Here is a 46054-nt window from a genome sequence, read left to right on the forward strand (position 1 = left end):
CAGGGCGGTGAAGATATCAAAGACCCGTTTTCCGGTAAATCGCAATGCGGCTCCGCTTAAGTGAACAGCATTGCGCCCCTTGGGGCGGCGTTTTTTTATGGCAAATCGGCTCAGGCTGGCCTGTGGTGCCTGTCCAGCCAGCCCTGGGCAAGGCCGATCAGCAGGCCTGCCAGGTGAGCCATGTTGGTGGTCGCTTTGGTTACCGAGCAGTTTCCGGCAACCAGGCCTCACCCCGGCCTGTGGTGTCTGTCCAGCCAGCCCTGGGCAAGGCCGAGCAGGCCCGCCAGGTGAGCCATGTTGGCGGTCGCTATGGTTGCCGAGCAGTTGCCGACAACCAGGCCTCACCCCGGCCTGTGGCGCCTGTCCAGCCAGCCTTGGGCAAGGCCGACCAGCAGACCCGCCAGGTGAGCCATGTTGGTGGTCGCTTTGGTTGCCGAGCCGTTGCCGGCAACCAGGCCTCACCCCGGCCTGTGGTGCCTGTCCAGCCAGCCTTGGGCAAGACCGACCAGCAGGCCGACCAAATGGGCCATGTTGGCGGTGGGGGTACCGAGCATGTCCAGGAAGCCGAGCGCCAGCCAGACCAGCATGAAGCCCATCAGGGCTGGCGGCATGGCGAGGCCGCAATCCGGTTGCAGCCTGGTTCGCAGCCAGCTGTAGCCGAGCAGGGCATAGACCACCCCGGAGAGGCCGCCAAAGCGCGGGCCGCTGACAAAGAACTCGGCGATATTGGGCAGGGCCGCCCCGATGATGAGCAGGATGAACAGCTTGCCGCTGCCGAGGCGTTGCTCTATCTGGCCACCGAGATACCACCACCACAACAGGTTGAACACCAGGTGCAGCACCGAGAAGTGGATGAAGGCCGGGGTGACGTAGCGCCAGGCCTGCCAGTCGGTGAACTGGGCCAGGGTGGGATGGAAGGCGAGCTCGTCGAAGATGGGTAGGCCGATGGCATCCAGAGCGTAGATGGCCAGGCAGGCGATGATAACCACCAGGGTCAGAGGGCCCGCCTGGTGGAGGAAATCGGTGACCGGATCCGTCATCCCCTTGCTGTAGTCGATCCGGGCATCGGCATGGCCGGATTGCCAGGAGGCCTCCATGTAGCGGGGATGATTGGGTTCGCTCAGGAAGCGTTTGACCTCCTGCTGGGCCTGGGCGAGGCGCCGTTCGTCCGCCAGCCAGACCGAGACGCCGAGCTCGGACTGGGTCAGCTCGCACGGAATGCCCAGGGTGGCGAGATAATCCACCAGCGCCTGGGCCATGCGGGCGTCACCCAGCACCAGCAGCTGGATCATGCCGGTCGAGGAGGTGCGACCCGCCTCTGTCATGCGTCCCCCGCCTGGATGGGGAACTCCCTGCGCCAGGCCTCGAAACCGCCATCCAGGCTATAGACCTCGTCATAGCCTTGTTGCAGCAGGTACTGGGCCGCCCCCTGGCTGCTGTTGCCGTGATAGCACATCACGATGACGGGGGTATCGAAGTCCACCTCGTTCATAAAGCGAACCAGGGTGCCGTTGGTGAGGTGGAAGGCGCCGACCGCGTGGGCCGTCTCGAAGGATTGGGGATCGCGAATGTCCACGAGACGGGCTTCGCCTGCGCTCAGCTTCTGGTGGGCATCATGGGCGCTGATATGGGCAAACTGGTCCATTGAGATGTCCTGAAAATGGAAGGTTGAAGGGCAGTTTACCGCAAGCGGCGGTTTGCGCTAAGTGTGCAATGGAGGCGGCATCGAGGGGATCGCAATTTTCTTCAATATCGTGCCGCCCGGGCCGGGTAGGCTCGGGCTTCCCTCAATTGAACGAGCATCATCCATGGAATTCAGTCTGCTGTTATCCATGGCCGGGTTTGCCCTGGCCATGTCCATCTCCCCGGGGCCGGTGAATCTGGTCGCCCTTGGCACCGGCGCCCGGTACGGTTTCACGGCCAGCCTGCGCCACGTGGTGGGGGCCACCCTCGGCTTCATCCTGCTGCTCCTGCTGATGGGGCTGGGTCTTGGCGGCGCCCTGTCCCGCTGGCCTGTGGCGCTGGGGGCCATTCACTGGGGCGGCGTGCTCTTTCTCGGCTGGATGGCCTGGCAGTTGCTGGTGGACAGCGGCGAGGTGAAGGAAGTAGAGGGTGTGCCCCCCGCCTTCTGGTACGGGGCCTTGATGCAGTGGCTCAATCCCAAGGCCTGGCTCGCCGCCAGCATGGGGATGGGAGCCTATGGGATCGCGGGCGGCATGAGCCAGATCGCTTTCTTTACCGGCATCTATCTGGTGATCTGCCTCGGCTCCATCGCCTGCTGGGCCTATGCGGGCAGCCGATTGCAGGGGTGGCTGGTCTCTCCTCGCCGGTTGCGCTGGTTCAATCGGGCCATGGCGCTCTTGCTGCTGCTCAGCGCCGCCTATCTGGTGCGCTCGTCCTGAGGGACGAGCTGCGCTCTGTACTGGCCCGGGGTGGCGGCCACCCGGCGTTTGAACTGGCGCTGGAAGTGGGCCTGATCGGCAAAACCGCTGGCAAGGGCCACTTCCGCCAGGGGCTGCCCCTGGCGCAGCAGGGTGCGGGCGTGGCGAATGCGCTGATCGAGCAGGTAGGCGTGGGGCGTCATGCCGTAGTGGCGGCTGAAGGCGCGCACGAAGTGGGAAGGGGTAAGCCCGGCCACCGCACTCAGCTGCGCCAGGGTGAGGGCGCAGGCACTCTCGTCCTGCATCAGCTCGGCGGCTCGCTGCAGGTGCCGGGGAGGGCGGTCATCCCACTTGGCCGGGGTGAGCCTGGCCAGAAGCTGGCGGCTGAAGAGGTGGCAGGCCACTTCGCGAGCCAGGGGATCCGGCTCCTCTACCAGTTGCCGGTGAAGCCGGCAGAGCCCCTGGTAGAGCAGGGGATCCCGGCTTGCGGTCATGTCGAAGGGGCGAAACGCGTTGCCGAGCCCGGCCTCCTCCTGCTGGCGCTGCAACCAGAGGTTGTCGATGTAGAACATCAGATAGGACCAGGGCTGGTCAGCGACGGGATTGCAGGCATGCACCTCTTCCGGGTTCATCAGCACCAGGCTGCCGCGGCCGACCTCTTGCAGGCTGCGCTGGTTGAGGTAGTGGCTGTGGCCGCCGGTGATGGCACCGATGGAGAAGTGGGGGTGGCTGTGCTTGTCATAGCAGACGCGCCGGCCATCCTGCACCGCCCGCGCCTCGATGAAGGGCAGGGCGGGATCGTGCCAGAAGTGGTGCTGATCCTGCGTCGCCCGCGCACGGCTCACAATGTGCTCCTCGGCGGGGGGCTGTTCCCCTGCCGGGCTCGGGGAGCGCGGCAGGGGAAGGGTGACGATGGTTGCTGCATCCTCAGCCGCCGAGATAGGCCTGGCGGACGGCGGGGTTGGCCAGCAGGGCTTCTCCCGTGTCTTGCAGCACCACCCGGCCGTTCTCCAGCACATAGCCGCGATCCGCCAGCTTGAGCGCCTGGTTCGCGTTCTGCTCCACCAGGAAGATGGTCATCCCCTTCTGGCGCAGTTGCTCTATGGTGTCGAAGATCTGCTGGATGACGATGGGCGCCAATCCGAGGGAGGGTTCATCCAGCAGCAGCAGGCGCGGCTTGCTCATCAGGGCGCGGCCGATGGCCAGCATCTGCTGCTCGCCGCCGGACATGGTGCCTGCCCGCTGCTCCAGCCGCTCGTGCAGGCGGGGGAACAGGGTAAAAATCTGATCCAGCAGGCCGCGCTGCTCCGCCTTGTCGACGAAGAAGGCCCCCATCAGCAGGTTCTCCTCCACCGTGAGGCGGGCGAAGATGCGGCGCCCCTCCGGCACCACGGCGATGTCTTTGCGCATGATGCGGGCGGTGGTGAGAGAGTCTATCTGCTCCCCCTCGAACCAGATGCTGCCGCTGCTGGGCTTGGGTTCGCCGCACAGTGTCATCAGCAAGGTGGTCTTGCCGGCGCCGTTGGCGCCGATCAGGGTGACGATTTCCCCCTCTTTTACCTCGACGCTGACGTCGTGCAGCGCCTGGATCTTGCCGTAGTGGGTCGATACGTTGCGAAGTTCTAACATCTTTTTGTCCTTACGACTCGCCCAGATAGGCCTTGATCACCGCCGGATTGCTGCGGATTTCGTCCGGTTTGCCGTGGGCCAGCGGGGTGCCCTGGTTGACCACGAAGATGCGGTTGGAGATCTCCATCACCAGCTTCATGTCGTGCTCGATCAGCAGCACCGAGACCCCGAACTCGTCCCTCAGGTTGGAGATGAGCTCGTTGAGCTCGTCGGTCTCCTTGGGGTTGAGGCCTGCGGCCGGTTCATCGAGCATCAGCAGTTCGGGCCGGGTCGCCATGCAGCGGGCGATCTCGAGGCGGCGCTGCTGGCCGTAAGCCAGGTTGCCCGCGGCGCGGTTGGCGAGATCCTTGAGGCCCACCTTTTCCAGCCAGAAGGCGGACTGCTCCAGCCCCTCTTTCTCGGCACGGCGGAAAGAGGGGGTCTTGAACAGGCCGGCGATGAAGCCGGTATTGAGATGCCTGTGCTGGGCCACCAGCAGGTTTTCCACCGCAGTCATCTCCTTGAACAGGCGCACGTGCTGGAAAGTCCGCACAATGCCCTTGCGGGCGATGAGGTGGCCGGGCAACCCCTGGATCTCCTCACCCTTGTAGCGAATGACACCGCCACTCGGGCGATAGAAGCCGGTCAGGCAGTTGAAGATGGTGGTCTTGCCCGCCCCGTTGGGGCCGATGATGGAGATCACCTCCCCCTTTTCCACATCCAGCTTGACGCCGTTGACTGCGAGCAGGCCACCAAAGCGCATCGACAGATCTGAGACATCCAACAATGGTTGATTGTTGCTCATTTACGCAGCTCCATATGGGGTCGACTCATGGGCAGCAGTCCCTGCGGCCGCCAGATCATCATGAATACCATCAAGAGACCGAACATCAGCATGCGATATTCGTTGAACTCGCGGGCGAGCTCCGGCAGCACCGTCATCACGATGGCCGCCAGCACCACCCCGATCTGGGATCCCATGCCTCCCAGCACCACAATCGCAAGGACGATGGCCGACTCGATAAAGACGAAGGATTCCGGGCTGATGAAGCCCTGGCGGGAGGCGAAGAAGCTGCCGGCAAAGCCCGCGAAGCAGGCGCCTATGGTGAAGGCGGTCAGCTTGATGATGGTGGGGTTGAGCCCCAGGGACTTGCAAGCGATCTCGTCTTCCCGCAGCGCCTCCCAGGCACGGCCGAGCGGCATGCGCAGCAGGCGGTTGATGACGAACAGGGTCGCCACTACCAGCACCAGGGCCATCAGGTAGAGGAAGATCACCTTGTGGTTGGCGTTGTAGGCGATGCCGAAGAAGTCGTGGAAGGTGCCAAAGCCCCCATCCTTGACGGTGCGGTTGAACTCGAGCCCCCCCAGGGTCGGTTTCGGAATGCCGGAGATCCCGTTCGGACCGCCGGTCAGGGTGGTCATGTTGTTGAGCAGGATGCGGATGATCTCGCCAAAGCCCAGGGTGACGATGGCCAGGTAGTCCCCCCGCAGCCGCAGCACCGGGAACCCGAGCAGGAAGCCGAAGGTGGCCGCCAGCAGACCTGCGATGGGCAGACACTCCCAGAAGCTCAGACCGAAGTAGGTGTTGAGCAGGGCGTAGCTGTAGGCGCCGACCGCATAGAAGCCGACATAGCCGAGGTCGAGCAGACCGGCGAGGCCCACCACCACGTTCAGTCCCAGCCCCAGCATGATGTAAATCAGGGTGAGGGTGGCCAGATCGATGGCGCCGCGAGAGGCCATGAAGGGCCAGCTCACCGCAAACAGCAGCACCAGCACGGCGGTGAGGTTATAGAGCTTGGGGGCCTCTTCGGGGCTTGGCAGCACCAGCTTGGTGAAGCCGACGGAGAAGCCGCTTATGGAGGCCTGGAACAGCCGGCTTATCTGGCCGCGCAGCATCTGGAACCAGAAAACGATGGTGGCGCCCCCCAGCAGCCAGGCCAGCGACACATCGAGGCGGCTCACCACCAGCAGGCGGGAGCCATCGGTCTCCAGCTTGAAGCCGAGCAGCCAGAAGGAGAGCACCAGCAGCACCAGGCTGGCGATGCAGGCATGGATAAATTGACGTTTCATCAGACTTTCTCCACTTCCGGACGGCCGAGAATGCCAGTGATGGTCATGAACAGCAGCACGAGGGCATGCATAGATTGGTTTTTCATACCTTCTCGACCTCCGGACGACCCAGGATGCCGGTGGGCATGAAGAGCAACACGAAGATGAGCAGGGCGAACGCCATCACATCCTTGTACTCGGTGCTGAGATAGCCCGCGGTGAGCGCTTCCACCACGCCGAGCAGCAGGCCGCCCAGTACGGCACCGGGAATGCTGCCGATGCCGCCCAATACCGCGGCGGTGAAGGCCTTCAAGCCCGCCATGAAGCCGAGATAGGGGTTGATGACACCGTAGTACATGCCGAGCAGCACCCCCGCGACGGCGGCCAGGGCGGCCCCCAGCACGAAGGTGATGGAGATGACCACGTGGGTGTCTATCCCTAACAGGTTGGCCATCTTGATGTCTTCGGAACAGGCTCGGCAGGCACGCCCCATGCGGGAGCGGCCGATGAACTGGGTCAACGCCAGCATGGTGACGAAGGTCACCACGAAGATGATGAGCTGCATGTAGGAGAGGCTGGCCTGGAAGCCATCCTCGCCGCCGAGGGTCCAGCCCCCGGAGATCAGAGTGGGCATGGCGATGTCACGCGAGCCCTGGGCCATCCGCATCATGTTCTGCAGGAAGATCGACATGCCGATGGCGGAGATGAGGGGGATCAGGCGGTTGCCGCCCCGCAGCGGACGATAAGCCACCCGCTCTATGGACCAGCCATAGCTGCCGGTGATGATGATGCTGACCAGGAAGGCGCCCCCCAGCAGCAGCACGGTGCTGTCGATGCCCATCATCATGAGCCCGGCCATCACCATGAAGGCGACATAGGAGCCGATCATGTAGACCTCGCCGTGGGCGAAGTTGATCATGCCGATGATGCCGTAGACCATGGTGTAGCCGATGGCGATCAACGCATAGGTGCTGCCTATGGTCAATCCGTTCAGCAACTGCTGAACCAGATAAAGAAGGTGTTCGGACATACCGCGTTCCCTGTGTACTTGCCCGCAAAGAAAGGAGGGGTGACTCACGTCACCCCGACCGGCAGATTATTTGAGTTGAGTGGAGGTACCGTCGGCGTGCCACTGGAACACACCGAACTCGAAGCCTTTCAGGTCACCGTTCGGTGCCCAGGTCAGGGGGCCCATCACGGTGTCGATCGGTGCGGCCTTGATGGCGGCAGCGACGGCAGCCGGATCATCCTCGCCCGCCTTGGCGATACCGGCCGCCAGGGCCTGCATGGCGGCGTAGGTGGTCCAGACGAACGGACCGGAGGAGTCCTGACCCTTGGCCTTGAACGCTTCTACGATGGGGGCGTTGGCCGGCACCAGGTCATATTTGTTCGGCAGGGTCACCAGCAGGCCTTCGGAAGCCGGGCCGCCGATGGCGGAGATGTCCTTGTTGCCCACGCCTTCCGGACCCATGAACTTGGCCTTCAGACCCTTCTCGCCAGCCTGGCGCAGGATCAGACCCAGCTCCGGGTGGTAGCCGCCGTAGTAGACGAAGTCGACGTTCTCTTTTTGCAGCTTGGCGATCAGGGCGGAGAAGTCCTTGTCGCCGGCGGTGATGCCCTCATAGGCAACGACCTTGACGCCGGCCTTGTCCAGCGCGGCTTTCACGCTGGAGGCGATGCCTTCACCGTACTGTTTCTTGTCGTGGATGACGGCCACGCGCTGGGGTTTGACCTGCTCGATGATGTACTTGGCGGCGGTCGGGCCCTGGTCGCTGTCCAGACCGATGGTACGCAGGGTCAGCTGGTAACCGCGCTCGGTGATCTTGGGGTTGGTGGAGGCGGGGGTGACCATCAGGACCCCTTCATCTTCATAGATGTCGGAGGCGGGCAGGGTGTTGTCGGAGCAGAGGTGGCCGACCACGAACTTGACGCCGTCGTTGATTACCTTGTTGGCGATGGCCACGGCCTGCTTGGGATCGCAGGCATCATCATAGATGACGGCTTCGATCTGCTTGCCCTTGATGCCGCCCGCCTTGTTGATCTGCTCGACCGCCATCTTGCCGCCGGTGAACTGCATGTCACCGTACTGGGCGACCGGGCCGGTCAGGGGGCCGGCGATGCCGATCTTGATGGTATCGGCCGCATTGGCCATGGAAACTGATCCAAACAGAGCCAAAGAAACCGCTGCTCTGACTGCCATTTTGCTGAAGTTATGCATTGATTCGTCCCTTAATCAGTGAATTGTTTCATTTTATGCACGTCATTCCGAGCCTGTGTCCCGCCAGCCCGGCGATAGATAAGGTTCTATCATTCCTCGCCGGGCAATAACAAGATGTTAAAGATACTAACCGGAGCAGGTGTGAGAGGGGTTTTGTGAAACTAACACGCAGTTTATTGCTGTTTACTGGAGTTTAATGTCGTCAAGGTGGTGCAACATACAGATAACAAATTGTCATGGTGACAATTTCCAGAGTAAAAAACTGACGATATTTCATTCTGCGTCCGCTCTCATTTTGACCAAAATCCGTTTGCGCAAAAAGAAATGACCGCATAGATTAGCCAGCATTGATAATTCACTGGCAGCGCCCGTTAAAACCAAGCCTTTATTCGGGAAATCTGCTACTGTTCCGCCTTTGTTATTCAGGAGACAGAGATGGCAACTATCAAGGATGTCGCCTCGCGCGCAGGCGTATCCATCTCCACCGTCTCACATGTACTCAATCACACCCGTCGGGTCAGCGAAGACGCAACCCAGAAAGTGCTTGAGGCGGTGGCAGAGCTGAACTACGCGCCCAACTCGGTGGCGCGCAGTCTCAAGATCAATTCGACCAAGACCATTGGCATGCTGGTGACCACCAGTGCCAACCCCTTCTTCGCGGAAGTGGTACAGGGGGTGGAAGCCTACTGCTTCGAGCAGGGTTACAGCCTGATCCTGTGCAACACCGAGAACCAGCCGCCCCGCCAGCAGCACTATCTGCGCATGCTGATGGAGAAGCGGGTCGACGGTCTGCTGGTGCTGGGGACCGATATCGACACCCAGTTCAGGGACATGCTGCGTATCCACAAAAACGTGCCGCAAGTGGTGCTGGACTGGGGCAACGAGTGCGATTTCGCCAACGTGATCAACGACAACGCCCGCATCGGCGCGCGTCTGGCGGTGCGCCATCTGCTGGAGCAGGGCCACACCAACATCGTCTGCATCACCGGCCATCTCGCCAAGCCGACCACCCAGCAACGGCTGGACGGGGTGCGCGATGCCCTGGCTGAACAGGGGATGACCCTGAAAGAAGAGCAGATCTTCGAAGGGGACTACGAGAGCCAGAGCGGCTTCGATGCCATGCAGCGCATCCTGGCCCTCACCCCTCGCCCGACCGCGGTCTTTGCCTTCGACGATCCCATGGCCATCGGTGCCATCTGCGCCGCCTGGGAGGCCGGGGTCAAGGTGCCGGACGATATCTCCATGATCGGCTATGACGATGTGGAGATGGCGCGCTTCTCCAGCCCGCCGCTCACCACCATCCGCCACCCCAAGGCCGAGCTCGGTCTGCTGGCGGTGCAACAACTGGTGAGCCGGATCCGCAACAAGGAGCTGGAAGTGGAGTCCATGACGGTGCAGCCCGAGCTCATTGTCCGCCGCTCGGTCAAGTCCCTGCGCTGACGGCGCCACGGGTGCCATGAACAAGAAACCCCCTCGCCAGCGAGGGGGTTTCTGTTTTTGGGCCCCTCTCGAATCTGGGGGCGTCAGGCCTTGAGGCCGAGCCGCCTGGCGAGGCGGTGCAGGTTGCCGCCGTCCAGATCCAGCGCCCGGGCGGTGGCGGCCCAGTTGCCGTCATGGGCCGTCAGGGTCTGCTCGATGAGCTGGCGCTGGAACAGATCGGTGGCGGCGCGAAGGCCAAGGTCGGCAATGGCCGGGGAGGCGGGCTGGCTGACGGTGTCGGCGGGCAGGGATGAGCCCGTCGGTCCCAGGTTGAAGTGGTGGGGTTCCAGGGTCGGCGAGGGGCTCCCCTGTTCGGCCCTGGCCAGCACGGCGGCGCGGTGGATGGCGTGCTCCAGCTCCCGCACGTTGCCGGGCCAGTCGTGGCGCTCGAGCAGTTGCAGCGCTTGTGGCTGGATACGCAGCCGCTCCAGCCCCAGGCCGAGCCGGCAGCGCTCGCAAAAGTAACCGGCCAGCAGGGGAATGTCGCCTGGGCGTTCCCGCAGTGCCGGGGCGTGGATCGGGAAGACGCTCAGCCGGTGGTAGAGGTCGGCCCGAAACTGCCCCTCGACCACCGCCTGCTTCAGATCCCGGTTGGTGGCCGCCAGGATACGCACATTCACCTTGAGCGGGGTGTCGTCACCGATCCGCTGCAGATCGCCGTATTGCAGCACCCGCAGCAGCTTGGCCTGCAGCGCCAGGGAGAGCTCCCCTATCTCGTCGAGAAACAGGGTGCCCTTGTCCGCGAGCTCGAACTTGCCCGCCCGATTGTGGATGGCGCCGGTGAAGGCCCCCTTCACGTGACCGAACAGCTCGCTCTCGGCCACGGATTCGGGCAGGGCGGCGCAGTTGAGGTAGACCAGCGGGGCCTTGGCACGCTGGGAACCGCCATGCACCGCCTTGGCGATCAGCTCCTTGCCGACCCCCGTCTCCCCCAAAATCAGCACGTTCAGCTCCGAGCTTGCCACCACGTCTATCTCGTGGCGCAACCGGGCCATGGCGGGGGAGTGGCCTATCATCTCCGGCTGCTCAGGGCCGGGCCGGGTGCCGGGGACCAGGGGCTCGCTGCTCTGGCGGGCGAGCCGCTCCAGCAGCAGGGCGTTGTCGAGGGCGGCGGCGGCCAGGGCCCCCACCAGACGCAGCTCCTCGTCGCTGATGCCGTCGAACTGGGCCGGGTTCATGCCGTCTATGGTCAGGGCGCCGATCAGCGCCTGATCCGAGAAGAGCGGCAGGCCGACGCAGGCGTGCACCTTGAAGTCGTCGTGATCCGGCAGCAGGCCGTCATAGGGGTCGGGCAGGGCGCTGTCGGCAGGGAAGCGCACCACATCCCCGGCGCGGGCGATGGCCTCGAGGCGCGGGTGATCCTTGAGGGCGAAGCGGCGCCCCAGCACGTCCTGCATCAGGCCGTCGATGGCCAGCGGGATGAACTGGCCCCCCTCGTAGCGCAGCAGGGCCGAGGCATCCGATTTCAGCAGGCTGCGCACGCTCTGGATCAGACGGTGGAAGCGGTCCTGATGGGAGATGCCGAGTTGCAGGTCGAGGGCGATGCGTGCCAGGCTGTCGGTCGAGATCACGATAATTGTCCAAATGACAGTATATTTGTGATTATGACTATAAATGTGTGGTGTCTTAATGACAATGGTTGATATGAGAAACCATTAAAAACAATGAGTTACAGGTTGGCACGTCCGCTGCAATAGCTGGTTTAGTCGAACATACACTATTGCATCCGAGGAACTGCCTGATGAGCATTCACGTCAAGAACAACATCCACTGGGTCGGCCAACGGGACTGGGAGGTACGCGACTTCCACGGCACCGAGTACAAGACCCACAAGGGCACCAGCTACAACAGCTACCTCATCCGCGAAGGGAAAAACGTGCTGATCGACACCGTCGATCACAAGTTCAGCCGGGAGTTCGTGCAGAACCTGGCGGCCGAGATCGATCTCGCCGCCATCGACTACGTGGTGATCAACCACGCCGAGGAGGATCACGCCGGCGCCCTGACCGAGCTGATGGCCCGTATCCCCGGCACCCCCATCTACTGCACCCACAACGCCATCGATTCCATCACCGGCCATCATCACCACCCGGAGTGGAACTTCCACCCGGTCAAGACAGGTGACAGCCTGGACATCGGCAACGGCAAGCAGCTGGTATTCATCGAGACCCCCATGCTGCACTGGCCCGACAGCATGATGACCTACATGACCGAGGATGCGGTGCTCTTCTCCAACGACGCCTTCGGCCAGCACTACTGCGACGAGCACCTGTTCAACGACGAGGTGGATCAGAGCGAGCTGATGGAGCAGTGCCAGCGCTACTACGCCAACATCCTCACCCCCTTCAGCCCCCTGGTGACCGCCAAGATCAAGGAAGTGCTCGGCTTCAACCTGCCGGTGAGCATGGTGGCCACCTCCCACGGCATCGTCTGGCGCGAGGACCCCACCCAGATCATCCTGAAATACCTGGAGTGGGCCGACCACTATCAGGAAGACCGCATCACCCTCTTCTACGACTCCATGTCCAACAACACTCGCATGATGGCCGACGCCATCGCCCAGGGCATCCACGAGGTGGACCCCGGCGTGGCGGTGAAGATCTACAACGTGGCCCGCCACGACAAGAACGAGATCCTGACCCAGGTGTTCCGCTCCAAGGGGATACTGGTGGGCTCCTCCACCATGAACAACGTCATGATGCCCAAGGTGGCGGGCATGCTCGAAGAGATCACCGGCCTGCGTTTTCGCAACAAGCGCGCCTCGGCCTTCGGCAGTTACGGCTGGACCGGTGGCGCGGTGGACCGGATCCAGACCCGATTGATGGACGCAGGCTTTGACATCAGCATCTCTCTCAAGGCCAAGTGGCGGCCGGATGGCTCGGCGCTGGCTGAATGCCGCGAGCATGGTCGCCAGCTCGCCCGTCAGTGGGCGTTGCACCCGCTGGACGCACCCCGCCCGATCACCACAACCCAGACAACCGTGACGCCCGTCCCCGCGATGCCTGCTGTTGAGCCGCAAGCCGCAGCGGCCGCCGCCGAATGGGATGACGACCAGGCCATGCTCTGCACGGTCTGCCAGTGGGTCTATGACCCGGCCCAGGGCGAGCCGGATCAGCTGGTGGCGCCGGGCACCCCCTGGGCCCAGGTGCCGGACAGTTTCCTCTGCCCCGGCTGCGGCATCGGCAAGGAGGTATTTGAACCCTGCGCCGTGGAGGCCTGTGTATGAGCGCAGCAACGCAGAGTGACGCCGGCATCAGCCGGGAGATAGTGGTGATCGGCAGCGGCTTCGCTGCCCAGCAACTGGTCAAGAGCCTGCGCAAGCTTAACGCCGAGCAGCCCATCCGCCTCATCACCGCCGACAGCGGCGATGAGTACAACAAGCCCGACTTGAGCCACGTGGTGAGTCGGGGCTGCCCTGCCGCAGCCATGACCCGTCAGAGCGGCAGCGATTTTGCCGAGCAGCAGCGCATCGCGCTGCTGCCCCACTGCCCGGTGCATGGCATCGACCCTGCCCGGCGGTTGGTGCTGACCGAGCAGGGGGAATTCCCCTACGGCAAGCTGGTGCTGGCCACCGGGGCGAGCGCGGTGCGCCCCGATCTGCCGGGCAGCGAACACCTGGTCACCCTCAACAGCCAGCAGGAGTACGCCGCCATCGAGGCGCAACTGCGCCAGGCCCGCCGCATCCTGGTGCTGGGGGCGGGGCTCATCGGCTGCGAGCTGGCGATGGACATGGCGAGCGCAGGAAAAGAGGTGACGCTGGTGGATCTGGCCGACAGCCCCTTAAGCGCCCTGCTGCCCGCCGCCCTGACCGAGCCGCTGCAACAGGCCCTGCGCAGCCAGGGGGTCAGCCTGCAGTTCGGGACGGGTCTCGCCAGGATAGATGCCCAGCCGGGGGATGGCTGGCGCGTCACCCTGACCGATGGGCGCATCAGCGAGCAGGATCTGGTGATCGCCGCGATCGGCCTGCGGCCGAATCTGGCCCTGGCCCGTGGGGCCGGGCTGGCAGTGGAGCGCGGCATCCTGGTCGATGATCGGCTGCAGACCAGCGATCCCCACATCTTCGCCCTGGGGGATTGCGTGCAGTGGCAAGGTCAGCTGCTCCCCTTCCTGCAACCCATAGTGCTGGGGGCCAATGCGCTGGCGCGCACCCTGCTCGGCACACCGACCCCGCTGGCCCTGCCGCCCATGCTGGTGAAGGTGAAGACGCCGCGCTACCCGCTGCAACTGGCGGGTCGTACCCGGGGTGAAGATCTCGCCTGGCAGTGCCGCTGGAACAGCCACGGCATGGTGGCCGAGGCGCACGGCGAAGATGGCAAGCTGTGCGGCTTCGTGGTGGGGGGCGACCAGATGAGCGCCGCCTTCCCGCTGCTGCGTCAGCTGCCCCGTTGAACCATTAATAGCCGAAGGCCGGGCTGACCCGGCCACTCGAGGAGAACCGATATGGCCATGCAACTGATCCCGTCTCACTGGGTGGTACGCCGTTCCACCCCCTTTTTCACCCGCCAGAACGTGCCCCAGGCCCTGCTCACCCACCACAACACCGCGGCCGGGGTGTTCGGCCAGCTCTGCGTGATGGAGGGAACCGTCACCTATCACGGCTTTGCCGACGAACATGCCGAGGAGCCCGAGGTGAGCCTGGTGATCCGGGCCGGGGAGTTTGCCACCAGCCCGCCCCAGTACTGGCACAGGGTTGAGCTGTCGGAGGATGCCCGCTTCAACATCCACCTCTGGGCCGAGCAGGCCGAATCCGACCAGCCGCTGTTCCACAGCCGCAAATAACGGGGTTTAAGGCTGAGGGGGCGGAGCGGGCAAATGCCCCCTCTGCCCATGCAGATCAAAATCATCAACTCAGATGTTGGTTATCCTGCCCCCTCGATTCGGATGAGCACTGTGAGGGAAGCATGAGCCTGTTGGAAGCCCTGACCATGACCTCGGGTCTGGTCTATCTGGTTCTGTTGTTGTGGCAGGGCCGCAGCGGTTGGGGCTGGACGCTCTCTCTGCTGTTGGCCGCCGCGCTCTGGCTGCTGGTGGCGGATTCGGTACTCTGGCTCGCACTGGGGCTGGTGGCCACGACCCTGGCGCTCTGGCTGCGCTATCGCCCCCTACTCATGCTGGCCCACATAGACAGTCAACGTCTCAGAACGGCCACCAGGCAGCTATTGCTGCTGTGTTGGGTGTTGGTGGCGGTTCAATATGTTGTTCATATCGGACAGTTGGGGCTGGGGATGACCCCCTGGCTGGTGCGCCCCGACGTGGTGGACGGTTTCCTGCCCATCGCAGGTGGTCTCGGGCTGCGGGCCTGGCTCGGGCAGGGGCTGACGGACCCCCACCACCCGGCGGCCACCGTCACCGTGCTGGTGCTCTCCCTGTCGGCCCTGCTGCTGGGTCGGGCGTTTTGTGCCTGGTTCTGCCCGCTCGGGCTGGTGGGGGAGTGGCTGCACGGCCTGCGCTCGCGCCTGTTGCCGGGGGAGTGGACCCCGCCGCGCTGGCTCGATGCCGTGTTGCGCGGCCAGAAGTTTCTGGTGCTCGGCTTTCTGCTCTTCATCATATTGCTGGCGGTACCCGCCGCCGCCCTGCCCGGCTACCTCGCCAGCCCCTACCATCAGGCGGCGGACATGAAGATGGGGGCCTTCTTCTTCAACCTGACCCTGATCTCGGGCCTGTGCCTTGGCTGGGTGCTGCTGCTCACCGCCACCTTCCGGCAAGGGTTCTGTCGCTACCTCTGCCCCTACGGCGCCTGGTTCGCCCTGCTCGGCCTGCTGACCCCACTGCGCATTCGCCGCGACCCGGCCCGCTGCCTGCGAAGTGCGGGCCACGACTGCGACAAGTGCAGCCGGGCCTGCCCCTCGCGCATCCAGGTGCACCAGCTCATCGCGGTGCGCAATCTCGAGTGCACCAGTTGCCAGAGCTGCGTGGCCGCCTGCCCCAAGCGGGCCGATGCCCTGCATCTTGGCACGCAAGGGCAGCGACTCGCCCCCCGCCAACTGCTGGGGCTGCTCTGTCTGTTGCTGCTGGTGTTGCCGCTGCTCGCTTACGGCTTGCTGGATCTCTGGGTCAGCCAGACACCGATCCCTGACCGCTACGAGTTGTTGCAGCGGCTGCCCTGGCTGAGCCACTGAGGGGGAAAGGGCAAAAGGTGGATGATGGGGGGATCTTTCGGATTGGCGATAATAAGCTGTATAAAAATCCCCCGCCAAATTGTTAGCGCCATCCCACTTTGCTCATATTGCAATTGATCATATAGCGCTCCCCACCATAATGGGTGCTGTTATTTGGCGTTGTTAATATCAATTGGATGAGCAACAACATGAATATCAAGGTCAGCTATCCCAAGTGGTTTACCCTGGACCATAAAATCGCGTTCTTCTTCCCGCTGTAATATCCCTGCGGTGCCGCTGCATTTCCATAAATGCAATGCATCCGTCTGAATACCTAATCTGAAGTAGTCTGCACCTGTCTTCGCCTGTTTATTCTGGCGAGGCGATGTCGTGCATCCATTTCCCAATATTTCCCACCTGCCGGACATTCTATTTTCGGCGGGGGAAGAGACTCATTTTGAATATTTAAATCTGGGGTGTTTATATTATGGAAAACTTCAAGCATCTGCCCGAACCCTTCCGTATTCGTGTCATCGAGCCGGTCAAGCGCACCACCCGTGCCTATCGGGAAGAGGCCATTGTCCGGGCGGGCATGAACCCCTTCCTGCTGGACAGCGAAGACGTCTTCATCGACCTGCTGACCGACAGCGGCACCGGCGCCATCACTCAGGACATGCAGGCCGCCATGCTGCGCGGTGACGAGGCCTACAGCGGCAGCCGCAGCTACTATGCCCTGCAACAGGCGGTGCAGGAGATCTTCGGCTACTCCCTGACCATCCCCACTCATCAGGGGCGCGGCGCCGAGCAGATTTACATCCCCGTGCTCATCAAGAAGCGGGAGCAGGAGAAGGGGCTGGATCGCAAGAAGATGGTGGCCCTCTCCAACTACTTCTTCGACACCACCCAGGGCCACACCCAGATCAACTGCTGCATGGCGAAGAACGTCTACACCAGGGAGGCGTTCGATACCTCGGTCACCGCCGACTTCAAAGGAAACTTCGATCTGGTGAAGCTGGAAGAGGCCATCCTGGAGGCGGGCCCCGCCAATGTGCCCTACATCGTCAGCACCATCACCTGCAACTCCGCCGGGGGGCAGCCGGTCTCCATTGCCAACCTGAAGGCGGTGTACGAGATCGCCAGAAAGTACGACATCCCGGTCATCATGGACTCCGCCCGCTTCGCCGAGAACGCCTACTTCATCCAGCAGCGGGAGCCCGGCTACGCGAACTGGACCATCGAGGAGATCACCAGAGAGTCCTACAAGTACGCCGACGGCCTCGCCATGTCGGCGAAGAAGGATGCCATGGTGCAGATGGGGGGGCTGCTGTGCTTCAAGGATGACAGCATGCTGGACGTCTACACCGAGTGCCGCACCCTGTGCGTGGTGCAGGAGGGCTTCCCGACCTATGGCGGCCTGGAAGGGGGCGCCATGGAGCGCCTGGCGGTGGGCCTGCGGGACGGCATGCGCCAGGACTGGCTGGCCTATCGCATCGGCCAGGTGCAGTACCTGGTTGACGGGCTGGAGGCCATCGGCGTGGTGTGCCAGCAGGCGGGGGGCCATGCGGCCTTCGTGGATGCGGGCAAGCTGCTGCCCCACATCCCGGCGGATCAGTTCCCGGCCCACGCCCTGGCCTGCGAGCTCTACAAGGTCGCCGGCATCCGCGCGGTGGAGATAGGTTCCCTGCTGCTGGGGCGCGACCCCGCCACCGGCAAGCAGCACCCCTGCCCGGCGGAGCTGCTGCGCCTGACCATCCCCCGTGCCACCTATACCCAGACCCACATGGACTTTGTCATCGAGGCCTTCGGCGAGGTGAAGAAGAACGCCCACCGGGTGAAGGGGCTGGACTTCATTTACGAGCCGGCCGTGCTGCGGCACTTCACCGCCAGACTGAAAGAGGTCGAGCATAACGACCCGTCAGCCGGCAAGACGCAGAAAAAATTGATAGAAGCATAACGAGTCAGGGGCACAGATTTTTCTGTGCCCTTTTTTTCACTGCTCTGTGAAAGATTTGGAGTGACACACATGACATCAACACCGTCCGTCATCGGAGGGGCCTGCATCATTGCCAGCGTCTGTGTCGGTGCCGGCATGCTGGGGCTGCCGAGCGCGGGAGCCGGGGCCTGGACCAGCTGGTCAACCCTCGCCATCATTCTCACCATGGTCATCATGACGGTTTCAGGCTGGATGCTGCTGGAAGCCCTGAAACCCTACGCATTGACTGCCTCCTTCAACTCGGTGACCAAGGATCTGCTCGGTCACAGGATCAATCTCTTCAACAACCTCACCGTCTATTTCGTGGGCGGCATTTTGCTCTATGCCTACATCACCTCGTCGGGTCTCATCCTGGGCGGCCTGCTGGGCATCAATAGCCAGCTGGCCTCGGTGTTGTTTGTGCTGGTGTTCTCCTGGTTTGTCTGGCATTCGACCCGGGCGGTGGACAGGATTTCGGTCGTCCTGATCGTCTTTATGGTGCTGAGCTTCATGTTCGGGGTCTCCGGGCTTGCCAGCAAGGTCGACACCGCCAAGCTGTTCAACTCCTTTGCCGAGGAGCTGGGCCGCGCCCCTTACGTCCTGGCCATGTTGCCGGTGGCGCTCACCTCGTTTGGCTACCACCATTCGGTCGCCTCGATGCGCGCCTATTACGGTGAGGAGCAGAAAGCCAGGCAGGCGATCCTGGGGGGGACCCTGATCGCCCTGGCGCTCTATCTGCTGTGGTTGCTCAGCATCTTCGGCAACCTGCCTCGTCCCGCCTTCGGCCCCGTCATCGCCAAGGGGGGCGACGTGGATGTGCTGCTTGGGGCGCTGGCCTCGGTGATCGAGTCCAGGCAGGTCTCCCAGGCCATCAACCTCTTCTCCATGGCGGCCATCCTCTCCTCCTTCATCGGGGTGGGGCTCGGGGTGTTCGACTATCTGGCGGATCTGTTCCGGTTCGACAACAGCCGCCGGGGGCGGGCCAAATCCTGGGCGGTGACCTTCCTGCCCCCCCTGGCGCTCTCCCTGATGTTCCCGTTCGGCTTCGTGGTGGCCATCGGCTATGCCGGGGCTGCGGCGACCGTCTGGGCCTGCATCATCCCGGCCCTGCTGGCGAAGAAGTCCCGGGAGCTGACCCCGGACGAGGCGGGGTTCAAGGCCCCCGGCGGCCAGCCCATGGTGGTGGCCGTCATCGTCTTCGGGGTGCTTACCGCCATCTTCCACCTGATGGCCATGGCGGGTCTGCTGCCCGTCTATACCGGTTGACCCTGGTGTGCTGAACCTGGCCCCATCCCGAACATATTCCACGGATGGGGCGCAGGGTCCGGCCCGTTTCCCCCCATTTCCCCTCCGGATTTGATACCCGAAGGCATGCAGGGTAAAGTCCCCCGGCGCCAGCAGTGGCGAACGCAGGAGAAGCACGGCGGTGTGCCGTGACCAGTCGACAATCCGTTTGGGGGAGTAATGGAACAGAAACCATCGTTGGTGGGCGGGGCATGCATCATTGCCGGCGTCTGTGTGGGGGCCGGCATGCTGGGGTTGCCGAGTGCGGGGGCGGGCGCCTGGACCCTCTGGTCCATGCTCGCGGTGGCACTGACCATGGTGGTGATGACGGTCTCCGGCTGGATGCTGCTGGAGTCCTATCGGGGCTATCCCCTGCGCGTCTCCTTCGATACCGTGACCCGGGATCTGCTGGGGGAGAAGGTCAACGCCCTCAACAATCTCAGCGTTTATTTCGTCGGCGGCATCCTGCTCTATGCCTACATCACCTCGGCCGGTCTCATCATCGACGGCATGACGGGGATGGGCAGCCAGTGGGCGTCCGTGCTCTTTACCCTGGCCTTCTCCCTGCTGGTGTGGCACTCCACCCGGGCGGTGGACCGCATCTCGGTGTTGCTGGTGATCCTGATGGGGCTGAGCTTTGCCTTCGGCATCTCGGGCCTGTCGATGAACGTGCGCCTCGATCTGCTGCTCGACCGGGTGGGCAGCGAAGTGAGCTACGCCCCCTATGCCCTGGTGATGCTGCCGGTGGCGCTCACCTCGTTCGGCTACCACCATTCGGTCTCCTCCATGCGCGCCTACTACGGTGAAGAGCGCCGCGCCAGCCGCGCCATTCTGGGGGGCACCCTGATCGCGCTCGCGTTTTACCTCATCTGGCTGGTGAGCGTCTTTGGCAACCTGCCCCGCAGCGAGTTCGGCCCGGTGATCGCGGAGGGGGGCAACGTGGATGCTCTGCTCAAGGCTCTCGGTTCGGTGATCGAGTCCAAGGCGGTGGCCAGCGCCCTCAACGCCTTCTCTATGGCGGCCATCCTCTCCTCCTTCATCGGGGTGGGGCTCGGGGTGTTCGACTACCTGGCGGATCTGTTCAAGTTCGACAACAGCCGGGGTGGCCGCGCCAAGTCCTGGGCGGTGACCTTCCTGCCGCCCCTGGTGCTCTCCTTGCTGTTCCCGTTCGGCTTCCTGGTGGCCATCGGCTATGCGGGCGCCGTGGCGACCCTGTGGACCTGCATCATCCCGCCCCTGCTGGCCTGGAAGGTGCGGGCGGCCCGGCGCGAAGAAGGTGGCGAGGGCTTCCGCGCCCCCGGCGGCCTCTTCATGATCGTCCTGGTGATCCTGTTCGGCGTGCTGACCGCCGCCTTCCACCTGCTCAACATGGTGGACCTGCTGCCCGCCTACAATGGCTGAGCCGTTACCCGGGTCGCAGTGCCAGCACACAATGACAAAGAAGGAGCCTCATGGGCTCCTTCTTGCTTGTCACACAGGCAATATTGGCGTCGGTTACTGAATGCCGACCGACAGGGAGTGGGGGACCTTGGCGCCTTTACGGGCGGTGGCGCGCATCTGGTAGACCTGGATCAGGTACTTGCCCGACTTGGGCAGGGTGCCTTGCCATTTTGTGTCCACGTTGCCGCCGCCCAGTGCCTCGGCCTGACCCGGGATGGCGCCCGGCGCGAAGACGTTGAAGTTGGCATTGGTGCTGCCGGTGATGGCGACCGTCATGGTCTGGCCTTCTTTGGCGCCCAGGGTGTAGTTGATGGTGTCATAACCGGAGAAGGTGCCGTCAACCTTGGCGCTGTGCGTGCCTTTGGCGAAGTGCACCGGCACCGTGGTCACCTTGTCTGCCGCCTGAACCGAGGCCGCCATCATCATGGCCAGCAAGGCGGCCGTTACTGCTTTTTTCATTATGTATTGCTCCTGTGATCGGGCCCTGGCACGGGCCTCGAGGGGAAGATATGCCTGAACGATGACGCGACTCCATCGAAATGATGGGGCGGTCGGAGCGGGGGATGTTGCAAGATTTGGGGTATGCACAGACGGACATGGTGCCTTTTGGCCGCAAGCCAGATGAACACAAGGTCGATGGGGTTTGATATGGCGAGTTCCCTGATACAGGGGGCGTTTTTGTCAACGTGGTGTTGACGAACAGGGTGCCCGCTGCGGCCATGAGTCTGCGACAGAATTGATCGCCCCGGGTCTCCTGCATGGTCAGGGCGCGGGAGGGCGTGCGGAAAAAGAGGACGTTAAGGTTGGCTGGTGCCCTCAGCCGCCATGGCCTGCTGCTGATAGCGCGCCACCGTGCCGTCCTGCTTCATTTGCCGGATCACGCTGGCAAGGGGGGCCAGCAGATCCTGATGCCGTTCGTGCAGGTAGACGTAAGAATCGGCCAGCTCCATCACCCCGGCGGAGTAGATGCCGGCATAGCCCGGGTCCTGGCGCGTCAGGGCGGCCAGGGCCTGGCTGGCAATCAGGGTCTGCTCCACATAGAGGTCACTGCGCCCCTTGAGCAGCTTGCCCATCCCCTGCTCGGCGGTGGTGATGGCAAAGAGCCGGTCCGGTGCCACCACCTTGCCCAGCATCATCTCCGGCAGCTTGGCGCCACGGCGAAACTCGACCCGATAACCGGTGCCCTGCAGGCTGTGCCACCCCTGCAACTGGATCCCGGGCTGGTGGGCATAGGCCTGATAGGAGACGGCGAAATGGGGCTCGGGCACGCGCTGGAGGGTGCGGGTCTGCTGCTGGTAGCTGGCGGCGCGGTGGATCTCGCCATCGACCTGTCCCTGCTCTGCCAGCAGGGGGGCCCGTCCCCCGGGGTAGCCCTGGTACTGGAAGTCATAGCCCAGGCGGGCGAACGCATCCCGATAGATGAGATCGAGCCAGCGACCATAGGGGGACTCCCTGGTTTCAAGGGAGCTCACCAGTGTGATGTTGCCCCCGCCTTGCGCCCCCCATACCTGGAAGGCCAGCAGCAAGAGCAGTGAAAGAGCGAAGAAGCGGTATCCTGAAACCTGCGCCATGGTGTCCCTGTCAGAGCGGTGGTTGCAAAGGGTGACAGTCCTATCCTAGCCCAGGGGGTTGCCCGGTCCAGCGCTTTCTGCCGTCCGCCCGTGGATACCCTCCGGGCCGCCTCCCGTCCCGCCTTGCCCGAATGAACGACAACAAAGGGAGATGGCCAGCGGCGCTCACAGGCTGGCGAAATCCACCTCGGGCAGGGTTTCGAAGCCGGGGCGGGCAAACAGATAGCCCTGCATCAGGCTGACGCCCATCTCCCGCAGGCAGGCCATCTCGTCGCGGGTCTCGACCCCCTCCGCCAGCGGGGTGATCTGCAACTCCGTAAACAGCGCCAGACAGTGGCGAACGATGGCCTGACGGATCGGGTCCTGGTCGATGCCGCGCAGCAGGTGCATATCGAGTTTGATGATGTCGGGGCGAAAATCGGCCAGCAGGCTCAGGCCCGAGTAACCGGCGCCAAAGTCGTCGATCGCCGTCTTGAAGCCAAGGGCCTGATAGTGATCGACGATGCCGCGAATATGGCGGTTGTCCTGCACCTGTTCCACCTCGGTCAGCTCGAACATGATCTGCTCGATGGGAAAGAGATGCTCGCGGGCCGCCTGCAACGTGGTGCGGATGCAGCGCTCCGGGCGATAGACCGCATTGGGCAGGAAGTTGATGCCCCGCATGTCGAGGCGGGCGGCCAGCGCGATGGCCTTGATCCGGCACAGCTGATCGAAGCGGTAGCGGTTGTCGTCGTTGACCCGATCAATCACGCTCTGCGCCGGCTCGTTGTTGAGCCCCCGCACCAGCGCCTCATAGCCGAAGATGGTGTGCTTGCTGCAATCGACGATGGGCTGAAAGGCCATGGTGAAGTCGAAGTCGAGATCTGCTTTCTCCTGACACAGCTGGCAGATAGCGGGGGACGGGGCGGCAGGTATATCCATGACTCTCCTCTCGGGGCGTGGCGGCGCTGGGGACTGACTCAAATGATAACAGCTCGGCTCCGCCAGCAGGGTAATTTCCCGGTAATACGCAGCCACTCCCCTTGAGGCACCAAACGTTACCCCGTTTTCTGCAAGATATGCGGCAAGGGCGGGTGAGGGTTGTTCCGCTTGTTTGCCAGAGATCGGGCGATGCCCCGCAGGCACCCGTTAGCGTTGCTGGTGGCCGCCAACTCAGCCAAGGTTGTCGGTATAAACAAAATTTATGGGTTTTCGGATAATGACCAAATTTTTACTTATGTATGCTCGCAGTGTGCCCTGATGCCGCAGTTTGGCCCGTTCACCGCCCGCAAGGGGCAATGGCCGATCTTGATCAACCGGCATAGCGCGTCAGCCAATGCCCTGCAGGTTCGATTAGCGCAGCGTCATCGGACGATCGAGTGGCCTTGGTTGCGGATGTTGCCGTGCAACAGAGGCGGCCAGCCGGAGGGGAGAATTCGGCTGGCCGTTATGGCGGGAGAGTCTATTTACGCGAACGTCCGATTACGCCTGACGGCTAATCGAACCTACGGGCTTAATGATTAGTACAACGATACAGATCACAAACCAACTTGATCTCCTTTGAGTCCTTCATCTGATGCGAAGTATATTAAATGAAGGCTATGCAAAAAGGAGGATTAAGCTATGCCTGATTTGAGTCATGCTCGTTGTCCTTGTCGGGGATGTGGTAAAGTGGCTAACACAGCCGAAGAAGTAGAGATCTTGTTTGGAATTAGGAACATGGGGGATGGGAGGACGATCGTACAATCCTACTGCCGTGAATGCCGAGGGCTTCATTGTGAGGCTGGTGATCCTAAATGTAACAACTCATAATATCTGGTAGCAAGTGAGGCAGGGGTTTTAACCTGCCTCTAAATATTTCTGCGTTCTTTTGGAAATTATATGAATGAAATCTTTAAGATGGATGCAATTGAGTGGTTGAGGACTCTTCCCAAGAATAGCATTGATCTTTTTATAACTGATCCTCCTTATGAATCTCTTGAGAAGCACCGAAAAGTAGGAACAACTACGCGTCTTAAAGATAGTAAGTCCTCTAGCAATCAATGGTTTGATATCTTCCCAAATGATAGATTCGAGGAGTTATTCATAGAAATATATAGGGTGCTCAAGAAGAACACTCATTTTTATCTTTTCTGTGATCAAGAGACAATGTTTATTGTCAAGCCGCTGGCGGAAAAAATAGGGTTTAAGTTTTGGAAGCCTATAGTTTGGGATAAATGCTCTATGGGCATGGGATATCACTATAGGGCAAGATACGAGTTTATCTTGTTTTTTGAAAAAGGAAAACGAAAGCTTAATAACTTGGGTATTCCAGATGTTTTGCAGTGTAAACGAGTATGGCGAGGTTATCCTACTGAAAAACCAGTTGAGATTATTGAAATATTAATATCCCAGAGCTCATTAGAAAATGATGTTGTTGCCGATTCTTTCTTTGGGTCAGGCTCAACATTGGTAGCTGCAGTTAATACATCAAGAAAGTACCTTGGTTGTGATATTTCTACTTCAGCGCATGAGTGTTTTATAAACCGGATGAAAAAGTCTTAATCAAATTAAATAAAAGTATCTCAAAAATTCAAGATGTTTATAAAAACGGCGCCTTAACGGCGCCGTTTTTAATATCACTGACTCAACCAAGATCACTGCAGCAGGGAGATATCCGCGACTTGCAGGAAGAGGTTGCGCAGGTTGTTCAACAGTGCCAGACGGTTGGCCTTGAGGGCCTCGTCGTCGGCCATCACCATGACTTCGTTGAAGAAGGTGTCGACCGGCTCGCGCAGGGCGGCCAGACGGGTGAGGGCGGCCTGATAGTCACCGGCAGCGAACAGCGGGGCCAGTTCGGCTTGCAGTGCTGCAACCTGGGTGGCCAGCGCCTGCTCGGCAGCATCGACCAGCAGTTCCGGTTTGACGGCAGTCGGCAGATCGCCTTCGACCTTGGCCAGAATGTTGCTCACGCGCTTGTTGGCGGCGGCCAGGGCCAGGGCTGCATCCAGGGTGCGGAAGTGGCTGACGGCCTTGACGCGGCGATCGAAGTCCAGCGGACGGGTCGGGCGGCGGGCCAGTACGGCCAGCACCACGTCGGCACCGATGCCTTCGTCCTGATAGGCGGCGCGGAAGCGGCCCAGCATAAAGTCGACCACGTCGGTGACGACGGTTTTGTTGGTCAGCTTGTCGCCGTAGACGCGTACCGCTTCTTCAACCAGTTCAACCAGATCCAGATCCAGTTGCTTCTCGGTCATGATGCGCAGGGCACCGATGGCGGCGCGACGCAGGGCGAACGGGTCCTTGTCACCCTTGGGCAGCATGCCGATGCCGAAGATACCGGCCAGGGTGTCGAACTTGTCGGCCAGCGCGACGGCGCAGGCCACCAGACCGGACGGCAGGGCATCGCCGGCAAAGCGCGGCATGTACTGCTCGTTGAGGGCCACGGCAACCGCTTCGTCTTCGCCATCGTGACGGGCGTAGTGCATCCCCATGACACCCTGGGTGTCGGTGAACTCGCCGACCATGTTGGTCATCAGATCACACTTGGAGAGCAGACCGGCACGCTTGGCCTGAGCCACGTCGGCGCCGATGCGCTCGGCGATAAAGCCGGCGACGGTCTCGATGCGCTCGACCTTGGCCTTGACGGTGCCCAGCTGCTGCTGGAACAGCACGGTTTCAAGGCGCGGCAGGCGGGAGGCCAGGGTCTGCTTGAGGTCGGTCTTGAAGAAGAACTCGGCGTCTGAGAGACGGGGGCGAACTACCTTCTCGTTGCCGCTGATGATCTGGCTCGGGTCTTTGGACTCGATGTTGGTGACGAAGATGAACTTCGGCAGCAGCTTGCCGTGCTTGTCGTAGACCGGGAAGTACTTCTGGTCACCCTTCATGGTGTGAACCAGCGCTTCAGCCGGAACGGCCAGGAACTTCTCTTCGAAGTTGGCGGTCAGCACCACCGGCCACTCGACCAGTGCGGTCACTTCTTCCAGCAGGGCGTCGTCCAGATCGGCTACGCCACCGAAGGCGGCAGCGGCCGCTTCGACGTCAGCCTTGATCTTGGCCTTGCGCGCCATAAAGTCGGCAATCACCATGCCGCGCTCCTGCAGGATCTGCGGGTACTGGCTGGCGTTGTCGATGGTGAACTCGCTCTCGCCCATAAAGCGGTGACCGCGAAGGGTGCGGGCAGAGTCGATACCCAGAATGTGGGCGGGCACCAGCTCGCCATCCAGCAGCAGGGTCACGGTGAAGACCGGACGCACGAACTGGATGGTCTTGTCGCCCCAGCGCATCATTTTTGGGATCGGCAGTTTGGCCAGCGCCTGGCTAACCAGCTCGCCCAGCAATTCTTTGGCCGGACGGCCTTCAACCTTGGCGGTGTGAACCAGCCACTCGCCCTTGTCGGTGACCAGACGCTCGGCCTGCTCAACGGTGATGCCGTTGCCACGGGCCCAGCCTTCGGCAGCCTTGGTCGGCTTGCCTTCGGCATCGAACGCCTGAGCCACGGCCGGGCCGCGCTTCTCGACGCTCTTGCTCGGCTGTTCGCCAGCCAGCTCGCTTACCTTCAGCGCCAGACGGCGCGGTGAGGCAAACCACTCGACGTCGCCGAAGGCCAGATCGGCCTTGGTCAGTTCGGCTTTGAAGTTGTCGGCAAAGGCTTCGGCCAGGGAGCGCAGGGCTTTGGGCGGCAGCTCAGCAGTACCGATCTCTACCAGAAATGTATGTTGTGCCATGTCCGTTCCTTAACCTTGCTTGTTCTCTGTGCGCTGACACATGGGGAAACCCAGCGCTTCGCGGGAGGCGTAGTATGCCTCTGCCACGGCCTTGGTCAGGGTGCGAATGCGCAGGATGTAGCGCTGACGCTCGGTGACCGAGATGGCCTTGCGGGCATCCAGCAGGTTGAAGGAGTGAGCGGCTTTGAGGATGCGCTCGTAGGCAGGCAGCGGCAGCGGTTTTTCCAGTGCCAGCAGATTCTGGGCTTCCTTCTCGTACTGCTCGAAGCAGTGGAACAGGAACTCCACATCGGCGTGTTCGAAGTTGTAGGTGGATTGCTCCACTTCGTTCTGGTGGAACACGTCGCCGTAGGTGGTCTTGCCCAGGGGGCCGTCAGACCAGACCAGATCGTAGACGCTGTCTACGCCCTGGATGTACATGGCCAGACGCTCGAGACCGTAGGTGATCTCGCCGGTGACCGGCTTGCACTCGAGGCCGCCAACTTGCTGGAAGTAGGTGAACTGGGTCACTTCCATGCCGTTCAGCCACACTTCCCAACCCAGACCCCAGGCACCCAAGGTCGGGTTTTCCCAGTTGTCTTCCACGAAGCGGATGTCGTGGATTTCAGGATCCATACCCAGCTCTTTCAGGGAGCCCAGATAGAGTTCCTGAATGTTGTCGGGGGAAGGCTTGATGATCACCTGGAACTGGTAGTAGTGCTGCAGGCGGTTCGGGTTTTCACCGTAGCGGCCGTCAGTCGGACGGCGGGACGGTTGTACGTAGGCGCAGGCGATGGGCTCCGGGCCCAGGGCGCGCAGGCAGGTCATGGGGTGGGAGGTACCGGCACCCACTTCCATATCCAGCGGCTGAATGATGGTACAGCCCTGGCGGGACCAATAGTCCTGCAACTGCAGGATCAGGCCCTGAAAGGTTTTGACATCGAATTTTTGCATAGTGTTTTTCGCGCGAAATGAAATCAGAGCAAGATTTGCTGAATGTGAACCGAGGGAGTATACCGTCTGGCATGGTCGGATAATAGGCGAAATTACAGGGGATTAGTGGGGCTATGTTGCCGCTTGCCCTATGATGTCGCCGACGCAAGCGGCCTGCCGATGGCCGATGAAAAACAGGGGAGAGGAAATGGAACTGCGCTGCGCCTGGGTGACCAGAGACCCGGAATACATCGAATACCATGACAAGCAGTGGGGCAGGCCGGTGTATGACGCCCGCGAGTTGTTTGCCAAGCTCTGCCTCGATGGTCAACAGGCGGGGCTGTCGTGGATCACCATCCTCAAGCGCACCGAGAGCTACCATCGCGCCTATGCGGATTTTGATCCGGTGCGCATCGTGCAGTTCGACGAGCAGGATGTGGAACGGCTGATGCAGGATACCGGCATCATCCGCAACCGGCTCAAGGTGCAATCGATCATCAAAAATGCCCGCGCCTATCTGGCGCTGGAGGCCGAGGGCATCGACTTCGTCGATTATCTGTGGAGTTTTGTCGGCGGCGCCCCCATCGTCAACCAGCGTCAGGGCAACGGCGACATTCCGGCGACCTCACCAGAGTCGGATGCCATGTCCAAGGCCCTCAAGAAGCGCGGCTTCACCTTCGTCGGCAGCACCATCTGCTACGCCTTCATGCAGGCGGTGGGCATGGTGAACGATCATCTGGTGACCTGCCCTTGCCACGCCGAGTGCCAGCAAGCAGCGGCGACGTGAAGGGGAAATGCACGAAGAAGGGAGGCTCAGGCCTCCCTTCTTTTTTGCTCTGAATCAGCAGGGCTCAAGGGTGCGGCCGAGCGCCTCGCACACCTCGTCGCTGCTCATCAGCCGCACGAAGGGGCCGGCCAGGGTGGCGTTGTGATGGGCGATGATCTGGGGGGCGGTCAGTTGCGGCGTGTCCATGCAGGTGTGGGAATCGCTCACCAGCACCACTGTGTAGCCGAGATCTGCCGCCGCCCGGCAGGTGGTGTCGATGCAGTACTGGGTCTTCATGCCGGTGACGATCAGGGTCTGCACGCCGTCCTCTTTCAGCCAGCCATCGAGACCGGTGCCATGGAAGGCGCTGGGGCGCTGCTTGTCGAACACCCGATCGGCCTCGCCGACGACCAGCTCAGGTGCAAGCTGCCAGAACGGACTGCCGGCGGCGATGGGGCTGCCGGCCGGGACCGTGTGGCGCACCGCCAGCACAGGGAGAGCGGCACTGCGGGCCGCCTGGCTCAGGCGATTGATGTTGGCCAGGGTCTCGGCCCCGGCATGGGGGGCTTCCGGGCCGTGAAGGAGGCCCACCTGGATGTCGATGATGAGCAGCGCGGGGCGGGAAAGGGACGACATGGTCATGGCTCCGTGAGAAATGTCACCCACTCTGGGGCCATGGGCTCTAATGAGACAACCCCGCATCTGGTGGGCAACCACTCCAGACTCCGGGAGCATGTTCCGTTGCGCCGGGCTGGGCCGGGAGCATTTTCGCCCCTCGGTACAGCCGGGATACAGTCACACGGGTTCACCATCGGGAGCGTCATCACGAGGGAATCCCATGTCACTGAGCGCCGTTCGCCCTCTCTTCCCCGGTTGTCTGAGCCTGATCGGCTGCACCCTGGGGATGACGTTGCTCGTCAGGGCAAACATGAGGGGAAGCCGGCCCTGTGCAAGAAGGTCCGAGGCTGCACAGACGACGCTCCGAGGGCCGAGTTGGCGCTACCGGGATCCTGCCCCTCCCCTATCATTGAAAGACGCCGGACCGGTTCAGGTTGTCTGGCGAAGGAGCCATCATGAAGAAGTCCGTATTGGCGCTGCTTGCCGCCACCGCCTTGCTGGCCGCCCTGCCTGCACAGGCCACCAAGCAGGCCCTGGAGCGCCGTGACGCCCGCGATGTGCGTCAGGATACCCGTCAGGGGTCCCGTGACGCGAAACAGGCGTGTCGTGAGGGGCTGGTGGGCAATGCCGACTGCCGCCAGGAGCATCGTGACAACAAGCAGGAGGGGCGAGACAAGGCCCGGGATATCAAATATTGATGCGGGCCCGTCCGAAGATGGCCTGCACCGGGTAAGTCGCTAGGGGCAGGGGGGCATGTTGCCCCCCTGCCCATCTTCGCAATGCGCGCGTCACACTCTGGCGCCTCTCTGGGTTAGAATGAGCGGCCATCGGCTAGAGTCGTTCTTTTTCAGAGGTTTTTTCATGCATTTCAAGAAACTGGTTCCTGCACTTGCCCTGACCGTCGCCATCACTGGCTGTACCACCAACCCTTATACCGGTGAATCCCAGACCTCCAAGGGCGCCTGGGGCGCGTTGGCGGGTGCGGCGACCGGCGCAGCCGTGGGGGCGCTCTCCTCCAGCAAGGGCGACCGCAAAAAGGGCATCCTGACTGGCGTCGCCGCCGGTGCGGCCCTGGGTGGCGGTATCGGTTACTACATGGATGTGCAAGAAGCCAAGCTGCGCGAGAAGCTGCAAGGCACCGGCGTCAGCGTGACCCGCAACGGTGATCAGCTGATCCTCAACATGCCGAACAACGTCACCTTCGACAGCTCCAGCGCCCAGCTGAAAGCCGCCGGTGCCAACACCCTGTCCGGCGTGGCCCTGGTGGTTGCCGAGTTCGACAAGACCCGTCTGAACGTGGTCGGCCACACCGACAGCACCGGCTCCCGCGAGCTGAACATGAAGCTCTCCCGGGATCGCGCCGATGCCGTCGCCGCCCAGCTGATCGGCCAGGGCGTGTCCGGCAGCCGCATCGCCATCAGTGGTGTGGGCCCGGATCAGCCGGTGGCCAGCAACAGCACCGCCGAAGGCAAGGCCCAGAACCGTCGGGTGACCATCACCCTGACCCCGACCGCCTAAGAGGTCCGGTTCGATGCCATGAAAAAGGCCCCGCCAGCGATGGCGGGGCCTTTCTATTGGCGCCGGTGCGTGCCCTTTGCTCCTTGCCCCCTTCTCCCCTTGCGGGAGAAGGGTCGGGGATGAGGGGATAACCGCCTCTTAGACAGCCGCAGTCAGCTGCACTTCCACCTTGTAGCCTTCGTGGGCGAGGCGGGCCTGTACGCAGGCGCGGACCGGGGCTGTGTCGGCATCAGGGGAGCCAGGCATCCCGCTTTGTTTAGACAGCGGCAGTGAGCTGTACTTCCACCCTGTAGCCTTCGTGGGCGAGACGGGCCTGCACGCAGGCGCGCACGGGGGCTGTGTCGGCATCAGGGGAGACAGGCATCCCGTTTTGATTAGACAGTGGCAGTCAGCTGTACTTCCACCCTGTAGCCTTCGTGGGCGAGACGGGCCTGTACACAGGCGCGGACCGGGGCTGTGCCGGCCGGGATCCAGGCATCCCACTGCGCGTTGAAGGCGGCGATGTCTTCAATGTCCTTGAGATAGATGTTGGCCACCAAGATCTTGTCGACGCCGGAGCCGTTGGCTTCCAGCAGACGCTGCAGGCTTTCCAGCACTTCACGGGTCTGCTGGTGGATGTCGGCGGTCTCGGTGGCGGGCACTTCCACCACGTAGAGGGTGCCGTTGTGGATGACCACATCAGACCAGCGCTGGGTGGTCCCGATACGGGTAATGGATGTCATGTTTGCTCCGGTACGGGGTTATTGACCCTTGCGGATCAGGTAGCGGTAAGGGGCCTGCTCAGTCTCGCTGGCGACCAGGGTATGGTCCATGAAGCGGCAGAAGCTGGGAATGTCGCGGGTGGTGGAGGGGTCGTCGGCGCTGACCAGCAGGGTCTCCCCATCCGCCATCAGCCGCACTTTCTTGCGAACCATCATCACGGGTTCGGGGCAACGAAGCCCGATTGCGTCCAGCTCGTGGGTCGCATTGCAGAATTCAGTACTCATGAATAATCAACCTTCAGCCGCACCTTCTTGCGCGCTATCGTCACGGGGTCGGGGCAACGAAGCCCGATTGCGTCCAGCTCGTGGGTCGCATTGCAAAATTCAGTACTCATGAATAATCAACCTTCAGCCGCACCTTCTTGCGCGCTATCGTCACGGGTTCGGGGCAACGAAGCCCGATTGCGTCCAGCTCGTGGGTCGCATTGCAGAATACAGTACTCATGAATAATCAACCTTCAGCCGCACTTTTTTACGCACCATCATGACAGGTTCGGGACAACGAAGCCCGATTGCGTCCAACTCGTGAGTCGCGTCGCAGAATAAAGCACTCATCAATAATCAACCTTCAACCAAATCAGCTGCCAATGATACTCACGGCGAAAAAATAATCAAACGACCTGGGCTGTCAACAGCATATGTAACCAAAGTGTTATCCGGCCCTACCCACACCCCGCCGTATGAGTAATATAAAAATTGAACCATATTCAACAAGGAGGTGTGAATATGCAGGTCTCCTACGGCAGATTACAAGCCTACGCAGGCATGGGGTTCTTGTCGTTCGCCATGATAGTGCTGGGCAGCCCGATCGGTAATACCGGTACTTGGTTCGGCTCCATGGCGATGATAGGGCTGGGGCTCTGGATCGAGCTCAGTGACTACTACGACGAGGATGAGGACGAGAACGATCCCTCCTGAGAGCCTGGCTCTCGGCACTCAAAGGCGGACGATGTCCGCCTTTGTCATTTCTGCTCCGCGCCTGAACGGGTCGAGCGCATGGCGCGTTCCAGCTGCTGCGCCGTCTGCTCGGGGTTGGCCCTGGCGTCGTTGAAGAAGCTGCTCAGCACATCCATGATCCCCTGGCGCATGTTGGTGGGCACCGCCATCCCCTCCGCCATGCTGGGCAGCAGGTTGTCCTGTTGCTCGGCGTGGAGGAAATCCTGATAGGAGCGGATGGCGCAGCGATCGAACTTGCTCATGTCCGGCTTGATGAGCGCCGGGATGGAGCCCTTCACCCGGTTGAACTCCTCCTGAAAGCGCGGCGTCATCAACAGCCTGGCCAGCTCGCCCTGGGCCTGCAACTGGGCGGGATCCCGCTGCTTGAACATGGCGATGGAGTCGAGGTTGTAGCTGAACAGTCCCTGGCTGCCCGGGCTTGGCAGGCACTCGATATCCTCGCCGGGGCGGTAGTTGCCGGCGCTCAGCTCCCCTTTCACCCAGTCCCCCATCACCTGCATGGCGGCGCCGCCGCTCTCCAGCAGGTTGGTGGCCTGGTGCCACTTCAGGCCGGCGTATTTCTCGGGCACATAAGCGCGCAACTGCTGGAAGCGGGTCAGCACCCGTACCATGTCGGGGCCGGTCAGGGTGGCGCTGTCCTGTTCGAGGAAGGCCTTGCGATAGAAGGTCTTGCCCCCTTCGCCGAGGGCCACCGTTTCGAACAGCACCGCGATTTGCCAGGGTTCATTGCCGATGGCGAGGGGGGTGATGCCCTGCTCCTTGAGCTTGTCCGCCACCGCCACGAACTTAGCCCAGTCGGTGGGGGGCTTGAGCCCCTGTCGCTCGAATACCTTGCGGTTGAGCCACAGCCAGTTGACCCGGTGGATGCCGGTGGGAACCGCCATCAGGGCGCCGTTCTGGCTGAGGGTATCGCGCACCATGGGGGGCAGCTGAGGGTACCAGCCGAGGTGCTCGGCCATGGGGGTGAGATCGCGCAGAAAGCCCAGGCTGCCCCACTCGTGCAGCTCGAACCCCTTGAGGTGGGCCGCCTCCGGCGGGTTGGCCGCCAGGGCCCGGCTCTTGAGCACCGTCATGGCGCTCTTGCCGCCGCCCCCCTGTACCGCGAAGTCGTTCCACTGGTTGCCCTGCTCGGCCCACTCGGACTTGAGCACTTCCACGGCCCTGGCCTCGCCGCCGGAAGTCCACCAGTGCAACACCTCCACCTGGGAGGCGCCGACGGGCAGGGAGAGCAGGGCGATGACAGAAAAAGACAACCACTTCATACATTACTGCCTTGGTAGGGAGAGGGTGGCCTGCAGGCCGCCCTGGGGGCGATTTTCCAGCACCAGGTCGCCGCCGTGGGCGTGGGCTATGTTGCGGGCGATGCCAAGGCCCAGCCCGGTGCCGGCGGCATCGGTGCTGAGGCGGTAGTAGGGCTCGAAGATGCGCTCGAACTGATCGTCCGGCAGACCGGGCCCCTCGTCCATGATGAAGAGGATCAGCATCTCCTCGTCATCCATGATGATGATGCGCACCTTCTGGCCGTACTTGATGCCGTTGTCCACCAGGTTGCCGATGCAGCGCTTGAGGGCCAGCAGCTTGCCGCGATAGGGCCACTTGCAGTGCCCCTCGATGGTGAGCAGATCCTCGTGCAGGTTCATGGCCTCCGCCATCTGCTCCAGCAGGGCGTTGACGTCGATCTGCTCGAGGTTCTCGTGAATGTCCGTCTCTTTGACCGTCTGCAGCGCCCCTTTGACCATCAGCTCCAGCTCGTCCAGGTCCTTGTTGAACTTGGCGATCTGCACCTCGTCGTCCAGCAGTTCGACCCGCAATCGCAGCCGGGTGATGGGGGTCTTGAGGTCGTGGGAGATGGAGCTGAAGAGGCGCTCCCGATCGTCGATGAAGCGGCGAATGCGCTGCTGCATGATGTTGAAGGCGCGGGTCGCCGCCACGATTTCGGAGGCACCCTCCTCCTTGAGGGACGGCTGGTCGATGTCCTTGCCGAGGTTGACCGCCGCCTTGGCGAGGCGACGCAGGGGGCGGGTCTGCCAGCGCACCAGCATGAAGGTGAAGAAGCAGAGGAAGACCGTCATCAGGGCGATGAAACGCACCTGGTTGCTCGGCATCACGGTGTCATCCAGCGTCATGTAGGGGGCGGGCAGCAGGGCCGCCAGATAGAGCCACTCCCCCGGTTCTATCTCGATCTGGGTCACCAGCACCGGCGGATTGATGGGCTCCAGGGACAGGGTGTAGCGGGCCCAGGAGGAGGGGAGATCCGCCAGCAGGGTGTCGTTGTTGAAGACGTGCAGCTCCTCGGGGCGGGAGAAATCCACCTTGATCGCCATGGCGTCGGAGAGTTTGCGGCTGAGCACCTCCTGCACCTCTTTGAGCACCAGCGTCTTGCGCTCGCTGTCGGGGATGGCGCTGATGTGGATCTCTTCCTCGTTCAGGGAGACGAAGAAGCGGCTGCCCCCCATGTTGCGCAGCTGATCCAGGGCGATGTGGCGGTATTGCAGGGGCAGGGACTTGAAGAAGTTGACGGTGGAAGCCGCCGACAGCGCCAGGTTGCGGGTGGTGCTGAGCATGCCCTCCAGCTCCCGCTTCTGGATCTGCTGCATCCAGATGCCGGTGAGGATGGTCTGGGAGAGCAGGATGGCGAGCAGCAACAGCAGCAGCATCCGCGACAGCAGGGAGCGGGGCACCAAGGCCCGCCAGAACTTCTGCCCCGTCATGGCAGCGTGTGTCTCTTGTCGATCAGCATGGGGTGCTTACCTCTGTGCCTTGCCATTGCCCCGTGATGGGTCTCTCTTCTGCCCGTTCAAGGTCTCGCCGTAGCGTCTGTCTGCTACGGGATCTCGTGGACTTCGGCGATCAGCATGTAGCCGCTGCCGCGAATGGTCTTGATGATGCGAGGGCTCTTGCCGTTGTCACCCAGCTTCTGGCGCAGGCGGCTGATCTGCACATCGATGCCGCGCTCCATGGGCAGGCTCTCGCGACCGCGGGTGGCGTCCGAGATGGTATCCCGGTCCAGGACCACGCCGGGCTGTTGCAGGAACATGCCGAGCAGCAGGGCATCGCTGCCGGAGAGATCCAGCAGGCTGCCATCTTCGTGGGTCAGCTGGTGGCTCAGGGTGTCCAGGGTCCACTCGGCGAAGCGCAGCCGACGGCTCGGTTCCTTTTCTTTCTCCGGCTGGCGGAATTCGGCGCGGCGCAGCAGCGCCTTGATGCGGGCCTGCAGTTCGCGCGGGCTGAACGGCTTGGCGATGTAGTCGTCGGCGCCAAGTTCCAGACCGATCACCCGATCCGCTTCGTCGGAGGCGGCGGTCAGCATGATGATGGGTACCTGGGAGTCGCGGCGTATCTGCTGGCAGAGGGTAAAGCCGTCGTCGCCGGGCATCATGATGTCCAGAATGATGAGGTCCGGGCTGTGCTGGGCCAGTTGTTGGCGCATCTCGTTCCCTTCGGCCGCGGTCAGTACCTCGAAACCAGCCCGGGTCAGGTACTCGTTGAGCAGCTCGCGGATCTCCCGATCGTCGTCGACGATAAGCAGTTGTTTGCTCGTTGACATATGTATGTGCATCCACCCATTTTTTTGTGCAGATTGAACCTGTCGAGGGAGTAAAAAGCAAGCAAGCCCCCCCTCTAATGTGAAGTTATGGGCAATATAGCCTCAGGATTGGCCCCGATCGCGGGAAAAGAATAAAAAAGGCCGACCCAAACGGGCCGGCCAACACGCAGATTCCGACGGCAGGAGCGCACCCCGTGTGGCGCGTTCCACAGACTCGACAGCAGGGTCGGCAGGCCGACCCGGTATTCGTGATGGGGCCGCTGTGCCGGGAAGCAGGGCCGCCTTCTGTCTGTTGTTGCCGCCCCGAGGCGGCGTCCCTGACCGGTGAGCGGTCAGGAGTGATTCACTTACACCCGTTCGAACACGGTGGCGATGCCCTGACCCAGGCCGATGCACATGGTGGCGACTCCCAGGGTGGCGTCCTTCTCTTCCATCAGGTTGATCAGGGTGGTGGAGATGCGGGCACCGGAGCAGCCGAGCGGGTGACCCAGGGCGATGGCGCCACCGTTGAGGTTCACCTTCTCGTCCACCAGGTCTTGCAGACCCAGATCCTTCACGCAGGGGAGGGACTGGGCGGCAAACGCCTCGTTCAGCTCGAAGAGGTCGATGTCGCCGACGGTCAGCCCGGCTCGCTTGAGCGCTTTCTGGGTGGCCGGCACCGGGCCGTAACCCATGATGGCGGCGTCACAGCCGGCGATGGCCATGGCGCGCACCCTGGCGCGGGGCGTGAGGCCGAGGGCCTTTGCACGGTCCGCACTCATCACCAGCATGGCGGCGGCGCCATCGGACAGGGCCGAGGAGGTGCCGGCGGTGACGGTACCGTTGACCGGGTCGAACACCGGGCGCAGCTGGCTCAGCGTCTCGACCGTGGTCTCGGGGCGGATCACCTCGTCATAGTCGTAGAAGAAGCGGGCGCCGCTGGCGTCGTGCCCTTCCAGCCCGACGATCTCCTTGGCAAAACGCCCTTCCACGGTGGCGGCGTGGGCACGGCGGTGGGAGCGGGCGGCAAACTCGTCCTGCTGCGATCGGCTGATGCCGTGCAGCTTGCCGAGCATCTCGGCGGTCAGCCCCATCATGCCGGAGGCTTTCGCCACCGACTTGGCCATGCCGGGGTGGAAGTCGACGCCGTGGCTCATGGGCACGTGACCCATGTGCTCAACGCCACCGATGATGAAGATGTCGCCGTCACCCACCTGAATGGCACGGGAGGCGTCATGCAGTGCCTGCATGCTGGAGCCGCACAGGCGGTTGACGGTAACCGCCCCCACCTGCTTGGGAATGCCGGCCAGCAGCGCGGCGTTGCGGGCGATGTTGAAGCCCTGCTCCAGGGTCTGCTGCACGCAGCCCCAGTAGATGTCCTCGATCTCGTTCGGGTCGAGGTTGGGGTTGCGCAGCAGGATGGATTTCATCAGGTGCGCGGACAAGTCTTCTGCACGCACGTTGCGGAAGGCGCCGCCCTTGGACCGGCCCATCGGGGTCCGGATACAGTCGACAATGACTACGTCTTTCATGAATGGATCTCCTTTCCGCAATCAGTAGAAGGTGTTGCCCTGGGCGGCCATCTCACGCAAGCGGTCGCTGACGCGGTAGAGCGGGCCCAAGTCGGCATACTGGTCGGCCATGGCCACGTAGCGATCCAGACCGATAGTGTCCAGATAGCGGAACACGCCGCCGCGGAAGGGAGGGAAGCCCAGACCGTAGACCAGCGCGATGTCGGCTTCGGCTGGCGTGGCGACTATGCCCTCTTCCAGGCAGAGCACCACCTCGTTGATCATCGGGATCATCATGCGGGCGATGATGGCGTCCTTGTCAAAGTCCTGCTTCGGCTTGGCGATGGGGGCCAGCAGCTCGTAGCTGGCTGCGTCGGCCACCTTCTTCGGCTTGCCCTTCTTGTCCTGCTCGTAGGCGTAGAAGCCCTTGCCGTTCTTCTGACCGAAGCGGCTGGCGTCATACATTACGTCGATGGCGGTACGACCTTCCTTGCTCATGCGCGCCGGGAAGCCTTGCGCCATCACGTCACCGGCGTGGTGGCCGGTGTCGATGCCGACCACATCCAGCAGGTAGGCAGGGCCCATGGGCCAGCCGAACTCCTTCTCCATCACCTTGTCGACGGCGGCGAAGTCGGCGCCATCGGCGACCAGCTTGTTGAAGCCGAAGAAGTAGGGGAACAGCACGCGGTTCACGAAGAAGCCGGGGCAGTCATTGACCACGACCGGGGACTTGCCCATGGCGGCGGCGTAGGCCACCACGCGGTTGATGGTTTCATCGGAAGTTTGCTCGCCGCGGATGATCTCCACCAGTGGCATGCGGTGCACCGGGTTGAAGAAGTGCATGCCGCAGAAATTCTCGGGGCGCTTCAGTCCCTTGGCCAGCAGGGAGATGGGGATGGTGGAGGTGTTGCTGGCGAGCACGGCGTCTTCGCCGATGATCCCTTCCACTTCACTCAGCACGGCCGCCTTCACTTTCGGGTTCTCGACCACGGCTTCGACCACCACGTCCACATGCTTGACGTTGTCATAGCTGAGGGTCGGCGTGATGGCGGAGAGCACCTGGCCCATCTTGATGCCGTCGATGCGACCGCGCTCGAGCTGGCCGTTGAGCAGCTTGGTGGCCTCATTCATGCCAAGTGCCAGCGCCTTCTCGTTGATGTCCTTCATCACCGCCGGGATGCCTTTGCTGGCAGACTGGTAGGCGATGCCGCCCCCCATGATGCCGGCACCCAGCACGGCGGCATGGCCGGTGGCCTTGTTTGCCTGCTTGGCGGCCTTCTTGGCCAGCGCCTTGATGTGTTGATCGTTCAAGAAGATACCGACCAGCGCCTTGGCCACGTCGGTTTTCGCCAGCTTGATGAAGGTGGCGGCCTCGGCGGCCAGCGCTTCATCACGGCCCATGCCGGCGGCGGCTTCCACCGTCTTCACGGCGGCCATGGGGGCCGGATAGTGTTTGCCCGCCACGGCGGCAACCATGCCGGCGGCGGTGGTGAAGCTCATCATGGCTTCCAGTTTGGAGAGGCGCAGCGGGGCCTTCTTGGCGGCACGGCGGCCCTGCCAGTCCAGCTTGCCCTTGACCGCGTCCTTGATCATCTGCACGGCGGCGCTGTGCAGCGCGTCCGGGGCGACCACGGCGTCGATGGCGCCCACCTTGAGGGCGTCATCGGCACGGTAATCCTTGCCGGTGGTGATCCACTCCAGCGCGTTGTCGGCACCGATCACCCGCGGCAGACGGACAGTGCCGCCAAAGCCCGGCATGATGCCGAGCTTGGTCTCGGGCAGGCCGATTTTGGCGCTGGTATCAGCCAGGCGGAAATCGGTGGAGAGAATAGTCTCGCAGCCGCCACCCAGGGCGTGGCCCTTGATGGCAGACAGGGTCGGCACCGGCAGATCTTCGATGGCGTTGAAGATGTCGTTGGCCTTTTTCAGCCAGCCGAGCAGGTCTTCTTGCGGCAGATCGAACAGTTCCAGGAATTCGGTGATGTCGGCGCCGACAATGAAAGCGTCTTTGCCGGAGGTGAGGATCAGACCCTTCAAATCGGCTTGTTGCTGTAATGCGGCGATCGCTTCGCTCAGGGAGAGCAGGGTAGCGCGATCCAGCTTGTTGACTGAACCCGGGGCATCGAACCTCAGCTCGGCAATGCCGTCTTCGAGGTAGCTGACCGTCAGGGTTTCGCCTTGGTAGATCATGAGAGTGTCTCCTTGTTCCCACTCTGTGGGGAATGGTGCTCCTTTATCCCCAGCAGGGGGCGAGGCTCACTATTGATCCAAAAGGAGACATTTTCAACACCTATTTAAAACATTTGTTTAACAGTTATCGAGTAAAAGCTCTTCATCACAAAACGGGCAAAAAAGAGGCGCCTTGCGGCGCCTCCGATGGAGATGAGCGTGGTATCAGCTAGCCAGTTCCGGCCGATTGCGATACTGGTTCAAGACCTCGGGATCGGCGAGGGCGTGGGTGTTGTTGACGGGGCGGTTGTGCACCACTTCCCGCACCGCCAGCTCCACTATCTTGCCGGACTTGGTGCGTGGGATGGCATCCACCTGCAGGATGCGGGCAGGCACATGACGGGCGGTGCAGTGCCGCTTGATCTGCTGGCAAATCCGCTCACGCAGTCCGTCGTCCAGCTTGCAACCCGCCTTGAGCTTGACGAACAGCACCACCCGCTCGTCCTGTTTCCATTGCTGGCCGATGACGATGCTCTCTTCCACCTCGTCGAGTTGTTCCACATAGCGGTAGATCTCGCTGGTGCCGATGCGCACGCCGCCCGGGTTGAGGGTCGCGTCGGAGCGGCCGTAGAACAGGATGCCGCCAGTCGGGGTCAGCTCGATCCAGTCCCCGTGGCACCAGATGTTGTCGAACCGCTCGAAGTAGGCGGCGTGGTATTTGTCGCCGTTCTCATCACCCCAGAAGTAGATGGGCTGGGCCGGGAACGGCTTGGTGCAGACCAACTCGCCCTTTTCCCCCAGCACCGGCTGGCCCGCCTCGTTGAATACCTGCACCGCGAGACCGAGGCCGCGCCCCTGGCTCTCGCCGCGATAGACGGGGCTCAAGGGGTTGCCGATGACGAAGCAGGAGCAGATGTCGGTGCCGCCAGAGATGGAGCTGAGCTGCACATTCTGCTTTATCTGCTGGTAAACGTAGTCAAACCCCTCCGGCGACAGCACGGATCCGGTGCTGCAGATGAGGCGCAGGGCAGGCAGGTCGTGGGTATTGATGGGGGCATAACCCTGTTTGTGCAGCGCATCGAGATACTTGGCCGAGGTGCCGAACAGGGCGACCTCTTCGTCCCGTGCCAGATCCCACAGCACGTTGCCATCCGGGTAGAAGGGGGAACCATCGTAGAGCACCAGGGTGGCGCCGGAGGCGAGGGCGCTCACCAGCCAGTTCCACATCATCCAGCCACAGGTGGTGAAGTAGAAGATGCGCTCCCCCGGCTTGATGTCGCAGTGCAACTGGTGCTCTTTCAGGTGTTGCAGCAGGGTGCCGCCGATGCCGTGCACGATGCACTTGGGTTTGCCGGTGGTGCCGGAGGAGTAGAGGATATAGAGCGGGTCGTTGAAGGCCATGGGCTCGAAGGCGAGCTGGGCATCATGCTGGCTTGCCAGCAGTTGCTGCCAGTCGTGACCAAGCTGCCGCGGGTTGCCGAGCAGAGGGATCAGCACCGTCTGCTCTATGCTGTCGAGCTGACCGACGACGCTGGCCACTTTGTCCTGAATGTCGATGGCCTTGCCGCCGTAGCGGTAGCCATCCACCGCGAACAGCACCCTGGGACGGGTCTGACCGAAGCGCTCCACCACGCTGGCCTCGCCAAAATCGGGGCTGGTGGAGGTCCAGATCGCGCCGAGGCTGGTGGTTGCCAGCATGGCTACCACGGTTTCCGGGATATTGGGCAGGTAGGCTGCGACCACATCACCTCGGCCTATGCCCTGGCTGCGAAGCCAGTGGGCCAGGCGGGCGACCTGATCTGCCAGCTCATGCCAGCTCAGGGTCCGGCTTGGGCCCCCTTCGATGCGGGAGATGATGGCCGGGCTCTCATCCTGACGGCGCAGCAGGTTCTCGGCGAAGTTGAGCTGGCTGTCGGGGAACCAGCGGGCGCGCTGCATATCCTGGCGGTTCTCCGCCACAATGTTGCCAAGCTCGCCCTTGACGCCGCAGTGCTGCCACACCAGGGGCCAGAAGCGGGTGGTCTTCTCCACCGACCATTGATACAGGTCGGCATAGCTGCGCAGTTGCAGACCATGGAAGTGATTGACCTCGGCCATGAACTGGTGGAGGTTGGAGTGCTGCATCCTGTCCTGATCCGGTGTCCACAGACAAAGGTTTTGCATGAGTCGTTCCTGACGGCTGATATCTACTGTCTGTGGGCAGTGTATTGAATTGTTCTTTGTTTGTTAATTGTCTGTTTTATCTTCATAACAAAAAGCCTGTAACCTATGCGTTACCTCACGAAGCGAAAGCCGGGTGGCTCGAGCCTTGATTCGCTTGATGTTATGCTGAAGTCACATTCGCCCGGAGCAGGACGCCATGAGCAGTTACAGCCAACTTTTTGCCCAGCATCTCGACACCCTTCAGCAGCGTACCCGCGACATCCTGCAACAACAGGGTCTTGGCGGTCTCGCCATCCACTCCGGCCAGACTCATCGCATCTTTCTCGATGACCAGGATTATCCCTTCAAGGTGAATCCCCAGTTCAAGGCCTGGTTGCCGGTGCTGGACAACCCTCACTGCTGGTTGCTGGTGGACGGGGTGAACAAGCCGGTGCTGCTGTTCTACCGGCCGGTGGACTTCTGGCACAAGGTGGCGGAGTTGCCCAACGCCTTCTGGGTCGATTTCTTCGACATTCGCTTCCTGACTCGCCCGGAGCAGGTTGCCGATCACCTGCCGGCCAACAAGCAGGAGTGGGCCTATCTGGGCGGCCATCTGGAAGTGGCCGAGCTGCTGGGACTGGGCCAGCCCAATCCGGAGGCGGTCCTCAACTACCTGCACTACCACCGTGCCTACAAGACGCCCTATGAGCTGGAATGTCTTCGCGATGCCAACCGCATCGGCGTGCGCGGCCACATCGCAGCCAAGGACTCCTTCATGGCGGGGGCGAGCGAGTTCGAGATCAACCTGGCCTACATGAAGGCGGTCGGACAGGGGGCCAATGAGGCGCCCTACGGCAACATTGTTGCCATCAACCGCAATGCGGCCATCCTGCACTACACCCATCTCTCCACCCAGCGGGTGCCGGATGCGGAGCGTTACTCCTTCCTCATCGATGCCGGCGTGGACGTGCACGGTTATGCCTCCGACATTACCCGGACCTGGGCCTGGCGCCGCGGTGAGTTCGCCGATCTGATCGCAGCGCTGGATGCACAGCAACAGGAGATCATCGACGAGATCAAGCCGGGCCGCCGCTACAGCGAGCTGCACCTGCAGATGCACCACAGGCTGGCGCGCCTGCTGCAAGCCACCGAACTGGTAGACATGTCGGTGGATGAGATGATCCACACCGGGGTGACCAATGTCTTCTTCCCCCACGGTCTCGGCCACTTCCTCGGCCTGCAGGTACACGATGCCGGCGGCTTCATGCAGGATGAGCGCGGCACTCACCTGGCGGCCCCCGAGCAGTTCCCCTATCTGCGCTGCACCCGGGTGATGGAAGTGGGCCAGGTGTTCACCATAGAGCCGGGTCTCTACTTCATCGACAGCCTGCTGGAGCCGCTGCGCCAGGGTGAGCAGGGCAAGCGGGTCAACTGGAACAAGGTGGAGGCGCTGCGTCCCTATGGTGGTATTCGCATCGAGGACAACGTGGTGCTGCATGCCAACGGGGTGGAGAACCTGACCAGACAAGCAGGGCTCTGATGGCGACGGATTACCCCATACCGGCAGCCCCGCTGGAGGTGAGCGAAGAGATCAAGAAGAGCCGCTTCATTACCTACATCGCCCATACTCCGACCGTCGAGGCCGCCAAGGCCTGGATAGACGAGATCAAACAGCAACACCCGGGAGCCCGGCATCACTGCTGGGCTTTTGTCGCCGGCGCCCCCCAAGACAGCCAGGTTTATGGTTTCAGTGATGATGGCGAACCCTCGGGCACGGCGGGCAAGCCCATGCTGGCCCAGTTGATGGGGGCTGGTCTGGGTGAAGTCGCCGCCGTGGTGGTGCGCTATTACGGTGGCGTGCTGCTGGGGACCGGTGGCCTGGTCAAGGCCTATGGTGGTGGTGTGGGGGCAGCACTCAAGCAACTTGAAACCTGTATCAAGCGTCAGCTGACCTCTTCCGTGATCCAGTGTGACTACACCGACATGGGGGCCGTGGAGTCACTCATCTCTGTCCATCAAGGGCAGTTGCTGGTGGCCGATTATGGTGCCAGCGTCACCCTTCAGGTAGCGTGGGAGTCTGCGCTCTGGGCCCGTATCGCACAGGAATTGACCGACCGGACCCAGGGTCGGGTATCCCTTCGTCCCTTAGATGGCTAGAATCCATCGCTCTTTTAGTCTGAAGAGGGAGCCGGAATGCAGATTCTGAGCATCATTCGTATCGTCGGTCTGCTGGTTGCCCTGTTCAGCTCGACCATGCTGCTGCCCGCGATGGTCGCTTTTGGGTATCGTGATGGCGGTGGTACCGAGTTCGTCAACTCCTTCGTCATAGCCCTCCTGCTCGGCCTCCTGCTCTGGTTTCCCAACCGCCATCAGAAAAAGGAACTCAGGTCCAAGGAAGGCTTCCTCATCGTGGTGCTGTTCTGGGTGGTGCTGGGGAGCGTGGGTGCCGTCCCCTTCATCATGAGCGACACGCCTGACATGTCGGTCTCGGAGGCATTTTTCGAGTCGTTTTCCGGCCTGACTACCACGGGCGCAACGGTGCTGACCGGGCTGGACAATCTGCCCAAGGCGTTTCTCTTCTACCGCCAGCTGCTGCAATGGCTCGGTGGCATGGGGATCATCGTGCTGGCGGTGGCCGTGCTGCCACTTCTGGGTATCGGGGGTATGCAGCTCTATCGCGCCGAGATCCCGGGGCCCGTCAAGGACAACAAGGTGACCCCGCGCATCGCCGAGACGGCCAAGGCGCTCTGGTTCATCTATCTGTTGCTGACCTCCCTCTGCGCTCTCGCGTACTGGATGGCGGGAATGACGTTGTTCGATGCCATCTGCCACTCCTTCTCCACCTTGTCGGTTGGGGGGTTCTCGACCCACGACGCCAGCATCGGTTTCTTCGACAGCCCGGCCATCAACCTGATCACAGTGGTGTTCCTGTTGCTGGCGAGCGTCAACTTCGCGCTTCACTTCATGGTATTTGCCCACAAGCCGGTGCGCGTGAGCAGCTATCTGCGGGACTCGGAGCTCAAAGTGTTTCTGAGCATCCAGTGCGTGCTGGTGTTGATCTGTTTCGTCTCTCTGCTGTTCCACGGTCATTACGCCACCTGGCAGGAGGCGCTCAACCACGGTCTGTTCCAGGCGGTGTCGCTGGGCACGACCACGGGGTACAGCACCACCAGCTATGCGGATTGGCCCTCCTTCCTGCCCATGCTGTTGATGTTCTCTGCCTTCATCGGCTGTTGTGCCGGCAGTACCGGGGGGGGCATCAAGGTGATGCGTTTCATGATCCTGTTCCTGCAGGGGATGCGTGAACTCAAACGGCTGGTGCATCCGCGGGCCATTTACACCCTGAAGCTGGGACGCCGCGCCGTACCGGAACGGATCGTGGAAGCGGTCTGGGGCTACTTTGCCACCTACATCATTCTGTTCTTCATCTTCATGCTGTTGCTGCTGATGACGGGGCTGAACGAAGTGACGGCCTTCTCCGCCGTGGCTGCGGCATTCACCAACGTGGGGCCGGGTCTGGGGGAGGTGTCGGCCAACTTCGGCAATATCTCGGCCACTGCACAGTGGATATTGATCGTGGCCATGTTGTTTGGTCGATTGGAAATCTTCACACTTCTGGTACTGTTTACTCCTGCATTCTGGCGTAGTTGAGGTTGGTATGGACAAGATTTTGGTGCTTTATTCTTCCCGGGACGGGCAAACGCGGAAAATCGTGGATGTCATGCTGGAGGAAATATCAGGATGCGAAGTGGTGATGCACGACCTGCACACCCTGCCCATGTGCAACCTCAGCAAGTATGCCAAGGTGTTGATTGGTGCTTCCATTCGCTACGGTAACTTCCACCCCAGCCTGCTCAGCTTCATACACGCACATCATGAACAGCTGGAAGTAGCCAATGCGGCGTTCTTCTGCGTGAACCTGACGGCACGCAAGCCCGAGAAGCAGACGCCGCAGACCAACGCCTACATGAAGAAGTTTCTGCGCCTCTCTCCCTGGAAGCCCAAAACTTTGGGGGTGTTTGCCGGGGCATTGCAGTACTCCCGTTACAACTGGTGGCAGACCCGCATCATCCAGTTGATCATGAAGATCACCGGGGGCAGCACGGATACCAGCAAGGATCTGGAATTCACCGACTGGGACAAGGTGCGCGGCTTTGCCCGTGAGTTTTGGTCAAAAAAGTAACAGTGACGTCATTCAAAGCGGCCAGAGCCCTGCGTAAGCAGGGCTTTTTGTTTGATAAGTAGGCGTTCGAGCCACAAATCGGTAAAAAGGACTATTTTTCGCATAATAGCCCTTGTCATCACGGCGCGGCTCCCTATAATGCGCCCCTACCAGCACGGCGGAACACGCCAACCTGATGAGCCAGCTTCCTTAGGAAGTGGGCGCCG

At 62.0% G+C, this 46054-nt stretch carries 43 protein-coding genes and 1 pseudogene; 19 read left to right on the top strand and 25 right to left on the bottom strand.

The window, feature by feature from the left end; translation table 11 throughout:
- Nucleotides 1-458: 458 nt before the first annotated feature.
- Both glpG and glpE read right to left on the bottom strand, forming a co-directional pair.
- Nucleotides 459-1292, bottom strand: a complete 834-nt coding sequence (gene glpG, locus PG892_RS10440; RefSeq protein ID WP_264787855.1) for a rhomboid family intramembrane serine protease GlpG — start codon at nt 1290-1292, stop codon at nt 459-461.
- A gap of 29 nt (nt 1293-1321) precedes the next feature.
- A complete protein-coding gene (gene glpE, locus PG892_RS10445) occupies nt 1322-1645 on the bottom strand; it encodes a thiosulfate sulfurtransferase GlpE (protein ID WP_005307320.1) in 324 nt (107 codons plus the stop codon).
- Nucleotides 1646-1808: 163 nt separating this feature from the next.
- Here glpE and PG892_RS10450 point away from each other — a divergent pair, with 163 nt between their 5' ends.
- On the top strand, nt 1809-2402 hold the full coding sequence (locus PG892_RS10450) for a LysE family translocator (protein ID WP_232092720.1): 594 nt from the start codon (nt 1809-1811) through the stop codon (nt 2400-2402).
- Here PG892_RS10450 and PG892_RS10455 read toward each other — a convergent pair.
- The 6 genes from PG892_RS10455 to PG892_RS10480 form a co-directional block, all read right to left on the bottom strand.
- The gene (locus PG892_RS10455; RefSeq protein WP_134997275.1) at nt 2381-3226 is read right to left on the bottom strand and encodes a helix-turn-helix transcriptional regulator; all 846 of its coding nucleotides are present in this window, start codon (nt 3224-3226) and stop codon (nt 2381-2383) included. The two genes, PG892_RS10450 and PG892_RS10455, sit on opposite strands and share 22 nt — an antisense overlap.
- Before the next feature lie 82 nt (nt 3227-3308).
- Nucleotides 3309-4010, bottom strand: coding sequence for an ABC transporter ATP-binding protein (locus tag PG892_RS10460; protein ID WP_010672380.1), 702 nt, complete (start codon nt 4008-4010; stop codon nt 3309-3311).
- 10 nt (nt 4011-4020) lie between these two features.
- Entirely contained in the window at nt 4021-4794 is a 774-nt protein-coding gene (gene livG / locus PG892_RS10465; protein WP_010672381.1) for a high-affinity branched-chain amino acid ABC transporter ATP-binding protein LivG, read from the bottom strand.
- On the bottom strand, nt 4791-6059 hold the full coding sequence (locus tag PG892_RS10470) for a high-affinity branched-chain amino acid ABC transporter permease LivM (RefSeq protein ID WP_039041002.1): 1269 nt from the start codon (nt 6057-6059) through the stop codon (nt 4791-4793). The genes livG and PG892_RS10470 overlap by 4 nt, the downstream gene beginning before the upstream one ends.
- Before the next feature lie 82 nt (nt 6060-6141).
- Nucleotides 6142-7068: a high-affinity branched-chain amino acid ABC transporter permease LivH gene (gene livH, locus PG892_RS10475; protein ID WP_010672383.1), complete on the bottom strand. Its 927-nt coding sequence runs from the start codon at nt 7066-7068 to the stop codon at nt 6142-6144.
- Between the two features lie 66 nt (nt 7069-7134).
- Nucleotides 7135-8256, bottom strand: a complete 1122-nt coding sequence (locus tag PG892_RS10480; protein ID WP_039041003.1) for a branched-chain amino acid ABC transporter substrate-binding protein — start codon at nt 8254-8256, stop codon at nt 7135-7137.
- Nucleotides 8257-8691: 435 nt separating this feature from the next.
- Between PG892_RS10480 and PG892_RS10485 the strand changes: the two genes are divergently transcribed.
- Nucleotides 8692-9696 carry a substrate-binding domain-containing protein gene (locus tag PG892_RS10485; RefSeq protein ID WP_010672385.1) on the top strand — a complete coding sequence of 335 codons (1005 nt, stop codon included), beginning with the start codon at nt 8692-8694 and terminating at the stop codon, nt 9694-9696.
- Nucleotides 9697-9779: 83 nt separating this feature from the next.
- Here the strand turns inward: PG892_RS10485 and norR are convergent, their stop codons facing one another.
- A complete protein-coding gene (gene norR, locus PG892_RS10490; protein WP_171865792.1) occupies nt 9780-11306 on the bottom strand; it encodes a nitric oxide reductase transcriptional regulator NorR in 1527 nt (508 codons plus the stop codon).
- A 170-nt stretch (nt 11307-11476) separates the two neighbouring features.
- Between norR and norV the strand changes: the two genes are divergently transcribed.
- The 8 genes from norV to PG892_RS10530 all read left to right on the top strand — a co-directional run bounded on the left by norV (nt 11477) and on the right by PG892_RS10530 (nt 20490).
- Complete coding sequence (gene norV / locus PG892_RS10495) at nt 11477-12961, top strand: anaerobic nitric oxide reductase flavorubredoxin (RefSeq protein WP_210556768.1); 1485 nt, start codon at nt 11477-11479, stop codon at nt 12959-12961.
- The gene (norW, locus tag PG892_RS10500; RefSeq protein ID WP_143238238.1) at nt 12958-14124 is read left to right on the top strand and encodes an NADH:flavorubredoxin reductase NorW; all 1167 of its coding nucleotides are present in this window, start codon (nt 12958-12960) and stop codon (nt 14122-14124) included. The genes norV and norW overlap by 4 nt, the downstream gene beginning before the upstream one ends.
- 51 nt (nt 14125-14175) lie before the next feature.
- Nucleotides 14176-14514, top strand: a complete 339-nt coding sequence (locus tag PG892_RS10505) for a DUF1971 domain-containing protein (RefSeq protein WP_210556767.1) — start codon at nt 14176-14178, stop codon at nt 14512-14514.
- 122 nt (nt 14515-14636) lie between these two features.
- The gene (locus PG892_RS10510) at nt 14637-15854 is read left to right on the top strand and encodes a 4Fe-4S binding protein (RefSeq protein WP_052814748.1); all 1218 of its coding nucleotides are present in this window, start codon (nt 14637-14639) and stop codon (nt 15852-15854) included.
- A gap of 188 nt (nt 15855-16042) precedes the next feature.
- On the top strand, nt 16043-16114 hold the full coding sequence (tnaC, locus tag PG892_RS22635) for a tryptophanase leader peptide (RefSeq protein WP_223302601.1): 72 nt from the start codon (nt 16043-16045) through the stop codon (nt 16112-16114).
- A gap of 206 nt (nt 16115-16320) precedes the next feature.
- On the top strand, nt 16321-17787 hold the full coding sequence (gene tnaA, locus PG892_RS10520) for a tryptophanase (RefSeq protein ID WP_210556763.1): 1467 nt from the start codon (nt 16321-16323) through the stop codon (nt 17785-17787).
- A gap of 69 nt (nt 17788-17856) precedes the next feature.
- Entirely contained in the window at nt 17857-19071 is a 1215-nt protein-coding gene (locus tag PG892_RS10525; protein ID WP_210556761.1) for an aromatic amino acid transporter, read from the top strand.
- A 198-nt stretch (nt 19072-19269) separates the two neighbouring features.
- Nucleotides 19270-20490: an aromatic amino acid transporter gene (locus PG892_RS10530; protein ID WP_128272389.1), complete on the top strand. Its 1221-nt coding sequence runs from the start codon at nt 19270-19272 to the stop codon at nt 20488-20490.
- Between the two features lie 93 nt (nt 20491-20583).
- On the opposite strand, the gene PG892_RS10535 is transcribed toward PG892_RS10530, so the two are convergent.
- The 3 genes from PG892_RS10535 to PG892_RS10545 form a co-directional block, all read right to left on the bottom strand.
- The gene (locus PG892_RS10535; protein WP_128272387.1) at nt 20584-20988 is read right to left on the bottom strand and encodes a g-type lysozyme inhibitor; all 405 of its coding nucleotides are present in this window, start codon (nt 20986-20988) and stop codon (nt 20584-20586) included.
- Between the two features lie 338 nt (nt 20989-21326).
- Nucleotides 21327-22100 (bottom strand): hypothetical protein, encoded by a 774-nt coding sequence (locus PG892_RS10540; RefSeq protein ID WP_202041451.1) that lies wholly within the window; start codon nt 22098-22100, stop codon nt 21327-21329.
- A 165-nt stretch (nt 22101-22265) separates the two neighbouring features.
- Entirely contained in the window at nt 22266-23021 is a 756-nt protein-coding gene (locus PG892_RS10545; protein WP_270825393.1) for an EAL domain-containing protein, read from the bottom strand.
- Between the two features lie 939 nt (nt 23022-23960).
- On the opposite strand from PG892_RS10545, the gene PG892_RS10550 reads away from it, so the two are divergent.
- On the top strand, nt 23961-24623 hold the full coding sequence (locus tag PG892_RS10550) for a DNA-methyltransferase (protein WP_080989850.1): 663 nt from the start codon (nt 23961-23963) through the stop codon (nt 24621-24623).
- Between the two features lie 92 nt (nt 24624-24715).
- Here PG892_RS10550 and glyS read toward each other — a convergent pair whose 3' ends face one another.
- Together glyS and glyQ are read right to left on the bottom strand one after the other, a co-directional pair.
- Nucleotides 24716-26785 (bottom strand): glycine--tRNA ligase subunit beta, encoded by a 2070-nt coding sequence (gene glyS, locus PG892_RS10555; RefSeq protein WP_202041453.1) that lies wholly within the window; start codon nt 26783-26785, stop codon nt 24716-24718.
- Nucleotides 26786-26794: 9 nt separating this feature from the next.
- Nucleotides 26795-27718 carry a glycine--tRNA ligase subunit alpha gene (gene glyQ, locus PG892_RS10560; protein ID WP_041212022.1) on the bottom strand — a complete coding sequence of 308 codons (924 nt, stop codon included), beginning with the start codon at nt 27716-27718 and terminating at the stop codon, nt 26795-26797.
- Nucleotides 27719-27905: 187 nt separating this feature from the next.
- Between glyQ and PG892_RS10565 the strand changes: the two genes are divergently transcribed.
- A complete protein-coding gene (locus tag PG892_RS10565; RefSeq protein WP_210557419.1) occupies nt 27906-28484 on the top strand; it encodes a DNA-3-methyladenine glycosylase I in 579 nt (192 codons plus the stop codon).
- A gap of 54 nt (nt 28485-28538) precedes the next feature.
- Here the strand turns inward: PG892_RS10565 and PG892_RS10570 are convergent, their stop codons facing one another.
- Nucleotides 28539-29099 carry a cysteine hydrolase family protein gene (locus PG892_RS10570; RefSeq protein WP_210557412.1) on the bottom strand — a complete coding sequence of 187 codons (561 nt, stop codon included), beginning with the start codon at nt 29097-29099 and terminating at the stop codon, nt 28539-28541.
- Nucleotides 29100-29536: 437 nt separating this feature from the next.
- Between PG892_RS10570 and PG892_RS10575 the strand changes: the two genes are divergently transcribed.
- Both PG892_RS10575 and PG892_RS10580 read left to right on the top strand, forming a co-directional pair.
- Nucleotides 29537-29779, top strand: a complete 243-nt coding sequence (locus tag PG892_RS10575; protein WP_103858857.1) for a hypothetical protein — start codon at nt 29537-29539, stop codon at nt 29777-29779.
- Nucleotides 29780-29942: 163 nt separating this feature from the next.
- Nucleotides 29943-30599: an OmpA family lipoprotein gene (locus tag PG892_RS10580; RefSeq protein WP_010672405.1), complete on the top strand. Its 657-nt coding sequence runs from the start codon at nt 29943-29945 to the stop codon at nt 30597-30599.
- Nucleotides 30600-30737: 138 nt separating this feature from the next.
- On the opposite strand, the gene PG892_RS10585 is transcribed toward PG892_RS10580, so the two are convergent.
- From PG892_RS10585 to tusA, 4 genes and pseudogenes are all read right to left on the bottom strand, one after another.
- Nucleotides 30738-30845 (bottom strand): endoribonuclease L-PSP, encoded by a 108-nt coding sequence (locus tag PG892_RS10585; protein ID WP_010672406.1) that lies wholly within the window; start codon nt 30843-30845, stop codon nt 30738-30740.
- Between the two features lie 10 nt (nt 30846-30855).
- A pseudogene (locus PG892_RS10590) lies at nt 30856-30945 on the bottom strand (endoribonuclease L-PSP); the annotation flags it as partial.
- A 28-nt stretch (nt 30946-30973) separates the two neighbouring features.
- Nucleotides 30974-31321, bottom strand: coding sequence for a RidA family protein (locus tag PG892_RS10595; RefSeq protein WP_210557410.1), 348 nt, complete (start codon nt 31319-31321; stop codon nt 30974-30976).
- An 18-nt stretch (nt 31322-31339) separates the two neighbouring features.
- Nucleotides 31340-31585: a sulfurtransferase TusA gene (tusA, locus tag PG892_RS10600; protein ID WP_041214136.1), complete on the bottom strand. Its 246-nt coding sequence runs from the start codon at nt 31583-31585 to the stop codon at nt 31340-31342.
- A gap of 501 nt (nt 31586-32086) precedes the next feature.
- On the opposite strand from tusA, the gene PG892_RS10615 reads away from it, so the two are divergent.
- Complete coding sequence (locus tag PG892_RS10615; protein WP_270825396.1) at nt 32087-32278, top strand: hypothetical protein; 192 nt, start codon at nt 32087-32089, stop codon at nt 32276-32278.
- Between the two features lie 44 nt (nt 32279-32322).
- On the opposite strand, the gene PG892_RS10620 is transcribed toward PG892_RS10615, so the two are convergent.
- From PG892_RS10620 to PG892_RS10645, 6 genes are all read right to left on the bottom strand, one after another.
- Nucleotides 32323-33579, bottom strand: a complete 1257-nt coding sequence (locus tag PG892_RS10620; protein WP_210557408.1) for an ABC transporter substrate-binding protein — start codon at nt 33577-33579, stop codon at nt 32323-32325.
- Nucleotides 33580-33582: 3 nt separating this feature from the next.
- Entirely contained in the window at nt 33583-35028 is a 1446-nt protein-coding gene (locus PG892_RS10625; protein WP_010672412.1) for an ATP-binding protein, read from the bottom strand.
- Between the two features lie 113 nt (nt 35029-35141).
- Nucleotides 35142-35864, bottom strand: a complete 723-nt coding sequence (locus PG892_RS10630) for a response regulator (RefSeq protein ID WP_010672413.1) — start codon at nt 35862-35864, stop codon at nt 35142-35144.
- Nucleotides 35865-36211: 347 nt separating this feature from the next.
- Entirely contained in the window at nt 36212-37375 is a 1164-nt protein-coding gene (gene fadA / locus PG892_RS10635) for an acetyl-CoA C-acyltransferase FadA (protein WP_041212017.1), read from the bottom strand.
- A gap of 21 nt (nt 37376-37396) precedes the next feature.
- Nucleotides 37397-39544 carry a fatty acid oxidation complex subunit alpha FadB gene (fadB, locus tag PG892_RS10640; protein WP_210557404.1) on the bottom strand — a complete coding sequence of 716 codons (2148 nt, stop codon included), beginning with the start codon at nt 39542-39544 and terminating at the stop codon, nt 37397-37399.
- Between the two features lie 204 nt (nt 39545-39748).
- On the bottom strand, nt 39749-41686 hold the full coding sequence (locus tag PG892_RS10645) for an acetoacetate--CoA ligase (RefSeq protein ID WP_210557402.1): 1938 nt from the start codon (nt 41684-41686) through the stop codon (nt 39749-39751).
- Between the two features lie 196 nt (nt 41687-41882).
- Here PG892_RS10645 and pepQ point away from each other — a divergent pair, with 196 nt between their 5' ends.
- The 4 genes from pepQ to hemG are packed head-to-tail and all read left to right on the top strand — an operon-like array spanning nt 41883 to nt 45848.
- Entirely contained in the window at nt 41883-43205 is a 1323-nt protein-coding gene (gene pepQ, locus PG892_RS10650) for a Xaa-Pro dipeptidase (RefSeq protein WP_167826483.1), read from the top strand.
- Entirely contained in the window at nt 43205-43822 is a 618-nt protein-coding gene (locus PG892_RS10655; protein ID WP_041212013.1) for a YigZ family protein, read from the top strand. The genes pepQ and PG892_RS10655 overlap by 1 nt, the downstream gene beginning before the upstream one ends.
- A gap of 36 nt (nt 43823-43858) precedes the next feature.
- Nucleotides 43859-45316, top strand: a complete 1458-nt coding sequence (locus tag PG892_RS10660) for a TrkH family potassium uptake protein (protein WP_052814712.1) — start codon at nt 43859-43861, stop codon at nt 45314-45316.
- 7 nt (nt 45317-45323) lie between these two features.
- On the top strand, nt 45324-45848 hold the full coding sequence (gene hemG, locus PG892_RS10665; protein WP_029313439.1) for a menaquinone-dependent protoporphyrinogen IX dehydrogenase: 525 nt from the start codon (nt 45324-45326) through the stop codon (nt 45846-45848).
- Nucleotides 45849-46054: the final 206 nt, after the last annotated feature.

Origin of the sequence: Aeromonas sp. QDB68 (assembly GCF_027707405.1) — a bacterium.
Taxonomy (GTDB): domain Bacteria; phylum Pseudomonadota; class Gammaproteobacteria; order Enterobacterales; family Aeromonadaceae; genus Aeromonas; species Aeromonas caviae.

What these genes read in the sequence shown, in the direction of transcription:
- glpG (WP_264787855.1), bottom strand. Translation starts at nt 1,292, where the DNA reads ATGATCCAGCTGCTGGTGCTGGGTGACGCCCGCATGGCCCAGGCGCTG.
- glpE (WP_005307320.1), bottom strand. Translation starts at nt 1,645, where the DNA reads ATGGACCAGTTTGCCCATATCAGCGCCCATGATGCCCACCAGAAGCTG.
- PG892_RS10450 (WP_232092720.1), top strand. Translation starts at nt 1,809, where the DNA reads ATGGAATTCAGTCTGCTGTTATCCATGGCCGGGTTTGCCCTGGCCATG.
- PG892_RS10460 (WP_010672380.1), bottom strand. Translation starts at nt 4,010, where the DNA reads ATGTTAGAACTTCGCAACGTATCGACCCACTACGGCAAGATCCAGGCG.
- livG (WP_010672381.1), bottom strand. Translation starts at nt 4,794, where the DNA reads ATGAGCAACAATCAACCATTGTTGGATGTCTCAGATCTGTCGATGCGC.
- PG892_RS10470 (WP_039041002.1), bottom strand. Translation starts at nt 6,059, where the DNA reads ATGAAACGTCAATTTATCCATGCCTGCATCGCCAGCCTGGTGCTGCTG.
- livH (WP_010672383.1), bottom strand. Translation starts at nt 7,068, where the DNA reads ATGTCCGAACACCTTCTTTATCTGGTTCAGCAGTTGCTGAACGGATTG.
- PG892_RS10480 (WP_039041003.1), bottom strand. Translation starts at nt 8,256, where the DNA reads ATGCATAACTTCAGCAAAATGGCAGTCAGAGCAGCGGTTTCTTTGGCT.
- PG892_RS10485 (WP_010672385.1), top strand. Translation starts at nt 8,692, where the DNA reads ATGGCAACTATCAAGGATGTCGCCTCGCGCGCAGGCGTATCCATCTCC.
- norV (WP_210556768.1), top strand. Translation starts at nt 11,477, where the DNA reads ATGAGCATTCACGTCAAGAACAACATCCACTGGGTCGGCCAACGGGAC.
- norW (WP_143238238.1), top strand. Translation starts at nt 12,958, where the DNA reads ATGAGCGCAGCAACGCAGAGTGACGCCGGCATCAGCCGGGAGATAGTG.
- PG892_RS10505 (WP_210556767.1), top strand. Translation starts at nt 14,176, where the DNA reads ATGGCCATGCAACTGATCCCGTCTCACTGGGTGGTACGCCGTTCCACC.
- PG892_RS10510 (WP_052814748.1), top strand. Translation starts at nt 14,637, where the DNA reads ATGAGCCTGTTGGAAGCCCTGACCATGACCTCGGGTCTGGTCTATCTG.
- tnaA (WP_210556763.1), top strand. Translation starts at nt 16,321, where the DNA reads ATGGAAAACTTCAAGCATCTGCCCGAACCCTTCCGTATTCGTGTCATC.
- PG892_RS10525 (WP_210556761.1), top strand. Translation starts at nt 17,857, where the DNA reads ATGACATCAACACCGTCCGTCATCGGAGGGGCCTGCATCATTGCCAGC.
- PG892_RS10530 (WP_128272389.1), top strand. Translation starts at nt 19,270, where the DNA reads ATGGAACAGAAACCATCGTTGGTGGGCGGGGCATGCATCATTGCCGGC.
- PG892_RS10535 (WP_128272387.1), bottom strand. Translation starts at nt 20,988, where the DNA reads ATGAAAAAAGCAGTAACGGCCGCCTTGCTGGCCATGATGATGGCGGCC.
- PG892_RS10540 (WP_202041451.1), bottom strand. Translation starts at nt 22,100, where the DNA reads ATGGCGCAGGTTTCAGGATACCGCTTCTTCGCTCTTTCACTGCTCTTG.
- PG892_RS10545 (WP_270825393.1), bottom strand. Translation starts at nt 23,021, where the DNA reads ATGGATATACCTGCCGCCCCGTCCCCCGCTATCTGCCAGCTGTGTCAG.
- PG892_RS10550 (WP_080989850.1), top strand. Translation starts at nt 23,961, where the DNA reads ATGAATGAAATCTTTAAGATGGATGCAATTGAGTGGTTGAGGACTCTT.
- glyS (WP_202041453.1), bottom strand. Translation starts at nt 26,785, where the DNA reads ATGGCACAACATACATTTCTGGTAGAGATCGGTACTGCTGAGCTGCCG.
- glyQ (WP_041212022.1), bottom strand. Translation starts at nt 27,718, where the DNA reads ATGCAAAAATTCGATGTCAAAACCTTTCAGGGCCTGATCCTGCAGTTG.
- PG892_RS10565 (WP_210557419.1), top strand. Translation starts at nt 27,906, where the DNA reads ATGGAACTGCGCTGCGCCTGGGTGACCAGAGACCCGGAATACATCGAA.
- PG892_RS10570 (WP_210557412.1), bottom strand. Translation starts at nt 29,099, where the DNA reads ATGTCGTCCCTTTCCCGCCCCGCGCTGCTCATCATCGACATCCAGGTG.
- PG892_RS10575 (WP_103858857.1), top strand. Translation starts at nt 29,537, where the DNA reads ATGAAGAAGTCCGTATTGGCGCTGCTTGCCGCCACCGCCTTGCTGGCC.
- PG892_RS10580 (WP_010672405.1), top strand. Translation starts at nt 29,943, where the DNA reads ATGCATTTCAAGAAACTGGTTCCTGCACTTGCCCTGACCGTCGCCATC.
- PG892_RS10585 (WP_010672406.1), bottom strand. Translation starts at nt 30,845, where the DNA reads ATGCCTGGCTCCCCTGATGCCGACACAGCCCCGGTCCGCGCCTGCGTA.
- PG892_RS10595 (WP_210557410.1), bottom strand. Translation starts at nt 31,321, where the DNA reads ATGACATCCATTACCCGTATCGGGACCACCCAGCGCTGGTCTGATGTG.
- tusA (WP_041214136.1), bottom strand. Translation starts at nt 31,585, where the DNA reads ATGAGTACTGAATTCTGCAATGCGACCCACGAGCTGGACGCAATCGGG.
- PG892_RS10615 (WP_270825396.1), top strand. Translation starts at nt 32,087, where the DNA reads ATGCAGGTCTCCTACGGCAGATTACAAGCCTACGCAGGCATGGGGTTC.
- PG892_RS10620 (WP_210557408.1), bottom strand. Translation starts at nt 33,579, where the DNA reads ATGAAGTGGTTGTCTTTTTCTGTCATCGCCCTGCTCTCCCTGCCCGTC.
- PG892_RS10625 (WP_010672412.1), bottom strand. Translation starts at nt 35,028, where the DNA reads ATGACGGGGCAGAAGTTCTGGCGGGCCTTGGTGCCCCGCTCCCTGCTG.
- PG892_RS10630 (WP_010672413.1), bottom strand. Translation starts at nt 35,864, where the DNA reads ATGTCAACGAGCAAACAACTGCTTATCGTCGACGACGATCGGGAGATC.
- fadA (WP_041212017.1), bottom strand. Translation starts at nt 37,375, where the DNA reads ATGAAAGACGTAGTCATTGTCGACTGTATCCGGACCCCGATGGGCCGG.
- fadB (WP_210557404.1), bottom strand. Translation starts at nt 39,544, where the DNA reads ATGATCTACCAAGGCGAAACCCTGACGGTCAGCTACCTCGAAGACGGC.
- PG892_RS10645 (WP_210557402.1), bottom strand. Translation starts at nt 41,686, where the DNA reads ATGCAAAACCTTTGTCTGTGGACACCGGATCAGGACAGGATGCAGCAC.
- pepQ (WP_167826483.1), top strand. Translation starts at nt 41,883, where the DNA reads ATGAGCAGTTACAGCCAACTTTTTGCCCAGCATCTCGACACCCTTCAG.
- PG892_RS10655 (WP_041212013.1), top strand. Translation starts at nt 43,205, where the DNA reads ATGGCGACGGATTACCCCATACCGGCAGCCCCGCTGGAGGTGAGCGAA.
- PG892_RS10660 (WP_052814712.1), top strand. Translation starts at nt 43,859, where the DNA reads ATGCAGATTCTGAGCATCATTCGTATCGTCGGTCTGCTGGTTGCCCTG.
- hemG (WP_029313439.1), top strand. Translation starts at nt 45,324, where the DNA reads ATGGACAAGATTTTGGTGCTTTATTCTTCCCGGGACGGGCAAACGCGG.